Below are 57,671 nucleotides of genomic sequence, written 5' to 3'. Positions count from 1 at the left end.
GTGGCCGGAGTGGTGACGCTGCGGCCGTTCTTCATGGGCCGCGGCAAGGTGAACAAGGTGCAGCATGGCGAGACCTTCTCGCTGGTGATGCCGCCGCTGCTGCTCTCTGCCGCCGGCCTGTTCATGAGCCTCGCGCCGGACTGGATCACGCGCGTCGCCATTCGCCCGGCTGTCGCGTCCGTCTACGGCCGGGCCGTGGAGGTGGACCTGACCGTGTGGCACGGCCTGACGCCGATGCTGCTGCTGAGCTTTGTCGTGGTCTCCATCGGCGCCCTGATCGTGGCCTTCTGGCGGAAGATCCACATCTGGCTGCGGCAGACCAAGCAGTTCAACACCTATGAGATCGAGCCGCTGTGGGAAATCAGCCTGCGCAACTTGATCCTTTCCTCCCGCAAGCTGACGGACGCGCTCCAGCATGGCGACCTGCGCCGCTATCTGCTGGCGGTGGTCGGCGGCGCCGGGTTGCTGATCGCCTGGTCGGTGGCGAAGGCGGGCGTCGCGCCTGACATCCCATTCCCCGGCGATTTCCGGCCGGGCGAGGCGCTGGTGGCGCTCATCGGGCTCGGCGGAGCCATTGCCGCTGCTCGCGCCAATACGTTGCTCAGCGGCATGATCGCCACCGGCCTTGCCGGCTTTGCCGCCGCGATTACCTTTTTGATGAACGGCGCGCCCGATCTTGCGCTCACCCAGTTCACCGTCGAAGCGCTGCTCGTCGTGCTGCTCTCCGCCCTGTTACTGGCCGTACCGCTCGCCAGCCCGGCGACCCGCACCCGCGCCATGCGCAAGCGCGATGCCCTGCTCGCAACCAGCATCAGCGCGCTACTGTTCCTGGCGGTGATGGACATGGCCGCGCGCGAACATGTGTCCGCCGCCAGCCACTTCTTTGGTCAGATGAGCCTCGCGGCGGCGCACGGCCATAATGTCGTCAATGTCATCCTCGTGGATTTCCGCGCCATCGATACGCTGGGCGAGACAATCGTGATTGCCATTGCGGCCGTCATGGCGCGCTCGCTGCTGCGCAGCCGGGGCAGTGAAGGGCCGGTGCCCGGTCCCGAGCCGGTCCACTTCTCGCTGCAGGTTGCCGGGCGCTGGATCAGCCTGCTGCTGCTGCTCGCCTCGCTGGTCATTCTGTTCCGCGGTCATAACCAGCCAGGCGGCGGCTTCGTCGGCGGGCTGGTCGCGGCTCTCAGCTTTGCGCTGCTGGCACTGGCTTATGGCGTCAATCACGCCCAGCGCGTGCTGCGCCTGCGCACCCTGACGCTGGTGGGCCTGGGCATGCTATGCGTGCTGCTCGCTGGCCTGCCCGGCCTGATAACCGGCGAGCCATTCCTGACGCATCTCTGGTGGGAGCCGGGCGGCCTCATCCCGGCCCTCTCGACCACATTGATCTTTGATCTGGGCGTGTATCTCGTGGTGCTCGGCGCCGTGCTGGCCTTCCACTTCGGCCTCCAGCGGGAGGCGACGCGATGACCCTGCTCTATGGCGCTGTCGGCGCGGGCATCATCGCCTGCGCGCTCTACATGATCCTCTCGCGCAATCTGGTGAAGATGCTGCTTGGCTTCTCGATGCTCGCGACGGGGGTCAACATCCTGATCTTCCTCGCCGGGCGTATTCAGAGCCGGCAGCCTCCCATTGTGGGCGAAGGCCAGCGCGCGCTGGGCGAGTCCGCCGATCCGATTACGCAGGCGTTGATCCTCACGGCGATCGTCATCGGCTTCGCGCTCACGGTGATGCTCGCCGTTTTGGTGCTGCGCGCCTGGCGCCACAGCCATAGCATCGATGCGCGCAACGTCGATTCCGCCGAGGCGCTGGGCACGCCGCAGGAGCGGGAACTGACCGATGACTGATGCGCTGCTGCTGCCCGCGCCCGTCATCCTGCCCTTCATCGGCGCGGCCCTGGTGCTCATCCTGCGCGCGCGCATCGCGCTCACCCGCGCCATCGGCCTGATTACGAACGGCCTGCTATTGGTCGTCTCGCTGCTGCTGTTCGTGCAGGCCAATGGCGGCAACCTCGTCCCGCTCACCGTCTTCGGCGGCTGGCCGCACGGCATCTCGATCAGCTTCTCGGCGACGATGCCGGGGCTGGTGCTGGTGGTCGTCACGGCGCTCATCGCCTTTGCTTCCGCAATATATGCGCTGGTCGACGTCGGCCCGCGCCGCCGCCGCGCCGGCTATGACGCGCTGATGCTGGCGATGACCGGCGCGGTGAACGGCGCGTTCCTGACCCGCGATCTGTTCAACCTCTATGTCTGGTTCGAACTGGCGCTGATCGCCGCGCTGGGCCTGCTGACGCTGGATCGCCGCCCGGCGCAGATCGACGGGGCGATCCGCTATGCCAGCTTCTCCATGTTAGCGGCGACCTTCATCCTGCTCGGCGTCGGCATGATCTACGGGATCACCGGCACGCTGGATGTCGGCGCAGCAGCCACTGCGCTCGCCAGCCGCCCGCCCAGCTTCGCCTCCGCCACTGCGACCGCGCTGTTGATGGCCGGTTTCGCGCTCAAGGCCGGGCTGTTTCCCTTCCACCTCTGGCTGCCGGCCTCCTACCATACCGGGCCACTCACCGCCGTGGCCGTGTTTGCCGGCCTGCTCACCAAGATGGGCTTTTATGCGCTGCTGCTGGTCTTCGCCGGGGTGTTCGGCGTAGGCGCGGGCGGCATCGGCGCCGCGCAGATGGTGCCGGTGTTCGGCTGGATCGCGGCTGCGACAATCCTCATCTGCTGCGCGGGCGCGCTGGCACACACAGACATGCGCCGCATCCTCGCCTACCATATCGTCGCGCAGGTGGGCTACATGACCATCGGATTGGCGATCGCCACGCGCGAGGGGATTGCCGGCGCGGTGTTCTACATGGTCCACTCGATCATCGTGCAGGCCAATCTGTTCCTCGGCGCAGGCCTGATCCGCCGGGCGAGCGGCAGCTGGGATCTCACCCGCGCTGGGGGCATGGCGCGGACGAACCCGCTCTTTTCGCTGGTGCTCGCCGTGCCGGTGCTGTCGCTGGCGGGCATCCCGCCCCTCTCCGGCTTCTGGGCCAAGTTCATCGTCATTCGCGAAAGCTTTGATGCAGGCATGGCCTGGCTGGGCATTATCGCGCTGATCGGCGGGCTGATGACCATCGTCTCCATGTCCATCTTCTGGTCCGATGCCTGCTGGAAGGAACCGCGCGGCAAGCCGGTGCGCAAGGTGCCGCTGGCGGGGTTGATCGCCATGGCGATCCTCTCCGGCGCGACCATCGCCATCGGCCTACTGCCACAAAGCCTGTGGACGCTCTCACTCCTCTCCAGCCGCGCGCTGGCCGCCGTCAGCGGAGGCGGCTTATGAGGCCCGCCCGCCGTCTGCGCGCCGGACTGACGCTGGTCGCGATGTTCCTGTGGGATCTCATCGTCGCTTCTCTGGCCGTCGCCAGGATAGTCCTGTCGCCCCGCATCCGCACGGCACCGGCGATCATCCGCGTGGAGACGGAATTGGAGCGGCCCTGGGCCGTGGCCCTGTTTGCCTATTTCATGTCGCTCACGCCCGGATCGACCTGCCTGCATGTCTCCGAGGACCAGCGCAGCCTCTACATCCATGTCCTCAACACCGCCGATGCGGAGACGACCATCGCGCGGTTTAAGCGGATCTACGAGCGCTGGATCATGGAGTTGGAGCGATGATCGATATGGCGACGCTCACCACTGTTCTCGCCGTGCCGCTGGCGCTGGCCTTCCTGCTCGCCGGCTGGCGCATGGTGACCGGGCCGAGCTTTGCCGACCGGTTCGTCGCGCTCGACATGCTGACCGCCATCGCCGTGGGGTTCGCCGCGCTGACCACGCTGGCGACCGGGCGCGGCGCCTTTCTGGATATTGCGCTCGGCATCTCGTTGATCAACTTCGTCGCCACGGCAGCCTTCGCCGTGTTCCTGGAACGCAAGCGGAGGCGGCAATGATGATCCTCGCCATGGCCCTGCTGATTGCAGGTACCGCCTTTCTGCTCATCGCCGCCATCGGCATCGTGCGACTGCGCGATCCCCTGCAGCGGATGCACAGCGCCACCAAGGCCGGCACGCTGGGCGCAACGCTGATGCTGCTCGGCGTCGTGCTGGCGGCCGACATCGCGGAGCTGAATTGGACCAGCGGGCTGACGATCCTGTTCCTGCTCATTACCCTCCCGATCGGCGCGCAGCTGCTCGGCCGCGCTGCCTATGTTTCCGGCACACGACTGGAAGGGCTGGCGCATGATCCGCTCAGTGAGGAACTGGAGCGCCATCCCGGCAAGGCTGACGAGCTGACGCGGGACAGCTAGGCCTCAGCGTCCCCGAGGACGAACGGAAACGCCAAGTTTCGCTCGTCCGGATATGTTGCCCATTTGCAACAATCTGGCGCCACTAGTGATGCACCGCAACCACGAGATGGTTGACCCCGTTAACCGGGCTCCATAAGCGGCCCGTCCGCCTCGTGCAGAAGGCGAGATTAAAACAAGGAAAATACAATGAAACTTGCTGTTCTGGCTTCCGCAGCCGCCGTGATCGTTGCCACCCCTGCCGCTGCGCAGGAAGGCCCCACCTTCTCCGGCCTGAGCCTCGCGGTCCTCGGCGGCTATGACTCGGTGCGGCTGAGCGACGGCGTCGACAATGGAAGCAGCGATGATTTCGCTTATGGCGTGAGCCTCAGCTACAATGCCGATCTCGGTTCCGCCGTGGTTGGCGTCGAAGCGGAAGTCGCTGACTCCGAGGTCAAGGAATCGGTCACGGACCAGTTCGTGACGGGCGATGAGCTGTCCCTGTCAGCAGCGCGCGATCTGTACGTCGGCGTCCGCGCTGGCGCCAAGCTCGCCCCCAACGCGCTGATCTACGCGAAGGCCGGCTACACCAACGCCCGCCTCAAGGTGAGCTACACCGACGGCGTCGACTCCATCAGCGACGGTGACAAGCTCGACGGCTATCGTCTCGGTGCCGGCGTTGAGTACAGCTTCGGCCGCTTCGGCATCCGTGGCGAGTACCGCTTCTCCGACTATGGCAAGCTGAAGTTCGACGATGTCGACACCGGCATCAGCATGCAGCGCCATCAGGTCATGGTCGGCCTCGTCGGCAAGTTCTGATCCAGCGATTTCGCTAAACGGGAAGGGTCGGCCTTGCGCCGGCCCTTCTTTTTTGTACGCGACATGGCCAATCCAGGCGCGCCGGTTCCGATCTAGGCGGCGACGGCGCTCACCAGCAACGCCTTGCCGGCCAGCATGACGCCTTGGCTCGGCACATGATGCGGCGCAAAGGCGGCCGCAAGGCGGGCCTGCGCCTCCGGCATCCGGTCAGGCGCGACCTGATTGCCGATGTGCATGGCCGACAGCACGAAGGTCGCGGCATCCTGCGCGCTCGCGCCGGGTCCGCCGACGGGCAGGTCGCGCAGGCACGGCGCCACCTCCATGTTTGCGAAGCCGGTATGCGCCAGCACCTCTCCCAGCCATGCGGTATCGGCGAAGGCGAACGGGCCGGGCGCTCTGGGGTCGGGCCGCCCATCCGGTGCCGGCAGCAGATCCTTCAGCGCCTGCTGCATCAGCTGCATCCAGGGATTTTCCGGCGGCGCCGCCCAGACCGCGAGATCGATGCGGCCGCCGTCGCGGACCTGCCCGCGCAGATTGCGAAACGCCGCCTTGGGCCCGGCAAAGAACATCGACCCGAAGCGCGAAAACAGCCGGTCGAACGGCGCGCCGTTGATCGGCGCCGCGCCAGCGTCTGCACAGACGAAGCTGACATTCTGCAGGCCACTGAGCGTCGCACGCGCACCGCAGGACAGGATGAGGTCGGACGAGATATCGACGCCGGTGACATGCCCCTCCGGCGCCACCGCCCGGGCAATCGCAAGGCTGGTGCCGCCACCGCCGCAGCCGACATCGATCACGCGCTCGCCCGGCTGGAAGTCCGCCCGAGCCAGCGCCACTGCGCCGATCGGGTCAATCATCCCCTCAAGCCGATCCAGATTGGCGAGCCAGTTGCGCCCCATGTCGCCTGCCCAGCCTTCAGCAGTTTTGCTGATCCCCACCCCGCTGTTATCGGCACCCATGCCTTTGTCTCCCGACCCATGATGCAGCCCCTGCCGTCATGACTGTCCGGCAGGCCGCTTGCTCAATAGATGACAATGTCCCGTCCCTCTGTCGAGCGGCGATGCGCGCGACATCAAATGCTTTGCGCTTGCATGTTTCCACGCAGCGCAAGCTCCAGCATCCGCGCCGCCAGTTCGCGCTCGCCCATCACGACGTCACCGATCCCCAGCTTGATCAGATGATCCACCTCGCCGTCCGAATGGGCCCGCGCGACAATGCCGATCCCGGGGCGCAGCGCGCGCGCCTTCTGGGCGATGGCCCCGGCGTCGAACCCCTCGGGAATCGCAATGAGCAGGCTGGTCGCGCGGTCGATGCCGGCCGCCTCCAGCACCCGCCGGTCCAGCGCGTTGCCGGTCACCGCCTCATGGCCGTCGCGCCGCGCGGCATCGGTCAGTTCGGCATTGCTCTCAATGACCACCAGCGGCTTGTTCCGCTCGCGCAGGGCCTTGGCGATCAGCCGGCCGACGCGGCCATAACCGACCAGCACGACATGCACGAGCGTGGCGGACGGCGCTGCCACCGGCGGCGCATCGACCTTGGCTGCCTCGCTCGCGCGATGGGCGATGTAGGAGAACAGGAAGGGATGCAGGAAGATCGAGATGATCGCGCCGGCCAGAATCAGATCGCGCGCCTCGGACGGAAGGACGCCGAGACCGAAACCCAGCGTGACAAGAATGAACGAGAACTCGCCGATTTGCGCCAGGCTGGCGGCAACCGTCATCGCCGTCTCGCGCGGATAGCCGGATACCCGGACGATGGCATAGGCAGCGAGCGATTTGCCGACCGTGATGATCGTCACTGTCGCGAGCAGCGGCAGCGGCTGGCGAAGGATGACCATCGGATCGAACAGCATCCCAACCGAGACGAAGAACAGCACCGCGAACGCATCGCGCAACGGCAGCGTCTCCTCGGCCGCGCGCCGGCTGAGCGGGGTTTCGCCGAGGATCATGCCCGCAAAGAAGGCGCCGAGCGCGAAGGACACATCGAAGATGAAGGCCGATCCAGCCGCCACGCCCAGCGCAATCGCCAGCACGGCAAGGCGGAATAGCTCGCGCGAGCCGGTATGCACCACCCAGTGCAGCGCCCATGGAATGATCCGCCGCCCGACCAGCAGCATCAGCGCGACAAAGCCGCTCACCTTGAGGATCGTGACCAGAACCGGCCAACCGATGGCCGAGAGACCCTCGCTCTGCGGATCGAGTGCGATGCCGGCCAGCACCGGCAGCAACACCAGCGCCAGAACCATCACCAGATCCTCGACGATCAGCCACCCGACGGCGATGCGTCCGCGCTCCGTCTCGACCAGATCGCGCACCTGCAGGGCGCGCAGCAGCACGACGGTACTGGCGACCGACAAAGCCAGGCCGAAGATGAACCCCGAGAGCAGGCCCCAGCCCATCAGCCAGGCGAGCGCCATGCCGAGCACGGTGGCGGTGGCGATCTGCACCACCGCGCCGGGCACGGCGATGCGCCGCACCGCCATCAGATCCTTCACCGAAAAATGAAGGCCGACCCCGAACATCAGGAGGATCACGCCGATTTCGGCAAGTTCATTGGCGAGGTTGGGATCGGCGACAAAGCCCGGCGTGAACGGTCCCACCATCACACCGGCGACGAGATAGCCGGCAATGGGCGAGACCCGCAGCCGCATCGCCAGCGCGCCCATGAAAAAGGCAGCGACGAGGCCGGCGACCACCGTGGCGATGAGCGGCGTGTAATGCGGCATCCTGTATGGCAGCTCCTGTTGATGCGAGATCGTATCGCGCGGGCTGCGAGACCTGCGGCCGCCCCCGACCGGGGGTTTTGCGCGGCACCGCAACCATCGCTTTGTCGCGTGGAGTGTAATGGCTTGACGACCATGCGCAACGATGGTCATTGCCTTCAAGTACTTAGGCTGGCCGTCCTGGCTGTAACGAGACCGCGGACCATCCGCGTTGCTGGCCGTTGCGCCGAGCGCCGCTTTCCGCTAAGGGCCGCGAGAAATTCCGGCCGGATGACCCGTGTCGGCCGTCCACAAGCCCAGAGAGATTATCATGAGCCCCCGTCCCAACGCTCTGCGGAACGTTGCCATCATCGCGCACGTCGATCATGGCAAGACCACCCTCGTCGACCAGCTTTTCCGCCAGTCCGGCACTTTTCGAGATAATCAGCGCGTCGATGAGCGGGCGATGGACTCCAACGATCTGGAGAAGGAGCGCGGGATCACGATTCTCGCTAAGCCCACCTCCATCGAGTGGGAAGGCACGCGCATCAACATCGTCGACACACCCGGCCACGCCGACTTCGGCGGCGAGGTGGAGCGCATCCTCTCGATGGTCGATGGCGTGGTGCTGCTGGTGGACAGCTCCGAAGGCGCGATGCCGCAGACCAAGTTCGTGACCGGCAAGGCGCTGGCCCTCGGCCTGCGTCCCATCGTGGTCGTTAACAAGGTCGACCGGCCCGATCAGCGCATCCAGGAAGTGCTGGACGAGGTGTTCGATCTGTTCGTGAGCCTCGACGCGACCGACGAGCAGCTCGACTTCCCCGTGCTCTATGCCTCCGGCCGCAACGGCTATGCCAGCACCGACCCGACCAAGCGCGAAGGCACGCTGACGCCGCTGTTCGAGACGATCGTCAACCATGTGCCGCCGCCGGCGCTGGACATCGACGCGCCGTTCACCTTCCTGGTAACGCTGCTGGACCGCGACAACTTCCTCGGCCGTATCCTCACGGGCCGCGTGACCTCCGGCACCGTGAAGATCAATCAGCCCATCCATGCGCTGGACATGGACGGCAAGGTCATCGAGACCGGCCGCGCCTCCAAGATCATGACGTTCCAGGGCCTCGACCGCGTGCCGGTCGATGAAGCGCGCGCCGGCGACATCATCAGCCTCGCCGGCCTGACCGTCGCCACCGTGGCCAACACCATTGCCGACACCTCGGTCTCCGAGCCGATCAAGGCACAGCCCATCGATCCGCCGACGCTTTCCATGCGCTTTGCGGTGAACGATTCGCCGATGGCGGGCCGTGAAGGCGACAAGGTGACCAGCCGCATGATCCGCGACCGCCTGTTCCGCGAAGCCGAGAGCAATGTCGCGATCAAGGTCACCGAGAGCGCGGACAAGGACAGCTTCGAGGTCGCCGGTCGCGGCGAGCTTCAGCTCGGCGTGCTCATCGAGACGATGCGCCGTGAAGGCTTCGAGCTCGGCATTTCGCGTCCGCGCGTGCTGTTCGGCGAAGACGAGAACGGCAACCGCACCGAGCCTTATGAGACCGTCGTCATCGACGTGGACGACGAATTCTCCGGCACGGTGGTCGACAAGATGAACCAGCGCAAGGCCGAGATGACCGACATGCGGCCCTCGGGTGGCGGCAAGACCCGCATCACCTTCTCGGCGCCCTCGCGCGGCCTCATCGGCTATCATGGCGAGTTCCTCTCCGATACGCGCGGAACCGGCATCATGAACCGGCTGTTCGAGAAATACGGTCCCCACAAGGGCAAGATCGAAGGCCGCAAGAACGGCGTGCTGATCTCCAACGGCGCCGGCGAGGCCAATGCCTATGCGCTCGGGCCCCTTGAGGAGCGCGGTGTGCTGATGGTCGGCGTGGGCGAGGCGCTCTACGAAGGCATGATCATCGGCGAGAACGCCAAGCCGGAAGACCTTGAGGTCAACCCGATGAAGTCCAAGGCGCTCACCAACTTCCGCGCCAGCGGCAAGGACGACGCCGTCCGCCTGACGCCGCCGTGGAAGCTGACGCTGGAGCAGGCCATCGCCTATATCGACGATGACGAACTGGTCGAGGTGACGCCCAAGACCATCCGCCTGCGCAAGCGCTACCTCGACCCCAACGAGCGCAAGCGCGCCTCGCGGTCCAAGGCCGCTTGAGCCAAGGGGCGCTTGTCCAACCGGACGAGCGCCCTTTTTTTTGGGGGAAGAGGCGGCGTGCGCCGAACGACCCCATTCCCAGTCCCGCTCAAGGGCGTTGTGCGCGCGAGGGACAAGCTCCAAACCCTCTCCCCTTGAGGGAGAGGGATGCGCAGACTTGGCAGCCTGCTGCCTTAGTCGAAGCTGGGAGAGGGGTGAGCGATCCAAAGGATCTCGCGGATCAGAGATCCGCCACCCCTCATCCAACTCCGCCTAACCGCCAGATGGCGACAAGGCTCCGTATCCTTCTCCCTCAAGGGGAGAAGGTTGAATTTGACCCGCGCCACATCGTCCTCGCAACCTAGCGCGCAGGCGTGGGCGTTGCTGTCCCAGTCGTCCGCATCGCGGCGACAACCCGTTCCGCCTCGGCATGGGCCTCCGCCTCGACACCCTGATAATCCCGCGTGTAGCGCTGGGCGAAGCCCTGGACGCCCCATTGGCGATACTGGTGCACATGATGCAGCTCATGCGCCCAGAGGCCAACATCCGAGGCGGCATCCTCGGCGGAGCGGAAGAGCACCACATCGTCCAGCGTGATCGCCGCGGCATTGCTGCGGTTGAAGGTATTGGTCTGCAGGCTGAACTCGTGACCCTGGCCAACGCGATAGCGCACGCGGTCCAGCAGGGCGTCCGGCATATGGCCGCGCAGCCGGGCGCGAATGGCGGGCGGAATCGGCTCGACGCCGGCAGCCACCGCATCGTTGCGCGAGGCGGTGATCCAGCTCGCCAGCGCCTGCGCCGCGAACAATTGCCCCGCACCCTGCAGATCGGTCAGCAAGCGCCGGCCTGCCTCGTCGAATGCCGGCACGAGCTGACGGGCGGCGTCCTGAGCCCGCGCGGGAACGGTGAAACCGTATGCGGGAATCAGAAGCCCCACCGCAGCAAGCGGCACGACCAGCAGGGAAGGAAAGGAGAAACGGGGCATAGAGCAGGCTTCTAGGTCGTCGCGGCTGAACCCGCTTTTAACGCCTTACGCGTCCCACGCCCTTCGCGACCATCCTTCCACATATCACCGCATCCAGGGCACGCCCCATGGGCAGATGAACGGCCTGTTTCGCGGACGTTCAGGCCGGTTTGGCAGAGAGGATGGATCGGACGAGCGAAGGCCGCGCGCAACGCCGACATTGGACATAGGAGAATGACATGCCTCTTACCCCCCGCCTCGCTTCGGTCGCCTTCGCCGTCGCGGCCACATTCGGCCTCCTGCCGCTCGCTGCGGCACCGGCTCAGGCCCAGAGCAGCCTGTCGATCAGCTATCGGGATTATGATCGTGGCGCCTATCGTGATGGCTACCGCGACCGCCATTATCGCGAACGGTCTTATCACAGCGACCGCCGGGACTGGCGCCGTCACGACCGTGGCTATCGCTATAACGACCGTCGCCGCTGCTGGACCGAAACCCGCTGGGACCGCTGGCGCGGCGAGCGGTATCGCGTGCGCATCTGCCGCTGATCATGCCACCCGCACGACCGGGCCGGACAATCTCCGGCCCGGCCGCTCTCGCGGACTGCCCCATGCGCGCTCCTGAGAAGCGTTGACTGGCCGAAAGCTCTTCGGCAAGGACGAGCCATGGTTGATACTCCCGCATCCGACACGCCCGCCGCACCGCAGAGCGAGACGCCGCCCGACCGCCTTTCCACCAATCCGCGCAGCCCGCATTTCGACGTGGAGACGCTGCAGCGGGGCATCGGCATCCGCTTCAAGGACCGGGTGCGCACCGATGTGGAAGAATATTGCATCTCCGAAGGCTGGATCCGCGTCGCCGCCGGCAAGACCCGCGACCGCCATGGCCAGCCGCTGACCATCAAGCTCTCCGGCCCGGTCGAGGCCTGGTTCGAAGACGCCAAGCAGGACTGAGCCCTGATGGCCCGCGACAGGCGCGCGGGCCAAACCATCTGCGTTGATGGCCTCGCCGATAGTGGCGGATGATCGCCATCCGATCGAAAGAATTGCCTTCCCGCCCGCCTCGTTTATGGTAGCGTTATCAAAACGCGAAGTTGAACGCGACTGGGGAGGATTAGATGGCGGCTATGTCCTGTCATATGCATGCAAGGGGCGTGTCGGCGTCTCGCCGTGAGTTGTTGGCTTCGGTCGCCTCGGCCACTCTGGTGACGCTGGGGAGCGGAGTTACCGCGCGTGCGGCCTTGCCGTCAGCTCAGCCCAGGGGCGCGCTCAGCGTAGCGCCGCGTCTCCAGCCCTTCGACATGGCAGATGTGACGCTGCTGGAAAGTCCGTTTCTCGCCGCGCAACGGGGCACGGAAGCCTATCTGCTTTCGCTCGAGCCGGACCGGATGCTGGCCAATTTCCGCACAAATGCCGGGCTCGCTCCCAAGGCACCGGTCTATGGCGGTTGGGAATCCGAGGCGACCTGGGCTGACATCCACTGCCACGGCCACACGCTCGGCCATTATCTCTCCGCCTGCGCACTGATGTTCCGGTCCACCGGCGATGGGCGATTCAAGCAGCGCATCGATTATATCGCCGACGAGTTGGATGCCTGCCAGCGCGCATCCGGCGTGGGGCTGGTCTGCGCCTTTCCTGAAGGCGCCGCGCTCGTCGCCGCGCATATCCGGGGCGAGCCGATCACCGGCGTCCCCTGGTACACGCTGCACAAGATTTTCGCCGGACTGCGCGATGCCTGGCAGCTTGCCGGCAGTGTCACCGCCCGCCTTGTGCTGCTGCGCATAGCCGATTGGGCGGTGGTTGCCACCCGGCCGCTCGACACCGCCGCCTTCGAGGCGATGCTTGCCACCGAGCATGGTGGCATGAACGAAGTGCTCGCCGATCTCTATGTGCTGACTGGCAAGGCCGATTATCGCACGCTCGCCGAGCGCTTCTCCCAGAAGGCGGTGATGGAGCCGGCCGCCAAGGGGCGGGACCTGCTGGATGGCATGCACGCCAACACACAGGTGCCCAAGTTCGTCGGCTTCCAGCGCATCTATGAGGTGAATGGCGAGAAGGCCTATGGCGATGCCGCGGCCTTCTTCTGGCGCACGGTCGCCCGCACCCGCTCCTATGCGACGGGCGGCCATGGCGATGCCGAGTTCTTCTATCCGCCCGCCGACTTCGCCGCGCATGTCTTCTCGGCCAAGGGCTCTGAAACCTGCGGCCAACATAATATGCTCAAGCTCACCCGCGCGCTGTTCCTGCACGATCCGCAGGTGGAGCTGGCCGACTTTTACGAGCGCGCGCTCTATAATGGCATTCTGGCGTCGCAGGACCCGGAGACCGGCCTCGTCACCTATTTTCAGGGCGCGCGGCCGGGCTACATGAAGCTCTACTGCACCCCGGTCGACTCCTTCTGGTGCTGCACCGGATCCGGCATGGAGAACCATGCGAAGTATCGGGATTCGATCTATTTTCATGATGCCGAGGCGCTGGTCGTCAACTTGTTCATCCCCTCATCGGTGCGCTGGCGGGAGAAGGGCGCGGTACTGACCCAGACCACCCACTTCCCCGAAGAACCGTCCACCACCCTGCGCTGGTCTCTGACCCGCCCCATCCGCGCGACCCTGCGCTTGCGCCACCCGCGCTGGAGCCGGACCGCGCGCGTCAGCCTGAACGGCGCGCCGCTGGCGCAATCGACGAAACCGGGCAGCTATCTGGAGCTGGACCGCAGCTGGCGGGATGGCGACATGCTGACGCTCCAATTGGACATGCAGGTCCGCGTCGAGGAACCGCCCGCGGCGCCGGGGATCGTGGCATTCACTTATGGGCCGGTCGTGCTCTCTGGCGCACTCGGGACGGAGGGGCTGGCCCCGGGATCGGATGTGGTCGTCAACGAGCGCCTTTATGGCCAGTATAACGATACGCCCTTCTCCCCGCCGCAACTGGTGGGCGATGTCGAGACGATAGCGGGGCAGCTCCGCCCCGGCACCGCCCCGCTGGAGTTCATCATCGCCGACCGGGAGGGCCGCCCCGTGCGGCTGATCCCTTATTATCAGATCCGTCACGAACGCTACGCGACCTACTGGCCGCTGCAGCCTGCCACCGGTTAAGGATCGCTCCAGAATCTCCTGATCGGCCTGTGCTTCAGAGCGGCTTAGCGGTCCGATACCGCCATCTCGTCTTGCGAATGCTTCTCAATATATGCAATGGAGGCGCTCGAACATGATTCGCGCAGGCTGATCGCTGCGCGTCGCCAATCATCGTCGGGGGGCATGTGGACGGACAGCGGGTGGACAGGCAGCGGGCGGATGAGCCGGTAGCGGCAGCGTCGGCAGCCGGCGGGGCGGCAGCCATCGCGCGCGGGGCGTCCGTGTTGGCATCTCCCTCCAGCGCCGCACGGCCCGCGCAGAAGGCCCCGGGCAAGCGCAAGGCGCGCGCCTTCTGGCTCAAGCAATTGCATAGCTGGCACTGGATCAGCGCGGCGATCTCGCTGATCGGCATGATGCTGTTCGCCATCACCGGCATCACGCTCAACCACGCCGACTCCATCGGCGCCGCGCCGAAGGTCGAGGAGCGCACGGCCACCTTGCCGCCCGCCCTGCTCGCCCAGATCGAGGCGACGCCTGCCTCAGCGGAAGCGCCGCTCCCCGCGCCGGTCGCGGCGCATCTGGGTGAGGCGGTCTCACTCGACGCGACCGGACGCGCGGCGGAATGGTCGGACGAGGAGGTCTATGTCGCCCTGCCCGGCCCCGGCAGCGATGCGTGGATCACCATCGATCGCGCGACCGGCGCCGTGACGGCCGAGCGCACCGATCGCGGCTGGATTTCCTACTTCAACGATCTGCACAAGGGCCGCAACACCGGCGGCATGTGGAGCTGGTTCATCGACATCTTCGCTGTCGCCTGCATCGTCTTCACCCTCACCGGCCTGCTGCTGCTCCAGCTTCACGCCCGGCACCGGCCCTCTACCTGGCCGCTGGTCGGGCTGGGGCTGCTCATCCCGCTCGTCATCGCCCTGCTGTTCATTCACTGAGGACCCGCTCTCCCATGAAGAAGACTTCCCTCGTCCTTGCCGGTCTCGTCGCCACGCCTGCCACGGCCGGCACGATCAGCGTGACCATTCCCCGCCTCAATGTCGCCGAATATCACCGCCCCTATGTCGCGGCATGGGTCGAGCCGACCGGCGGCGGCGGCGCGCAGACCATCTTTGTCTGGTATGACGTCAAGCTGCAGGGCCGCGAGCCTGGCACGAAGTGGCTCTCCGATCTGCGCACCTGGTGGCGGAAGGGCGGCCGCAGCCTCAAGCTGCCCGCCGATGGCGTGAGCAGCGCCACCCGCGCACCGGGCACCCACAAGATCGCCCTGCCCGCCACGCTCAAGCCGGGCCAGTATACGCTCTACGTGGAAGCCGCGCGCGAGACCGGCGGCCGCGAGATCGTCTCCATTCCGCTGCAGGTGCCCGCCAAGGGCGGTTCCGCCACCGGCAAGTCCGAATTGGGCGCCATCACCATTTCCGCTCGCTGAGCTTTCCAAGACCCGAAAGGCCACGACCCCATGCGCATCAAGACCGCTCTGCTTGCCGCCGCCGCGTTGATCGCTGCCACGGCGATGCCCGCCAATGCTCACCGCCAGTGGCTGCTCCCCTCCGGCACCATCTTCTCGGGCGAAGACCCGTGGGTGACGGTGGATGCGGCCAGCTCCAACGACCTCTTTTATGCCGATCATAATGCCATGCGGCTCGACAGCGTGAAAGCATGGCGCCCAGACGGCAGCGAGGCGGAGATCAAGAATGCCGCAACCGGGCGCTATCGCTCCGTGTTCGACGTGCAGCTCGACCAGCCGGGCACCTGGCGCATCGGCAGCGCGCAATCGGGCGTGATGGGCACGTTCAAGGTCGATGGCGTGGAGTGGCGCCTGGGTGGACGGCGCGGACCGCCGCCAGCACCGGGCGCACAGGCTCCCGCCAATCAGGTGAGCAGCGTCGCAGAGATTCCGGCCAATGCGACTGACCTCAAGCTGACCGAAACCAGCGGCCGCAACGAGTTCTTCGCCACCAAGGGCGAGCCGAGCGCCATCAAGCCGCTGGGCAAGGGCCTCGAAATGGTGCCGATCACTCATCCGGCCGAGCTGGTACAGGATGAGCCGGCCAAGCTGCGCTTCCTGGTCGATGGTCAACCGGCGGCTGGCCTCAAGGTCACGCTGGTGCCGGGCGGCAAGCGCTATCGCGATAATGAAGGCGTGTTCGAGGTAACGACCGATGCCGACGGCGTGGCCGCGGTGAACTGGCCGATGGCGGGCATGATCTGGCTCAATGCCTCGCTGAGCGACGACAAGCCGGCGACCCCGCGCGTCACGGCGCGGCGGATGAGCTACACCGCCACGCTGGAAGTGATGGCACCCTGACCATGCTCGGCGCCGTCCCGCGCATCGTCGTGCCCCCGATCCAGTCCGGCGCCCTCGCCGGGATCGACCCGGGCGCGCCGGTGCGGGAGATTGGCGGTGAAACCATGGGCACCATCTGGCGGGTGCGCTTCTGCGCCCCGCGCAACGTGGATGCCGATGCGCTCAAGGAGGATGTGCAGGCACGGCTCGATGCCATCGTGGCGGATATGAGCCATTGGGCGCCGGATTCCGCCCTCAGCTGCTTCGGCGCGGCGCCCGCTGGGCAGTGGACCACCTTGTCCGCCGACTTTGCCGCCGTGATGGCGACCGGCCTCGCTCTTGCCGAGCGTACCGACGGCGCGTTCGATCCGGCCATCGGGCGCTTGACGGAGCTCTATGGGCTGGGGCCAAACCCCATGCAAAGCAAACCGACGGACGAAGCCCTTGCGCAGGCGCTAGCCCAATCGGGCTGGCGACGCCTCGCGTTCGAGCCCACGACCCGCCGGTTGCGTCAGCCGGGCGGCCTCTGGCTGGACCTCTCCGGCATCGCCAAGGGCTATGCCGTCGATGCCGTGGCGGACCTGCTGGCCGAGCGCGGCGTGGCGCATTGCCTTGTCGAGGTGGGCGGCGAACTGGTGGGCCGCGGGATGCGTCCGGATGGCGACCCGTGGTGGGTCGACCTTGAAATTCCGCCGTCCATGCGCGCCCGGCCGATCCGCATCGCCCTGCATCAACTGGCCGTCGCGACCTCCGGCAATTATGTGCGCGGCGCCCACACGCTCGATCCGCGCACCGGGCGGCGGGTGGAGAACGGCGTCGCCTCGGTTAGCGTCCTCCACGCCCGCGCCATGGATGCCGACGCCTGGGCCAGCGCGCTCACCGTGCTCGGACTCCACGCTGGCGCCGCGCTAGCGATCCGCGAGGGTCTGGCCGTCCACATGCTCGCCCAGGACGGCGCGACGACCCGTGAATGGATCAGCCCTGCGCTGGCGGAGATGCTGGCAGATTAAGACACTCTGCGAGCGCCTACGCCGCATTGACTGGCGCTCGGGGGCCCATCCGCGCGCCGCTCCTTCACCGATACTGTCTTGACGCACCGCCCGTCATTCTGTCGAAGCTCCAGTGGCATGACATGAGGTGGAAAGGTGCCAGGATGGGGAACTCAGGCTTGAGGGTCGGCGCTCTGCTCCTCTTGGCAAGTGCGGGAGCAGCGCAATCTCGCGATGCTCACCAAGGGGATTTTTGTGCCCGACTTGCAGCCAATATCGGCGTGGACAAGCCCGCCTCGCCGGATGGATTGACGACATGGACGGCCAATGCGGCAAACTTCGGCCAACGTTTCATTTTTGGCGGAACCGTCAGCACTGGACTCAGCGTGAGTCCTGTCGAGCCAGCGACTGTCGAAGATTACAAGCGACTGACCAACATGTGCGCAACGCAAGGTAAGGGCGCCATTTGCCGCCTCGAAGGTCCACTCGATTTCACCTTCACGTGGAAAGGCCAGTCAATCGTGACGCCCATGGAAGCGGAAGAAAGAGCGGTCGTGACAGTCGCCGGAACCAGGATGACGTGCCAGTCCGTACCGTCGTCCCCGGCGTAAGATCGGCCGCTCCTAGCATGGCGCGATGTTTTGCCGTGGAGCCGACGTCATAACCACACGACAGCTCACTTCCCCATCTCATTGGGATCAAACTTCAGCATCGCCGCGCTTTTGAGTGCCGGGTCCCAATGTTCGGCGATCAGGCGTTTTCGATCCGGTACACATCGAACCAGCTCGTGACATAGGGCTTGCCCGCCTCGTCCTTCATCGGACGCTCGCTCATCACCAGCACATAATCGCCCTCTGCTACGATCCTGATGATCGGCAGCGTGATAGTCGGCGAAATCGGGCGGGCGGGGCGTGAGCCGCGCAGGAAGGCCGCCAGCGCATCCCGGCCCGAGGCGACATTGGGATTATGCTGGATATATTCCGGCGTGAAGAAGCGCTCGACCAGATCGGCATGGCCACCCTGCACGATATGGCGATACATGTCGTAAACGAGCTTCTTGTTGGCGGCGAGCTTTGGGTCCGGGCTGGCGAGCATCGCCTGCTGCGCCTCGGCCGAGGCCGCGACCTGCGCATGCCCCAAGCTGGTGACCATGGTCATGGCAATTAACAGCGCCGCGATGGCCGGAATACGCGCAAAAATCCTCATGCTCTCTCCCCTCTCCATTCCGCCCGTGCGTCCAGTGCCGGCGGCTCTGGCCTTTGTGCCGCAAAAGTCCCATGCTGGCGAGCCTGAGGGAGAGACCGCATGGACGACCGCAACAATCGCCGGGCCGTAGACCTGCTCAACAGCTTCCCGTTGCTGCTCATTCCGGTGCTGATCTACAATCTGGTGGCGCTGTTCGCCGGCGCGCCGCAGCCGGATCAGACCGAGCCGGCGCTGGCCGCCGTGATGCGGGGCGAGGCCTTCACGCTGCCCATGCTCTCAGGCGTAATGCTGATGCTGAACTGGGGTGACATGCTGTTGCTGCTCACGATCGTCTTCCTGCTGGTCGAGGTGGTGCGATCGACGCGGCGCGGGGCATCCTCCATCGCCAATCTGCTGCTCACCATGGCGGTGTTCCTTTTATGCGCGGTCGAGTTCTTGCTCCTCCCGCGCTTTGTCAGCGCCACCTTCTTCCTGCTCACGATGATCGTTCTGTTGCACGGCCTGACCGGCCTGTCGCTCTGGCTGGCGGACCGGCGCCACGCCGAAGCCGCCCCGCCCGCTTAGCGCAAGGCCAGTTCCGCAGGCTTCGGCGCCGGTCCAGCCGCCGCCGCGTCGGCCGTCGCTCCGCCGCGCAGCAGCGTCCCGCAAGCCGGCGCCTGCGCTTCGTCCGGGTCGACAAAACCGAAGATGGCCCGCACATCCGGCAGCATCATGGACAAGCCGAACAGGCGCTGGGGCCGGAACAGGTCGACCGGCTCGCGCAGCACGGTCGGCGTGGCCAGCGTGCCGCCGATCAGGATCGGCGAGGGGCGACCGAACCATTCGCGGCTCTTGCCCTGCGCCTGCAAGCGCAGATCGAGCCGCTCGCCGCGCAGATCGAACTCGCCGCGCCCGGTGACGACATGACCATCGGTATCGATCAGGATCGGGTCGGCCGTCGCCAGCCCGTCGCGCACCGAAAAGGCGATCAGCCCGCAATTGAGGTGGGTCGCGTCATCTACCGCCGCCTTATCGCCGCCGATCCCGAGGCGCTGACCGAGGCCCCAGAATATGCCTCCCGCCGAATCCACCCCGTTGCCGCTACGCGTGCCGAACATCGCAGCACGCAGATTGGTCATATCCAGCTCCGAGGCGCTTGCCCGCGCGATGCCCACGCGCCCGGCCGGCAGCACCAGGGCGATGCGGCCGTCGGCATGACCGAGCGTCTCGCGCAGGGTCTCGCCGCGCCCGCTCAGTTGGATGCGCCCGCGCGCCAGCGCCGTCGTCTCGCGCGGGGCGAGGCCCCAACCGGTCAGCAGCGGCCCCATCGGCGTCGGCGAGAGGCGAATATCATAGCGGGCAAGCGCCGGGCCGGATCGGGCATCAATGTAGATATCCGATGAGACGAACCCGCCGGCGAGATCGACACTGGCCGGCGACAGCATGAACCGCCCATCGATCAGCGCGAGCCGCATGGCGAGATGCGCGGGCTTGAGCGCGGAGGCCGCGTCCCCGACGCCCTCGATCTGCTCGGCCTTATAGTCGACCACGGCATCGAAACTGCGCAGCGCCTCGGGAGACAGGGTGGCATCCGGCAGCAATGAAGCGACGAGCTGAGGGCCTTCGCTATCGAATGGGGACGTCGCCGCGCGCAGCCCCAACACAGCCATGCCGTCCGCCAAATGCAGGGCATTAGACGCCAGAGAGGCCACGATACGGGGACGAGCGCCGCGTTGATCGAGCGTCAGGCTGCCGCTGAGATCGGTCTCGCCAAGCTGCCCTGCGATGCGACTGAAATGCCAGCCGCCACGCCGCTGCGCGAGCCGGGCCGTCAGCGAAAAGGAGGGCGCCGCCGGAAGATCGATGCGGGCCAGTGCCGCCAGCGCCGCAAGGTCGGGCCCGCGCGCTGCTACGCGCAGGTCCGCCCCGGCCAGCCGGAACGGACTGTCGCTTTCCCCTTCCAGCCGCAGGTCCAGTGTCTCCGAGCCTGCGCGCAGGGCAAAGCGGAACGGTTGCCCTTCGGCGGAGTTGCTGGAGCCATTCATGTGGAAGGCATCACCGGCAAGGCTGGCTCGCCCGGCGAAACGCACCGCGCCCGGACCGCTGCCGACCAGCTTGAGCCAGCTCTCGATCCCGTCACGCTCGTCCCGATAACGCAGTACGACATCGTCCGCGTCCACCCGCTGCACGCCTGCGACGGCAAACAGACCGTCCTTGCCGCCGAGTTTCCAATTGGCGGAGCCCGTACTCGCCTGCCGCTCCAGATCAAGCGTGCCGCCGCGCAATCCGAGCGCACGCGGGCCGGAGCGCCCGATCAGCAGATCGAATGTGGAGAAGCGCGCCGTCAGAGCGCGGACATTGAGCAGATCGGGCGCCTGCGCCCAACCGGCATTGGCGATGCGCACATCGTCCGCAGCCAGTTGCAGGGAGAAAGGCGTCACCAGCAGGCGGACATCGCCATCGATCGCGACGGCACGGCCCAGCGCGGCGCTCGCCCGGCGCTCGATCGGCTCGCGCAGCAGCGTGGTGCCAAGACCGGCGGCCAGCCCCGCCCAGCCGAGCAGCGGCACAGCCAGCGCGACCCAAAGCAGCGGGCGGCGCCGGCGGGCGGCCTGCGGAACGGCAGGGCGAGGATCGCCAGAGGGCGGCAGGTGCGGGGGTGCGGTCACGGCGCGCCTGCACTGGCGCGCCGGATCGTCAGCGCTGCGGCCGCCCCACGCTCATCCCCGGAGTTCATGCCGCCGCACTAGCACCGGCAAGCTGAACCGCCGCTGAGCGCTGGCGCGACCTACTTCTCGAAGGCCGCGCTGATCGTCAGTTCGACCTGGTCGGAGACGATGGGGATCGCATAGGTCATGCCGAAGTCCGACCGCTTGATCGCCGCCGTCGCCTCAAAGCCGAGCGTCGCCTTGCCGTTATAGGGATGCTTGCCCGCTCCGGTGAACTCTGCCTGCAGCACAACCGGCCTGGTCACGCCATTAAGCGTCAGGTCGCCGGTGATCTTCGCGGCGGTGGCGCTCGTCGCGACGACGCTGGTGGAGACGAAGCGCGCGGGCGCCGGATCTGGGCCGAAAAAGTCCGGTTTGCCGCCATCCTTGCCGGCGCGCAGCAAATGGCCGTTGAGGCCAGCACTGGCCGTCACCACGCGCGCGACCGGAATGGACACATCCACCTTCGCGGCGGAGAGCTTGGCCGGATCGATCTCCAGTGTGCCGGTGATGTCCCCAAAAATGCCGAAATAGTCGTTGAAGCCGAAGTGGTTGGCGCGCCAGCCGACGAGCGTGTGGCCGGCATCGGCCTTGTAGGTGCCGGCTGCGACCCGGCTGACATCCTTCTGCCCGGGCAATTGCGCCTCATTCTGCGCGGCCAGCGGCGCCACGACAAGAATGGCCGGCAGAGCCACCAATGCGGTCGCCAGAGCGATCTTCGTTCTTTTCATCATTCCACGGTCCTCCAACCAGTCAAGAAAAGGCGTGCGGATATCGGGCGCTCAGAGCGGCGAATCCGGATTGAACAAGGTCCGCCACATATGGGCGCTCGGACTGCTGTCGAAGCCGAGGCCCTCTGCGGGCTGACGGAAATGGCGGCCGATCACATCCTCGAACGGGTCCAGAGAGACCTGCGCATTGGGATCGAAGGCGTAGAGATCGTTCACGGTCACAAGGCGGGCCGCCATGTACCAGCGGTGCTTGCGGACCATCGCGAACTCCCGCTGCACATGCGGCGGCGGAACATAATCCTCGCCGAACATCTCGCGATAGATATCGGGATAGGTGTAGCCCGTCTCCGCGTCCGGGAAGAAGCGCAGCGCGGCATGGTGCCGGATGGCGAAGGCGACCTTCTCGGAGACATAGGGCTCGAAAAGCTGCGCACTCCAGAAGCCATGATTCGCGCGCATCATTGCCATCGACAGATCATGGACGAGGCAGGCGAAGACGATATCCTCATCCATATTGCGCTTGCGCGCCTGCGTGGCGCTCTGCAGGCAGTGGTTAGACGTGCTCTGAAAGCGCAGGCGAATGAAATCGGCGAGCTTGGGCTTTTCCGGCATGGGCGCCAACACGTCGACAGTCCCCTGCTCGGCGATGAAGACATTGCCGACACCCCGCCGGTAGTGGCGCGTGGGGATCTGCGCATCGACCTGCGCGACGGTGGGGAAGGTGCGCCCCACCGGACCAAGATTATCCGCCAGGGCATGTTCCAGCGCATCGGCCTTGGCCTCCGCGCTCATCGCCGCAACAGCCGCCGCACCGCCCAGCGAGGCGATGAACGCACGCCGCCCGATTCCGCCGACAATATCCTCCGCTGCTCCCGACTGCATGTGATCCCTCCCCGTCTGCCCCGAGACTTTTCAATTGACTTTGTGAACTCCATTGACGGATTTGCGAACAGATTTGTATCTGGATCATGACGTTGCACTGCGTTTTTCCGTCAATCGGAAAACTGACAGGTGCTGATTGACAGTGCTATCCGAATAGCACGCGCAATGGAGGGGAATGATGGGCGGCACGCAAAGCCGGGGCCGGATCGGCGCGGCATTTTCATGTCCATGGGTTACGCAGCACCGGGCGCACGCACCAACCTCGCGCGCCGCCTGGATGCACGCGGAATGACCAGCCCGCGCGGCTCGGCAGAGCGAGTCATCTATCTCCTCAGGCTGGTGATCGAGGGCAGCGAGCAGTTCACGCTCGGCGAGCTTGCGGAGCGGTCGGGCCTGCCGCTCAGTTCCGTCCACCGCCTGCTGCGCCCCCTGCTCACCGAAGGCATCGTCGAGCGCGGCGATGGCCAGACCTACCGCACCGGGCGCGAACTCACGCGGCTGGCATCGCAGCTGATGGCACAATTCGATCCGGTGCGCAGCGCGCGGCCGCTGCTTGCCGGGCTGGTGCGCAAATGGTCGGAGACGGCCGTGCTGTGCCTCTATGCCCCGGTTCGGCGCCGCGCCGTGGTCGCCGCTGTGGCCAATGCCGCCTGCGACCATTGCCCGGCGCTGGAAGAAGGCATCGAGATCGAATTGCCCTGGGGATCGCTCGGCCAGGCCATTCTCGCCAGCCTGCCACCGGGCGAGAGCGAAGCCATCTTCCGGTCCATCACCCGCAGCCCCATCGCGGGCAGACCGCCGGCAAAGCGCGCGCAGTTTCTCGAGCAGATGCGGCGAATCCGCGACGAGGGCGTCGCGCGCAATCTGGATGAGGAGCTTGGCCTCGCCGGGGTCGCGGCGCCGGTTTTCGACGGCGCGGGACGGCTAATCGGCTCGCTCGGCGTCGTGATGCCCCTGCCCCGCTTCCACGCGGCGCGCGATACCGATCTCGTCCGTGACGTGGTGAGGGCCGCGAACAGCTTCGCAGGCCGCGCCGCCGACAGCACAGGGCGCGCCCATTCCTTCCACATTCCGGAATTGCGGCCCGATGTCCATTGAGAGGATTGACGCCATGGCGCGCCCACCCCTGTCTGGCAGGCAAAGCTGCACACAGTGCGCAAGGGGGAGAGGCGGGGTGACACATATTGGCGGATTACGGGGCAAGCGTCGTGCGCCCGATTACTGAGCCGCTGCCCATCGGCCGGGAGAGCGCGGCCGCCCCATCCTCTCTGCCCAAGGAACAAAGGGCGCCCTGGCCCTGGCAATCGACCTGGCCATTCGCAATGCTGATGGTCGTCTCCATCTTCAACTATCTGGACCGGTCCCTGCTCGGGCTCGCCTTACCGGCGATCAAGGCGGAGATGGGCGTTTCCGACACCGCGCTCGGGCTGGTTTCGGGCGTCGCGTTCATCGTGATCTATTCGCTGATGGGCCTGCCCATCGCGTGGGCGGCCGACCGGCTCAATCGCAGCACGATCATCTCCATCGGCCTCGCCTTCTGGAGCGCCGTCACGCTCGCAACCGGCTGGGTCACCAACATCTGGCAGCTCGCTTTCGCGCGTTTCTGCCTGGGCGCGGGCGAGGCCAGCAGCACGGCGCCGGCCAATTCGATGATTGCTGACCTGTTTCACCCCACAAGGCGCCCGCTGGCCTTGGCGATCTACGGGGTCGCGGCGACCATCTCGCACATCGTGCTGTTCCCGGTCGCCGGCTGGATCGCGGAAACCTATGGCTGGCGCGCCATGTTCATTGCCGCCGGCGTGCCGGGCATCGTGGCAGCGCTGGTCTTTCGGCTCACGGTCCGCGAGCCGGCCCGCACTGCTGCTCGGCCGGCGCACAACCGCTCGCCGATTGCCGCAATCAAAACCGACGTGCGCGCTCTGCTGGCCAACCGCTGCTATGCTTGGATGCTGCTCGGCATGACGTTCATGGGGTCCAACATCTGGGCGACCGGCTCCTGGACGCCGACCTTCTTCCAGCGCGTCCACGGCCTGACCATGGCGGAAGCGGCGACGATCATCGGCCCCTCACGCGGTTTTCTCGGCGCGGCGGGCATTCTCCTGGGCGGCCTGCTGGTCGATAGGCTGCGTAAGAGCCAGTTGCGCTGGCGGGTCGGCATTCCGGCGCTCGCCTGCCTGGCGATCGGCCCCGCGGAACTGCTGTTTCTGCTCGGCGAGGAGACCGCGATCTGGGTGCTGGGCTTTGCCGGCGCCAGCTTCTTCACCCTGCTGCATCAGGGGCCGATCTACGCCGCCGTCGTCAATGTGGTAGCGCCCGACCAGCGCGCGCTGGCCATCGCGATGCTGCTGCTGGGCGGCGGCCTCGTCGGCAACATCATTGGCCCGACGGCGGTCGGCATTCTCAACGATGTGCTGGCGGCGGACTTCGGCCAGTCCGCCATCCGCTATTCCCTGCTGCTCATCGCGATCACGCCGCTCTGTGCCGGCGCCTGCTTCTGGCAAGCCTCGCGCCTCTACGTGCGCACCGCGAATGAGGAGGGTTGAGCAGCACTGCGCGACGAGTTGATTTCGGAAATCGTGTTCGCTGCTCAACGCCGCCGCGCCGTCCTTCCATATATTAGAAATCCTGCCTTCATCGCGTGACAAAAGAAAATTGATTTTGTACACCGAGACTCATGAAGGGGATTTCTGAAACGGCGCGCAAGAGAATGAGCGCGATGGCAGGAGAGGCAGCCCGGTTCGGCGGATCACGCCAGGGCGCTGCTGTGATTCTTGCGGCGGGCGCAGTCTATCTGGCCGCGCTCGGCGCTGCCTTTCCTGTGCAGGGCGACGAGCCGACTGCCGTGGCGGAGAATGCGCCGCACCCGATGATCGGCAAATACTGCATGTCCTGCCATGATTCGGAGGAGCGCGTGGCTGGCCTCTCCTTCGAGGGGATGGACTTCGACCATACCGGCAAGAATGCGGCCATCTGGGAAAAGGTGGTGCGCAAGGTGAGCGCAGGCGCCATGCCGCCGCTCAACAGCCCTCGGCCCGAGGCGGGCGAACTGGCCTCGTTTCTGGGCGAATTGACCGACCGGCTCGATTCCACGCCCGCGCCACTCCCCTCGGCGAACCTGCGCCGCCTGAACAGAACAGAATATGCCAATGCCGTGCGCGATCTCATCGGGCTGGAGATCAATCCGGCGGACTTCCTGCCGCCCGATGCCGCGACCGGCGGGTTCGACAATATCTCCAGCGTACTGACCACCTCCCCGGCGCTCATTCAGGGCTATCTCAACGCCGGGCTCAAGATCAGCAGCATCGCCACGGGCGCTTCAACGCTCGAACTGACGCGGACTGTTTACAACGCGCCCGGCAAACTCGTGCAGACCAAGCATCTGGAAGGACTGCCGCTCGGCACGCGGGGCGGGATGCGGGTCAACCATTTCTTCCCGGTGGACGGCACTTACGAGATCAGCGTGCGCACCAGCACCGGCGGGTTCATCGCCGGGCGCCGGGCGCCGGCCCCCATGCCGGCCGTCAACCTCACCATCGATGGCCGCCGGGTCGCGCTGGGCAAAGGCGACAAGGTGCGCGTGAAGCTGGGCGCCGGGCAGCGAACGATCACGGCGGCGCTGCTCGATGAGGTCGCCGGCGCGGGCGTGAACGACATCTATGCCAATTATCTGACCAAGGGCCTCGTCCTCAACGTCGCGGTCAACGGGCCATTCACGACGCAGGGGCCGGGCCGCAGCGCGCCACGCGCCACGGTCTTCTCCTGCCGCCCGAAGAGCTGGATGGAGGAAAAGCCCTGCGCCCGCGCGATCCTGACGCGTCTCGGCAGCCTTGCCTTCCGCCGTCCGCTCAAGCCGATGGGCGGCGAGGTGGACGCGATCATGAAGATGTATGATGCGGGCCGGGCGCAAGGCACGTTCGAGGACGGCGTGCGCGCAGGCCTCTCCTACATTCTCGTCGATCCCCGCTTCATTTACCGGTTCGAGCAGCCGGTCGCGAAGGACAAGTTCGCAATCAGCGATCTCGACCTCGCCTCGCGCCTCTCCTTCTTCCTGTGGAGCAGCATCCCCGACCAGCAATTGCTCGATCTGGCTGCGCAGAACAAGCTCAGCGACCCGGCTGTGCTGGACCAGCAGGTCAACCGCATGCTTGCCGACCCCAGGGCGGAAGCGCTGGTCGACAATTTCGCGACCCAGTGGCTGCATCTGCGCGAATTGCGCTCGGTCCAGCGCGAGAGCCCGGCGTTTGACGACAATCTGCGCGTCGCCTTCGAGAATGAGACCAAGGGCCTCGTTCGCTATGTGATGCTGCGGAACCGCCCGATCCGCGATCTGCTCGATGCCGACTACACGTTCGTCAACGAGCGGCTGGCCCAGCATTATGGCATTAGCGGCGTGCGCGGCGACTATTTCCGCAAGGTCAGCCTGCCCAAGGACAGCGTGCGCCGTGGCCTGCTCGGGCAGGGCGCGATCCTCACCGTCACCTCCGTCGCCAACAGAACCTCGCCGGTCATTCGCGGCGCCTGGGTGCTGGAGAACATCCTCGGCGTGAAGCCGCCGCCGCCGCCGCCCGGCGTCGAGACCAATCTCGACGCGAATGCCGAGGCGACGAGCCTGCGCCAGCGCCTTGCCGTGCATCGCGAGAACAAGGTGTGCGCCTCCTGCCATAATATGATGGACCCCATCGGCCTGGCGTTGGAGAATTACGATCTGGTCGGCCAGTGGCGGACGCGGGACGGCGCCTTCCCCGTCGATGCCTCCGGCGTGATGTCCGACGGCACCAAGATCAATGGCCCGCGCGATCTGCGCAACGCCATCCTCGCCCGCTCGGACGCCTTCACCCACACCTTCATCGAGAAGCTGATGACCTTCGCCATCGGCCGCGAACTTACCTTTGCCGACATGCCGGAAGTACGCAGGATCGCCCGGACCAGCGCCGGCAATGGCGATCGCTTCCAGACGATCCTGCGCGGCGTCGTCACCAGCCGGCAGTTCCGGATGCCCGCCGGCAGCCAGAAGGATCGGCTGCGGGTGTCGCCCAGCCAGTTGACCTGGAACACCAGCCGGCAGCCGCCCGCCATGATTGGGAGAAAGAAGTGATGAACGGCGATGATTTTTCAGGCGAGGGCGCGGGCATATTCGACCGGCGCAGCGTGATCGCAGCCGGCTCGCTGCTTTCGCTGGCTCTCTCGTCGGGTGTGGCGCTGGCCGCGGATGCCCTGCGCGGTGACGAACTGCCGCTGCGCACCACGGGTCTGGAACATATCGGCATGCTGGTGCCAGACGTGACGAAGGCCGCGCAATTCTATGGCCGGCTGTTCAATCCGGCCGTCCACAAGGAGGCCGACCCGCCGCTGCGTTATTATGTCGTGCTGGGCAAGGGCTATATCGCCTTGGGATCGCGCGCCACCGCGCCCGATCCTGCGATCGACCATTATTGCGTGCTGCTGCAGAAATACGACCGCAAGGCAATGGATGCGCGCCTCGAGCGTGAAGGGCTGGCCCCGGCGATGCGCGGCATCGTCTACGATCCCGATCACATCGGCCTGCAATTGCTGGAAGAGCCGGCCGGCCTCGCCAGCACGACGGTGCCGGCCGGCAACATCGTGGAGGGCGCGCCTCTCGTCACGCCGCTCAAGATGGAGAGCATCCTGCTGCGCGTCAGCGATCTCGCTGCGACCGGCAAGTTCATGTCGCTCTTCTTCAAGGAGATGCGATCTCCGGTGCCGGGCCAGCGCTGGTTCGCCGCGGCGAACACGCCCATCGCCATCCGCCAGACGGTGGGCCGGGAGAAGCCGGCCGTGGATGACTGGACGGTGAGTTGCCGCCGCTTCGACAGCGGCAAGGTGGCCGCCGCCCTCGCCCAGATGGGGGCGGTAATCCTGCCTTCCGCGCCGGGCACGCTGCGGCTGCTCGATCCCAATGGTTTGCCGCTCACGATGAAGATGGCCGGCTGATGCGCCGGCTCGCCCCGCCTTTTCCGCTTGGCTCTGAGGTCTGGAGACGTCGATGACCTACCTTACCCGCAAATCGCTTTCGCGCCGGACCGTGCTTCGCGGGGCCGGCGCCTGTCTTGCGCTCCCCTTCCTGGAATCGATGATACCCGCCGCATCGTCCGGGCTGCCACCGGCGCGGACGCGGCTCGGCTTCTTCTATGTGCCCCATGGCGCGGTGATGGACAGGTTCCGCCCGGCGACGCTGGGCGCCGGCTTCGAACTGTCGCCCACGCTGCGCCCGCTGGCGGCCTTTCACGACAAGATCAATGTCATCAGCGATCTGACGCTGCCGCTCGCCTACACGCAGGATGCCTCGGCTGCGGCCAATCACAGCAGTTCGTCCGCCGTCTACCTCTCCGGCACGGCGATGACGAAGAATGTAAACAAGCTCGGCATGACGGCGGATCAGGTCGCCGCCAAGCATCTCGGCCAGGATACGCCCCTGCCCTCGCTCGAACTCGGCATCGAGGAGCCCTCGGCAATCTGCGGCGAAGGGTGGAGCTGCGCCTATCGCGATACGATCAGCTGGCAGGACGCCAACACGCCGCTGCCGATCCAGCGCAACCCACAACTGCTGTTCGAGCGCCTGTTCGGCGCCGGTGGCACGCCGGAGGAACGCGCCGCGATCTGGAGTGAATCGCGCAGCATGCTGGACACGGTAACCGACCAGACGCGCAAGCTCTCAGCCGATCTGCCGGCCGAGGACCGGCGGCGGCTCGACCAGTATCTGACCGATGTGCGCGAGGTCGAACGGCGGCTGGAACTGACCCAGGCACAGACCAGCCACGATATCGTGGTGCCGGAAAAGCCAATCGGCATTCCCGAGGATTTCGAGACGCACATCAAGATGATGTTCGATCTGCAGGTGCTGGCGTGGCAGACGGAGCTGACCCGCATTTCCACATTGATGCTGGCCGTCGAGAACAGCAATCGCATCTACCCGGGCAGCGGCGTGATGGAGAGCTTCCATCCGCTCTCGCACCACAGCAACGTGCCGGCCAATAAGGACAGGCTGGCGCAGCTCAATGCCTATCACATCTCCATGTTCGGCTATCTGCTCGACAAGATGGCCAGCACGCCGGATGGCAATGGCTCGCTGCTCGACAACAGCATCCTGATGTGGGGTAGCGGGATGAGCGATTCCAACGTTCATAATCACGGCCCTCTGCCGATCGTCCTCGCAGGCGGCGGCTCGGGCAAGATCGCCGGTAAGCGCCACATCAGCGGCGGCGTCGGCAAGGATCGTCCGCTCTCCAACCTGCTGCTCTCCATCCTGCAAAAGGCGGGCGCACCGGTGGAAAACTTCGGCGACAGCGACGGAACGATCGACATCTGATGCCGACGACAAGCAAACGCATCGCGCTGGCAGGCCTGGCGCTCCTGGCGCTCGCCCTTGTCGCCTTCCTGCTGCTGCGTCCGCAGCGCCCCGTGCTGCCGCCGGCCAAGGCGCAGGAACTGGGCGTGCAGATGGCCTCGGCGGCACGCGACAATCAGCTCAAGCGCATGTACGAGCTGGTCGACAGCGGCGCCAATCTCGATGCGCGCTCGCCCGACGGCACGCCCGCGCTGCACTGGCTGGCGCGGCGCAACCTCGCGGACGATGTCGACCGCCTGCTTGATCTTGGCGCCAATGCAGGCCTCACGAACGAATATGGCCTCACGCCCTTGCATGTGGCCGCCGAATTTGGCGCCTCCGCTGTGCTGCGCCGCCTGCTCAGGGCCGGCGCGCCTGTGGACACCCTCTCCCACACCGGCCAGACCGCGCTCATGATTGCCGCAGGCGAGGGCGACGGCGCCAACGTCAAGGCGCTGCTGGCGGCCGGCGCCAACCCCAATTTCACCGACAAGGCCTATGGCCAGACCCCGCTGATGCTGGCGGTGCGCGGCGGCAGCGTGGAGGCGGTGCAGGCGCTCATCGAGGCCGGCGCCAACGTCAACGCCGCCACGAAGCTGGGCAAGAAGCCGGAGTTCCGCGCGCCGGGCGAAGGCGGCGGCTCGCATGGCGACGGCATCGTGCGCGGCGGCGTGCCGCCCGAGGGTTCGCGCGCCGAGTGGCCCGGCAAGATCACCCCGCTCCACCTCGCCGCGCGCGAGGGCACGGTCGACATGGCCAAGGCGCTGGTCGAGGCCGGCGCGAAGATCGAGCAGCCCGAGGCCAATGATGCGCGCCCGCTGCTCGTTGCGGTGCTCAATGACAATGTGCCGGTCGCCCAATATCTGCTGGACAAGGGCGCCAACCCCAACGCCGCAGACTGGTATGGCCGCACGCCGCTCTGGGCCGCTGTCGACGTGCGCAACATGGAGCTGGATACCGACACCGCCAAACAGAAGGGCGTGGATCGTCCCCGTGCGCTCAAGTTCATCGGCGCGCTGCTCAACAAGGGCGCCAACCCCAATGCGCGGGTGATGCGCTATCCGCCGACCCGCTTCTGGCTGCTGACGGCTGGCTCTCTGTCCTGGGTCGATTTCACGGGGCAGACGGCGTTTCTGCGCGCCGCCCTCTCCGGCGATGTGGACGCCATGAAGCTGCTCGCCAGCAAGGGCGCCGACCCCAATATCACGACGAACAACGGCACGACGCCGCTCATGGCCGCTGCCGGCATCAACTGGGTGTTCTTCCAGACCTTCGATGAGGGCGAGGACAAGCTGCTCGAAGCCGTGCGGCTCTGCCACGAGCGGTTCGGGCAGGATCTGAACGCGACGAATGCCATGGGGCTGGCCGCCGTTCATGGGGCTGCCAATCGCGGATCGAACAAGATCCTGGCCTATCTGGCGAGCAAGGGCGCGCGCTTCGACATTCGGGATGCCGAGGGCCGCACGCCCTACACCTGGGCGAAGGGCGTATTCCTGGCGACGACCGCCGCAGAACCGAAGCCGGAGTCCATGAAGCTGATCGAGCAGGTCTGCGCGCGTACCGGGCAGTCCTGCGGCATCAACTGACATCGTCCGGACACAGCGGACCGCATCATTCGGGGGATTTTCGTGCAGGACTTCATCTTCTTCCTCGGTCGCTTCCACGTTCTCGTGCTGCACCTGCCGATCGGCATCCTGATGCTGGCGATCGGACTGGAGATCGCGACGCGCTGGCCGCGCTTCGCCGCCCTGCGTCCTGCCGTATCGGCGACATGGCTGATCGGCGCGCTCTGTGCCTTCCTCACGGTGACATTGGGCTATATGCACGCGAGCGAGCCCGGCTTCACCGGCGAGGCGGTCAACTGGCACCGCTGGAGCGGCGTGCTGCTGGCAGCCAGCGCGCTGCTGGTCTGGGCCTGGCAGCGCGAATTCCCGAAAATCTATGACCGAGGCTGGCCGCTCGCCTGCCTGATCACCGGAGGGTTGCTCGTGGCCACCGGCCATTTCGGCGGCAATCTGACGCACGGCCCGACCTACCTCACCGAATTCGCGCCCGGCCCGCTACGCTCTGGCCCCGGTGGCCGGCCTCCGGTGACCAATGTCGCCGATGCGGATATCTTCCTCGATGTGGTCCACCCCACCCTGCAGACGCGCTGCGCCTCCTGCCACAATGATGACAAGCGCCGCGGCGCCCTCTCCATGGCGACCTACAAGAGCCTGATGGAAGGCGGCGAGAGCGGCGCGGTGATCGATCCGGGCGAGAAGCAGCGCAGCGACCTGTATCGCCGCATCACCCTGCCCGCCGACCACAAGGACTTCATGCCCAAGAACGGCCGCACGCCGCTCACTCCGGATGAAGTTGCGGTCATCGGCTGGTGGATCGAGGCCGGCGCCCTGCCGGAAGGCACCGTGGGCAAGCTGAATGCGCCCGAAGACATCCGCGCCAAGATCGCCAAGGTGCTCGGCCTTTAACCGCAAGCGGCCAGACGAGACCCGCCGGCTTGTCTTCAAAATCTCACAACGATCCCGCTGGCCGATGAGGGACCCTGCCGATCCACGCCCCCGCCGCCCAGCCGTTCCAAGCCCAGCCTCATAAAAAACGGGCGGATCGATTACCCGATCCGCCCGCCGCAATGTTGTTAGCGGGTGCCGGGGCACCCGCCCCCCGTTAGAAGTCGTAACGGATCGACGCGCCGATCATGCGTGGCTTTCCGCGCACCACCGAGAGCATGTTACGGGGCGGGAGTGCCGGGTCGTTGGGATCGCCCGCTCTGACTGAAAAGCTATCGAAATAGGCGCCACCAAAACGGGTGGCACCGGTCGCATAGGTCTTGTCGAACAGATTGTTTGCGAAGACCGAAATCACCACCGGCACATTCTTGGGCATGAAGCGAATGCGGGCGTTGACGAGACTGTAGGCCGGGAGCTGGTATGCGGAATCCGGATTTGCGAGGTTCAGCGTGGCCTGGTCGTCGGTGTAGCTCCAGTTCATGTTGACCGTGAACTCGCCAAATTGGGCCGGCACATTGAGCGTCCCGCCCAGGCTCAATTGCTTGCGGGGGATATCCGGGAAGAGGAAGGGCCCGCCATTGCGCACCGGATCGAGCTTGACGCCGGTCAGCGAACCGCTGGCATCGAGCGAGAAGTTGCGCGAGACGCGCAGGCGGCTATCCAGTTCAAGCCCGTAAACGTCGATGTCACCGGCATCGACGACCTGAAGATTGAACCCCAGCGGGCAGGCCGGCCCCGTTACGCAGACGACACGGCGCGCCGACTGCCGGTTGCCCCACTGCATGTAGAACACGGTGGGATTGACGATGAACGCCCTGTCGAAGAGCGCCATACGCAGGCCGATCTCGTAGTTGCGTACCGTTTCGGGCGGCACGGTTGGAATGGCGTCGCCGCTTTGCTTGGCCCCCTCAACATTATCTATGATCGAAAAGCTGTAGAGGCCCGCTTTGTACGCCTTGGAAATCGTCGCATATGCGAGAATATCCGGCGTGATCTTGTAGTCGAGGGTCGCGCGATAATCGACCTGCTGCCAGGATCGCGAACTGTCGACGGAGGTCGATGTGGTACCCGCGACCGGCTTGAAATCCGACGAGGCATATTCGGTTGACTCGATATGCTTGCGGTCATGCGCATAGCGCAGGCCGCCTGTAAAATTGAGGCGGTCGGTGACGTGCCATGTCGCGCTCACGAATGCGCCAAAAGAGTTGGCGACCTGAGTAGTGCTTGTATCTTCTCGACGGAACAGTCCGCCATCGGCGTTGCCTTCAGGCCTGTTTGGATAGACGCTGGTACCCTTGCGCGTGATTATCAGACCTTGTTCATCCGACTTCTCATGGAAATAATTCAGACCGCCGACGAAATCGAGCGCGCCGCCGAACGGCGCTGCGTTGAGCTGCAGTTCCTGGTAGAAGACCTTCGACCCGGTATCGAGCTTGCGGTTTTCCGTGCCCAGTTGCTGGTAATCGATCACCCCGTTGAAATCGAGCTTCGAAAAGCCGGACGTCGAGGACAAGGTGACATCATCGGAGAGCTCGTAGGACATGCGCAGATCGGCTTGCCAGTAGACCGAGGTGTTCCTCTGCTCACATTCCTTGCCGAAGTCGGGATTGAAATCGTCCAGCAGGCAGATGTCGTGCTGGCGATATTTGTCGCCGGTGACCACGCGCGGATCATTATATGCGGCAATCGGCGCCTGGCCGACGGCCTTGAACGCATCGTTGAGCCAATCACCGTAATTGCCTTGGATATAACCCTCGATACCCGGTCGCAGATCGAGTTCTTCGGTGACGATCGGCGACCCGTTCGAGCGGGCATCGGTGTAAAGGAAGCCCAATGTGGCCTCAAAGCGGTCGTTCGGCTCGAAGCGCGCCTGCACGCGCCCGACATAGTCCGTGGACGCGCCGTTCTTCTCGGTACCGCGCTGCACCCATCCGCCCTGATGCAGATAGGCGCCCTGCGCGCGCACGGCCAGCGTATCGCCGATGGGGATATTGATCGCGCCGACGATATCCGCCCGATCATAATTGCCGGCCGTCACCTGCGCATAGCCTTCCGTCTCGCCGAGGCGCGGCTGCTTGGTGAAGTAGCGCACCGCACCGCCCGTGGAGTTGCGGCCGAACAGCGTGCCCTGCGGGCCGCGCAGCACCTCGATCCGGTCGATATCGATCACTTTGAGAACCGAGCCGGCGGTGCGCGGCATGTAGATACCGTCGATATACAGGCCCACACCGCGCTCGCCGAGTGCACCACCGCCCCCGCCGATGCCGCGGATCGTGAAGGAGGGGGTGGATGTGCTGCCGCCGCGCTGCGGGGCGATGCTGAGATTGGGCGTTTGGTTGGCTAGATCCTCCAGATCCTCGATGCCGCGCGCTTCCACCATTTCTTCGTTTACGGCGACGATCGAGAGCGGGGTATCCTGCAGATTCATCGCGCGCCGCTCGGCGGTGACGACGATGTCATGGATGACGGAGGTCTTGTCCTCATCGTCATTATCAACGTCTTGCGCGGAAACCGGAGAGACGCCGCCCGCCCCTATCAACGCGGCGCCAGCCAATAGCAATCCATTGCGCCGCAAGGGCGCCCGTCGAACGATCTGCATGTAACCTCCCCTAGATGGAAACCTCTGGCTTCCGGCCCCGCACCTTGCCGGTGACCGAAGCAGGGAGGGGTATTGCAGGCCAATTATCGATGCACAAGAGTTTTGTTGATTTTGATAACGAAATGGATCATCCGTTCAGGCAGATAACTTGAGGAGGTGCCGAACAGCCAGAACAGTTCCCCGAAAATAACCGGCATTACGGCCAGAAATCCCACGTCGCACACATATGTGCGGCGCGCTTCTGCCTAAATGCCGTTGTTGATTTGAATACCGCCGAACGATCGCCGGGGACCGGTTGATCGATTGATCAGCCGCGCGCCATCGCGCGGGCATTTTCCATCAGCAAGGTGAGAACGGCGCGATATCGGGCCTCTTCTCCCGGCTCCAGAACCCCCAGCAACCGCGCGTCGCGATCAGCCTCTGCCGTGGTCAGCAGGCGCCACAAACCGCGCCCCTCCGCCGAAAGATCGAGCAGGATATCGCGGCGGCCCGGCACTTTCGTGCGGTTGACCAGCCCAATGCTCTCGATGCGCGTCAACGCACGCACGATCTGGCTCTTGCTGGCCCCCGTCGTGCGCGTCAGGCTGAGCTGGGTCATCGGCTCGTTCTTGCCGATCAGCAGCAGCATATCCGCCTCAAAAGATGAAATCGCTCCGACCCGCTTGGCCAGCAGGGTGGCGGTGCGGTTGAGATAGGAGGCCAACGTCGTCAACGGCGGCAGAACCATCACATGCACGCGCGCATCCGCGATGCCGGGCTCGTTCCGCTCATTGGGGCGCCGCTCCGACTTGCGCTCCGCCCCCGGCTCCTGCGTGCCGCCGGACAGCTGGATCTCAGCGTCGAGCATCGCCGCCGCCTCGTCGATCATGAAGCGGGTCGCACGGATGAAAAAGTCCCGGGTCGGCGCGTCGAGCCCGCCGCAGACCTCCACATTGCGAGCAATGGCAACCGCGAGGATCTCCTCGTAGACCGCCCGGCCCTTTTCGGTGAACTCCGCCTTGGAGCGCACGTCGGGACGGTGCACGAGGCCCTTCGCGGTCAGGTGTGCCAGCGACCGACTGATCTGCGCGCGCTGAATGCCAGAGAGGCGCGCGATCTGCGTGAAGGTCACCTTGCCACGTCGACCGATCAAGGACAGCAACCGCCGATCGAGATTGGCCAGATCCAGCTCGGCATCGATCTGCCGCGCGCTGGACATTTGCGCGGTCGCAAGAAGACTGTTGATCAGCCTGCCAAAAGGCGTGCGCTCGGGCGCCTTGCCAGCGGATAATTCCGGTTCTCGCGACATGATGCGCGTTATGCAATGAAACGCGCCAAAGCCAACCGGAAATCGCGAGCGCGGGGAGATCAGGGCGGGACACTGGGGTAGCGAACGTACTGGTTGGTCCCGGCTCATCGCCCTGATCCTGTCCTTCATCCGAAGGACAGACGGCGCGGCGGCGCTTCCATATTGCTCCAGACATCATCTGGAGAAGAGCGGAATGCTGGCTGACAACAAGGTCATAATTACAGTCGCGATCAACGGCGGAATGCAGCAGGACCGCGATGGAGCGGTGGTGCCCAAGCAGCCGGTCGAGATCGGCGAAGCGGCCGCGCGTTGCTACGAGGCGGGCGCGGCGATGGTCCATTTTCACGCACGCGGCCCCGATGGCATGAACAGCGGTGATCCCGCGATCTATGCCGAGGCAATCCGTGAAATTCGTGCCCGCTCGCCGATCCTTGTGCAGACCACCAACGGCATTGGCGTTCGCCGGGACAAACTGACCGGGCAATTGCACTGGCCATCGGACAAGGAGCGGCTCGGTATCCTCGCCATCGAGCCGTCGCAGGACTTGTTCGGCATCGCCGCGGGCTCGGCGGATTTCTACAATCCGGGCGGCAATTATCCGGGCGAAACGCCCTATGTGAATTCGCCCGAACTGCTCAAGAGCACGATCAAGGCGGTCTATGAACGCGGCTCGGCACTTGAATATGAAGTGGTGGAAGCCAGCGCCCTCCATCGCCTGCTGCGCTATGCCAATGAGGGCATTTTCGATCGTGATCGGGACAATATGTGGCTGCTCCATGGCGGTGGCTTCGGGGCAACGCCGGCCATCGCCCGCAATGTGATCTTCTCGATCGATGAGGGCCTGCGGCTTTTCCCCAAGGCCATCGTCGGCGTCACCGCCACCGGGCAGGACATGTTCCGCTTCGTCACCCTGGGCATCGCCATGGGGTGCGATCTTGTGCGCGTCGGCCTGGAAGACAGCCTGTACATGCCGGACGGCTCGATCGCACGGGACAATACCGACATGGTGCGCGCCGCGACGCAGATCGCGGCGCTCTATGGCGCTAAGCCCGCGACGGTCGAGGAAGCCCGGGCAAGGTTCGGCCTCAAATCATGAGGCCGCCTGTCCTTCGGATGAAGGACATATTTCGCCCCCCAGAGCCGCTACGTCACAAGAATAAACAGAAACAAAGGGAGATTGTATGTCGAGCCGGCTAATCGCGCTGTTATCGGGCACAGCCCTGAGCATCATGCCCGCACTCGCGCACGCGCAAACCTTCACTGCCGATCGGGCGGTTGTGTCGTCCGCGCGGCAGGACGCTGCGGCAGGGCTTGAGGATATCGTCGTCACGGCGCAGCGGCGGGAAGAGAATTTACAGCGCGCCGCCGTCTCGGTCACCGTCCTTTCCGGCGAAAATCTGACGACGCGAGGCGTAACCACGGCAGCGGCGCTGACCCAGGTGGCTCCTGCGCTGCAGGTCACGGCAGGAACCGGACCCTATACCGTCCTGACGGTCCGGGGCGTCAGCAACTTTGGGGGCAATGCCTTCTCCGACCCGGCCATCGCCGTCAATTTCTCAGGCGTGTATCTTGCCAGTCCCACGGCGGTGCAGGGCCTGTTCTATGATCTTGAGCGCGTCGAGGTGCTGAAAGGCCCGCAGGGCACATTATATGGCCGCAACGCGACGGGCGGCGCCATCAACATCCTGCCGCAGCACGCCCGCATCGGTGAGCGTGGCGCGCAACTCAATTTTGAAGTCGGCAATTATGCGCGGGTTGCCGCGTCCGGCGCTGTCAACCTCCCGGTCGGCGAGAACAGCGCCTTCCGCGCCGCATTCCAGATCCTGCAACGCGATGGCTTCTTCTCGGACGGGCTCGACGATGAGCGCGGTCAGGCCGTCCGGCTCTCCTACCGCCTCCAACCGAGCAGCGCCGTCACCATCGACATCGTCGGGGATTATACCCATCAGGGCGGCCGCGGCGGCGGCTCGACCGTGCGCAAGCGCTGCGGGCCCGACATCTGCTACTTCGGCGACCCACGCACCAGCCTTTCCCAGCAGGATGCGGCATTTGCCCCCCTCGCGCGGCAGACCGACAATTCGTTCATCGACAGCGACTATTATGGGCTGCTCGCCAATGTGAATGTCGAGACCGATGCCGGCACGCTGACGCTGATCCCCGCTTATCGGACATCCAGGCTGAGCTACAACAGCGCCCAGACCGGCTTCCAGATCATCGAGCAGCAGCAGCCCGAGCAGATTTCGATGGAAGCGCGGTTCGCCTCGCCATCGGGCAATCGCTTTGGCTGGCTGATCGGGGCCTACTATCTCGACACGCATGTCACCGCCCGCTCGAACACGGAAAGCGCGGCCGCCCTCACCTACAGCGATCAGATCATCGACACATCGGGCAAGACCGCCGCCGGCTTCGGCCAATTGACCTTTGCGATCGTGCCCGCATTCCGCGTGACCGGGGGACTGCGCTACACCTGGGAGCGCAAGACCAGCGACAGCGAGCGGTACACCATCCGCAATGCCCCCGGGCCCGACCCGGTCATTCCGCTCGTCCCGGTCGGCGCGCCGGCATTTGTCGTCGACCGATCGCTGACGTTTGAAGCCGTCACATGGCGTGCCGGCCTCGAGTTTGACGCGGGACCGCGCTCGCTGGTCTACGCCAATGTCGGCACCGGTTTCAAAGCGGGCGGCTTCTTCCTCGGCCCGCCGGGCGCCAACAGCTTCGAGCCGGAAAAGGTTACCGCCTATACCATCGGCACGAAGAACCGCTTCCTCGACAACCGCCTGCAATTCAATGTGGAGGCATTCCTGCTGGACTATAAGGACCAGCAGCTTGGCTATGTGAAGCTCATTCCCCCGGCCGTGGTTCTGGTGACGGAGAATATCGGCCAGGTTCGCACCAAGGGCGTAGAAGCCGAAGCAGAACTGCTGGTCACTCCGTCCACCCGGATCGGGTTGCAGGCCCAATGGCTGGACGCTCGGGTGAAACAGCTCGTCTACAATTCGGTTTCGACCCCCGGCCCGACCTCACAATGCCGCACCTCCGGCACGACGGTCGATTGCAGCGGGCTTCGCGCGCTCAAGTCGCCTGAATGGGTGGTCGCCGCCTCGCTGGAACAAAGCTTCACGGTCGGATCGGGCGACCGCATCATCGCGAACATCTTCAGCCGCTATGAAGGGCCGCGCGAGCTGGATCTGGCCTACACGCCGGAAACGCGCGTTGGCGGTTCGACCCGGACTGACGCGGTGCTGACCTATGCGTTCGAAGGCAAGGGCCTGAGCATCAGCGCATTCGTCAACAACATCGAGGATGACGTCGTCGTCAACAATGTGGCGCCAAACCCGGCCTATTCGACCATTGGTGTGGTCGCGACGTCGCTGCGCCCGCCACGGACCTATGGCGTGCGACTGTCGGGAACCTTCTGATTTCAACGGCAACGCTCCAACAGCCCGGCGCAAAAGCCTCGACGCTTCTGATCGTGTCGATCTGTGCGATGGTCTATTTTCTTGACGGGCTGGTCCACACGATCATGGGGCCGCTCGCTCCCGAATTCGCGCCGATGCTCGGCCTTGGTGATGCCGATCTCGGTCCGATCTTTTCGGCCAACCTGATCGGCCAGTGCATCGGCCTGATTGCGTTTCCTCCGCTGGCCGCGAGATTTGGCGACCGGTGGACGGTGGGGCTGACCCTCGCCGGCTTTGGCGCCGCTCAGGCCTTGACGGGTCTGGCGAACAGTGGCGAGCAGTTGTTCTGGATGCGGCTGATAACCGGCGTCCTGTTGGGTGGCTGTCTGCCGAGTTGCCTGGCAATCGTCACGGCAGCCGCCCCCCTCGAACACCGTGGCCTGGCGATCACCTTCCTGTTCACCGGCTACGGCCTCGGCGCCACCATCGCGGGCATCGTCGCCATCGCCTTTACCGGACGAGGCGGCTGGCGCGTGGCGATGGGCGCGGTGGGACTGCTCTGCCTCGCGACATCCGTCATCACCATCATGGTTCTGCGGGACGCCGAGGAGGTGGCACCGCAAAGCGATGCGCCCCTGCCCAGCGCCAGCCCCTTGAGCCTTCTGGCGCCGGACTATCGGCTGGGCACGGCGATGCTGTGGCTCGTCTTCATTGCCATGCTGACCATCAGCTACTGCCTCAGCTCGTGGCTGCCGGTTCTGCTCGTCCGCCTCGGCTACGCGCCAGCGTTCGCGGCCATGGCGCTCTCCATCTTTTCCTTCGGCGGCATTGCTGCAGCGCTGTGCATGGGCCTTTTGATCGACCGCTACGGCGCGTTTCGCGTTCTCGTCTCGTCCCTGCTCATCGCAGCAGCGTTCTTCTTCGTGGCCGGCCAGATTGTGGGCGGGTCCTCGGCCTTGGTCCTCCAACTCGTTCTGGCAGCCTGCGGCTTCTTCGCCCTCGGCGCTTATGGCGGCGTGAATGTCATCCTCGCCAGCTTCTACCCGCCGCACCTGCGATCGACTGGCATCGGATGGGCCAAAAGCGTCGGCCGCATCGGGACGGTCGCGGCGCCGGTGCTGATTGGCGCGCAGCTTGAGGCGGGCATTGCGGAGACCACCATTCTGGCCTCCTTTGCGGTGCCGGCTATCGCGGCAGCGATTGCGTTGATCGCCATGAAGGTGTTCAAGAGGCGTGGAGTCGCGACTGAGGGGGTATAATCCCAGAGGCGGCAGGAGAGCTGAATGTCCTACATCCGCAAGATCGAGGAATGGCGCGCCCCCGTCTCCATGGGTGCCATCTATGAACGCTTGCTGGAAACCGCCGGGACCGACCAGTTCGGCACCGCCGTCCATGATTCGGTGATGACGGTCACCGGTGGGGCGCGCAGAATTTACTTGTTCGAGGCGACGGGCAGAGAAACCAGCGAACTGCAATATTTCTTCGGCGAGCCACGCGTGGAAGCGATGCTGCCGGCCTACAGCCAGCATTATCACAATATCGACCCGGTGTGCGACGCCTATAGCGCAGCGCCATGCGTGAGCGACCTTGCCATCCAGCGCATCCGGCCGCCGGACATCAGCTCCGATGAGTTCCGCAGGCGCTTCTTCGATCAGGCCGGTATCGTTGAGCGCGTCTCGATCATCCAGCGCGGACCACAGGCCTGGCGCGTCATCAATGTCGCGCGCCATCGCTCCACCGGCCTGTTTACGGATAGCGAGCTGGACGCGTTGGTGGGTCTGGCCCGCCTGGCGCTGCCGATGCTGCCCCTCAACCGCAGGCGCGCCCTTTCCTGCTTCTCCTCCGCCCAGCACATCGAAAGCCGACTGCGGCACCTCTTCCCAAATCTGACGCGGCGCGAGCGGCAAGTCTGCGCCCGCGCAACCGCCGGCATGTCGGTCGAGGCGACAGCGCTGGATCTGGGTATCGCGAAAACGAGCGTCATGACCTACCGAAAGCGCGCCTACCAGCGACTGGGGATCAGCAGCGTGCCGGAATTGTGTGCGCTGGCAGCGCATTGATCTGGGTGAGGAAAGGCGCTGGAAAAGGCTGGCGGAATTACGCGGACGTCTGTTTATCGCGGGGGGCATTGTGGAATTGAATAGGTCACCGGTTCGTGAAAATCGCCTTCTCCGTTGCGATCCAGCAGCCAGTGGGCAAGTTTGGCCGATGGCTCTGTTCGGACCCAGCATCGCAGGCCCGGCTGATATCCGTTTTAAAATCATCACTCGGTGTCAGCATCTGGGCAATCCAGCTGTCGATCCGAGCCTGGGTCTCTGCAGAAATTCCAATGGGAGATCCACAAGAAGTCGGGTGAAGCCGAGTTAGCCTCATTAGGATCTAGTTCGATCTTCGGACGATACAGTCCGTCGTGAGTAACCCGGCGTCGTCCGAAAAACTTTGGCCATCCCGCCTATGACAGGATTTCCGTCTGCCTCATCTCGGGCGAGCTTGTGGTTCAATGCCAGCACAAGGGCCAGCGCGTCGCCCTTCTCCTGCAGGCCATAGACAGCGCGTAACACGCGGTCGAGCCGGGGCGTCGCTGTTTGCAAAAGGTAATCGCCGGGTCGCTCGATCGAGCGGCAAAGCACCCGCAAGTCAGCCGATCCCGGAAGATTCGCTATGCGAACGTTCGCCATTAGTTGGTATCACATCACCTGACCTGCGACCCCATCTTCGGTCGAGCGCCTCCTCGCTGGGCAATTCATCGCGCAGCGAGCGGTTGAAGGACTTGATAAAACCGTTTTACTGGGCTTGCCAGAACTGCCGTACTCTGCCTCGCCACTTGGCGGATGAGCGGTCAAGGGGCCTTCGTTAGCACCCGATCTGCCGGCAGGCCGAGAATCAGTGGACATGCTCCAAAGCGGGCGGAGTTTCGCACAGCATGACCAAAGTCCTTATCAATCCAGTGACGTGCGCGGGTGGGATAACACTTCCGGAAGGGAAAATGGGCGGCACCGCCCATGTGCATCCCCGCTCCGTGAGGCGGATCGCGATCAATTCCTGAATTAGCAGGACGATTTCTTCCGAAACGCCCTGCGGTTGGATTCGAGCGCCACGGGACAAACAAGCTTCGCTTTCCGGAGATTTTAGCAGGTCCCGCAGCAGACCAAAATCATCCTGCTGCCCAGTGCGCAACGCGTCGGAGTGATACTTCATGCCCGCAACGTCCGGTGGTCGCCCGAAGGCAAGTTCATATGCCTCGGTGACAATTTCTTCGGCGTTGGTCGAGAGACGAGTCCGTCGCTCGACAAATGCTGCGGTGTTTTGCCGAAGCGCGATTCCTTCTTCGGATTCAAGTAGGTGTTGCAGCAGTGAAAGCCGGTCTATGCGGCCGCTGACAAGCGCATTCCTGTGGGCTTCCAAGCCTAATTCATCAGGCTCACGCCCCAAGACCATGCGATAAGCGTCGGTAACAAATCGCCCCGCCTCCGATCTTTTTATTCGACGTTTGAGGAAAATTTTCATCTGACGTCACACCTTGGGATCGCCGCGAGCGGCCGCCGTTATGCACCTATGCTAAGTTTATTTTGGGTTGTCCACATCCGCAGGTCCGCGGCGTAAGAAGTTTTCGGCGGATGCCGCTTGACCGTAGTGATGCCAGCTTGCACCAGCGTCAGATGCGCGTCCTCTATTTCACCGTCACGCCACTCGGAGATGAAGGAAACGGAGGCAGCATCTGCTGCCGCAACCATATCCGGCGCCTCACCGAAGACGGTGATATAGAACTGTTCGCGATGGCGGCTGGATCGTTCGCTGCCGAAGCCGCGACGATGGAGTTCTTCGCGTCGCTCGGCGTGACGGCGCATTATCAGCCCTATTATCTCGATCGATATTATCCGGAAGGCAAATCCTTCCGGGCGCTGGCGGCCTTCGCCTGGAAAATGCTGTTTCAATTTCCTTGGGAAACGCAGAGGCTCAATCAGCAACACGTGAGCGATGGCGTCGATTGGGCCATCCGCGCCTACAAGATCGATACGATTATCATCGACTATCATCCGAGCGCCTTATTCGTGAAACTACCGCGCAGCGATGTCCGCACGGTGCTGATCGCGCTCAACCGCGAAGGCGATTTCTACGCCGACATGATCACGCGGGGGATGAGCCATCATGGCTGGCTGGCAGGGAAGATCAGCCTATTCCGTGCGCGCCTCTTCGAGCGGAGTAAGAATGCGGAGGTAGACAAGGTCATCGTGATTGGCGAGCCCGACGCGCCCAGATCTCCGCTTAGATCGACGCCGGTCTGCATCACGCCCTACCTCGACCCAAAGCCAGAGAAATGGTCTCTACAACCTGGGAAAAGGCTCTTTTTCGTGGGTAACATCGCCCATTATCCGAATCGGTTGGCGATCGAATGGATCGCGCAACAGTTCGCGCCTCATCTGCTGACGCTTTGCCCCACCGCGCGAATTTCCATCGTCGGCGCGAGATCTGATCAGCTCTCCTCTAATATGCCCAATATCGACTGGCTCGGACCTGCGGACGCAAAGACAGTGCGTGCGCTGTTTCTGTCAGGAAACATCATTCTGTGCCCGGTAGAGAACGACTACGGTGTCAAGTTCAAAGCGGTGGAGGCTTTGTCCTACGGCACGCCATTGCTTGCGTCTCGACAGACACATCTCGGGCTGCCGCAGCTGGAAGGCCATGGCTCGATCGATCTGGAGGACCCTGCCGCGGCGGCGCGCATGGCCGCTGATTTGCTTGAAAATCCGCATGCGCTGTTCGCTTTCCAAGCGGCACAGCAAATGCGGCAAAGTCGCTTCATCGAGAGTCAAAAGAACATCTGGTCGAGGACGATCGCCACGATCCCCTCAAAATAGCAGGACGCGACGAGGCGCTTCAGGTGTGGCGAATACGCATCCAGGCAGGTAGCAGGCGTGTATCCCAGTCGGGGCCCGCGTTCCACGCGGCCATCTGCTCCAGTCGCTCATAAGCATCGATTGTTACAAGATCACCGATCTTCACCAGATCGACTCGTTTCCCATCGTCATAGCTATGGAGTTCCAACTCGAGCGCAGTCTGGTTGCTCATGAGCTTCGGATAGATGCCCGCTTTTTCGAAAGCGCGCTCATATTCGCTCATTGTGTACCAGCTTTTGTACGGGGTTTCCCCGGCCTGCGCACGTTTCTCATATTCGCGTTCCACGATGGGCAGGCCTTCGGGATAAACGCCTTCACCGAACAGGAAAAGCGCGCCATCGGGCTTCAATACACGGCGCGCCTCGCAGAGCGCATCATGCATATTGTGAGGATCGCACCACGCGAACTCCTCCGCCCGACGCGGGACAGCGTGATGGAGCGTCGCGTGCATATAGAGCAGATCGATCGTTTGATCCTGAAATGGCAGGACAGAGAGCGGCGCGGCCAAGCGGTGAAACGGGCGCCCCCGATGAAGGCGCAGGGCGGCATTTACCATGCCGGGAAAGAAATCCACCGCGTAACTTTGAAATCCCATATCAGCAAAGCGTTTGATAGATTCGCAGCGCCAAGCGCCGAGTTCCACGACACGCCGTTCCTCGACATCGCTATATTCTAGCGCACTGAACATCAGCTCGGTATTTACCGTCTTGGCATTTGCGTACGCGCGCTCGATCTCGTTGTTCATATCCGGAATCAGCGAACTTTCGACATATCCGTCAAAGGCTGCGCCTTCTTCGAATAAATACTGCGGCACATCCTCAGCATCAAAAATATGAGCATTGCCTTCGACGATGGGATAGGATTTCCCAGTACCCTCGCAGATTAGCATACGACCTTGCTGACGCACCGCAAAACCTGCGGGTGAACGCAATGCGGGCATATCCAAGGGAAGATACACTGCTTCCGCGTCCGCCGGATATTGGCTCATAATTCTCGATATTTCGGTTTCCGGAAAACGCTCGGTGAGGCCCATACTCTGCGCCTTGACCAAACATTGCGCCGCCTTGGCCGGGTTCAGTGCGGCGAAACCAATCTCACCCCCACCGTGACCACCGCTGACGAAATGCAAGGTGTACCCGTTCCGCATGAAACAGGCGCGAAGGAAATCGTGAGACCAACCGGATTCGAACCAGCCATATTTCCGGGCGACGTAAAGCGATTCCTGGTCCAGCCTCAGACCCCAGTTTCTCCAGCCGCTTTGGATTGGTTCACCCGTGAAGGCTATAACCCCCTCCGGTTCAAGCTTCGCCGTAAGGTCCGCGATCAACTTCCATGGCTTCAGGCAGTGGTGTAGCGACTGGAAGAAGAAAGCGGCCTTGTATCCGCCATCGGGAATCGTGGTGATATCATCGTAGCTAAGGACGCTGCGCTGGATCGGCAGGCTGCGGGCCGCAGCGCGCAACTGACTGAGTTCGCCGAGCGCGGGATCTATGTCGATGGCGCGGACGATGCAGCCGCTGAACGCCAGGATTTCGGAACTCAGGCCGTGCCCTGCGCCAAGATCCAGCACAAAGGGGCTAGGCGGGAGATCGGCAACGCCGAGCATCGTCGAAATCGCGCGGACGTGCTCGCTGAGGAAGTTCGGTAAGCCCAGACCCAGCGGGTTGGGCGCGCTGACCAATGACGGCACGTCAACCGGATGGAGTTCGCCGTCCCACTGGTTGAGTTCGCGGCCCGCGATCTCGCGATAGAGCGCCAGTTGCTGATCATAATATTCGGATGAGAACGGATTCAGGCTCTGATCGACTGGAGTTTCGAATTTGAAATCGATCGGATAAAAGCGCTCGGCCACACCCGGTGCACCGAGATTGCCGGCATATTCCTCGTCGATGATACGGACGAATTCGCCCAATTGTTCAGAGTTCATCTCGGGCACCACTACATCTCCAGACTGACGCCAGCTGCAAGGGGGGTTTTCATTTGCGAAAGATCAGTTTTTTGCCACCCAGGTCGCTAGGCTGATCGCGAAATCATTCCAGCGGGGCAGGTTTAAGTTTGCCGCCTTGCTCCAGAGTACCTGAATCTCCCTCTCGTCACGCAGCCGCGTTAGAGCCGCGGCCACGGAAGACACGTTAACGGTCTCAAGCCGGATCTGACCGTCATCGGCTAATCCTGACACGCTGGGCAGGTTCGCGCTGACCACGGTTGGAATGCCACAGAACAGCGTTTCGAGGGCGGGCAGGCCAAACCCCTCATTGGGGCTGACAAATAGGCTTGCCCGCGCTTTCCGTAGATGGTCCCGTATCTCGTCATCGGATGGGTTGTCTATTACTTCCACGTCCACACCAACATACTCGACGATCTGGGCGAGTTGGGGCTGTAGGTAGGAAGGAATTTTGCCGAGAAATTGCAACTTGCCGCCGGTAGGATCAGGCGGAAGCGAACGAAAAGCCTCAAAGGCGACGTTCTGAAACTTCTTGCCCTCCAGTGTTCCCAGGCACACGATGTTGCGTCGATTAGCAGTATATTCCTGGGGCTCAATGTCGATGCCGTCAGCGCCAAGAGGGATCGCCGGGCCCTGAACGTCGCCCGTCCCGCGCAGGATCTGCTTTGCCAGATCGTCACGCACGGCCTCACTTATATATGCGCGCTTAGTCGCTGCCATAACCAGTCTGAGGTAGGGCATGAACAAGTACATGTTGCCGCCGATCCCGTAGAGATCCGGCTTCAGCCACGGCACGAAATCATAAATCAGCATATAGGGCTGAAACAGCTCTTGCTCGATTGCGCGCTGATAGAAAGCGACCCTGTCGAAGCGGTAGAAAAGCTCTGGAAGCAGAACTTTGTCCTCGCGGTGCAGGTCGATCTTCCCTGAATGAATGCCCGCGTCGATCATTTGCGCCTCGGCGCTGATCTCGGCCGGCGACAGGGTGTTCTTACCAAACATCTTGACTAGAAAGGCGATGGCGCGGCTGGAAATCGAAATCAGGCCATCGATGCGCGGATCGTAACGCGCGAAGCGCACCGGTACATCCTGCGGCCAATGTGCCAGCAGTTCGCATACCGTCCGTTGAATTCCCGTGCGCAAGGGGGCGCCGTAGAATTCCCCCAGATCGACGATGATGGGTCGCATCGGATCAGGCACGTTTCGCAACGTCGAAACCAAGCGACTCCATCATACGAACGGCATATCGATCGAGCGAATGGTCCGCGGCGAACGCGCGTGCTTGTTCCATCGGTCGTGACAAATGCTCACCGGATCGGAGGATATCCAAAAACGCCTCGGCTATCAGAATCGGTGAAAGATTGTCGCTTACCCTTCGGACGAAAGGCGGGGCTAACGACGATTCCGCCAGGTGCTCATTTGCGACCGTCGGCACCGCGCCAGCGATACAATCATTGAGCGCGCCAGAGAGCCCTCCCATGAAGTAGGTACGCAACTGGATGGCCGCATCGGTCGCGATGAGATGGTCCATATATATCTCTTCGGATACCCGATCCGAAAACAACGTCACCGTGTCCTTGAGCCCGAGCTCTTCGCGGAGGTCCTGAAGATCAACTTCGATATCTTCGCCGACCAGCCCACACAGCACAAGGCGTGCATTGACGCCCCAAGTGCGCAGGAATTTGGTGGCCCAGATCAGAAGTTCAGGCGCCTTGTCCGGCGAAACAAATCCGAAGGAGGTGATGACGAATTCCTCATCGGTCCAGCCCAACTTCTCGCGACGCCTGCGCCGCTCTTGCGACGTGATCGCTTCTAGATTCATCGGACGATATTGAGCGAAGGGGAGCACTTTGGGCTGCACCCCATAGAGCTTCTCTATGCCCTTAGCACCGACGCCAGAATGAACCAGCAACGGCTCCGCCGCCTTCGCGATCTCAGACAAGAAAAGGACCGGAAGATCGCGCTGATGCTTGAGCCAATGCACCAGATCGGCTGAGGGTACGGGTCGGCCGAATTCCGCACTCGCGACCTGCAAGGCGCGGTCCAGTCCCAGTTCGTGAAAATAGAAATCGATCATCCGCGCATCATGCGCGAGCGCCGCGCCGCCATGTTCCAGCAGATATCTGAAGGCAGTGGTATGGAAATGGGAATTGCCGAGCACGGAAATTCGCTGATCGAACGTTTTCGGCGAATATGGTGCCATCGCGACCGGCGCCAGGGAAGAATAAGCCGGTGTCGGCTCCACCCCCGGGCTGTCCGTGAAGATGTGCAGATCGGCATATTTCGCCAGAGGTTGCAATGTTGCCTTGGAATAGTCCGCAACACCCGATTGAGATGGGGGAAGGGGGGTGATGATGGCCAGTTTCGGTCGGAGGTTGCGCGAAATCGCCGGCGCTTCAATAACTTCGGCGTTCCGTTGCCGCGCCATCACCCCTTCCATAAAGCGCCTGCCGACATCCTCGGTGGTATAGCTTTTCCAGAGTGGCGCGATTGCTTCGAGCCGGCTCGACCATTCCTTTTCGTCGCCTACGATCCGCGCCATTATCTGACTGAGTTTGTCGAAATCGTCCGGGCCGAACTGCAGATCGGGGTCCCCGATCAATTCAGGGTGCGCGCCGACTGCGGATACCGCGACCGGCGTTCCGGCCGCCGCGCTTTCGATGATCGGGATCGAAAAACCTTCGGCGCGCGAAGGAACGATGGTCATGATCGCATTGCGGTATAGCTGGCGCAGGTCCTCGTCGCCGAGGTGCTCTGGGAAGAAAAGGAGTCGATTGTCACCACCGGCTTCCGCGAACGTTTCGCGGAAGCCTTCCTTATGAGCCGGGTTGTAGTTCCCGAATACATGAATCGGAACGCCGCGGCATGCGGGCGTCCGGGCGTGAGCAACAAGCGCGCATTCCGGATTCTTGCGGGGGTCACCGCCACCAGCGACCAGAATATGCTGGCGCTCGGATCGGGGGAGTGGGCTCTCGCCTTCGGGCGCTTCGAGCGAGCGGCGCACGGCAACGCCCGATACGTAGACTTTCGACGGATGGACGTTGCGATATTTGATCAGGTCGTTGCCGCTGTCCTGCGAAATTGCAGCGAAGACATCGTAAAATTCGAGCCAAGCAAAGGCGTTCATGAAGGTCGTTCGCCATTCCGTGACATGGAGATAGCGGTTGGGGAATTTCAGCTGAATGAAGTCGTAAAACAGAGCAATCTTGAAGATTGTCGGATCAAGCAGGAAACCAGAGACAAAAAGCGGATCGTGGGTCATCGGCGAGAGCGTCAAGAACCAACTATTGCTTTCGGCGGCACGCGGACTGTTTGCCCGCACCTCATCGAAGAAGCGCGTATGTTCGGCGTAGAGCGGTTCTCGCATCGGATCGGCCAGCGCGACCATCTTTGGGCGGCTTGCACCCCAATCCCATTGACGAAGCGCAGTCAGCAGTGAGGTGCTGTGCTGACCTACACCGCGAAAGCGATAATCCGGATCTTGAAGAGGTCGAACGTCGACATAAACGATGTTGGGAGAAGCCGGCACTGTTTTCCCCTGATTTCTGATGCAACTGGCGATAGTCATTATCGCGAAATTTCCGCAATCGACAGTGTCGGTCGGAAGTGATCAATTTACTAGAGAGTCTGTCGAATCAACCGAATTCTGTCTCCTCAGGTCGAAATAACTAACGTTTCGACCGGCCTCGGAATGCGGCTAGCAGTGCTTGGCCGAGACTTGATAGGATGGCATTGCGTGAAGCCGAACGCCAAGCTTGAACGATGGTGCGACGGGTTGCATTGTTGTTCACCCCCGTCAACAGCGGCAGTTAGGTTTTTATGGCGGAGTGGATTATCAGAGGAGCTTGGCAAAGCAAGCGTCTCCCCTCTCGAAAAATCAAAGGTCTTGAGCGTTAGCGGCGGGGCCGCCAGTTGCGCGCCCGGAAGTTGATCGGGCCGACATCGAGACTCTCGATCAGATGCAAATGTGTCGTGCATGAAGTCGAAAACCGTCACGTGCGCCCCGACCGGACCCGGACAAACAAAATGATCGGTCGTTAACACGTGGGCGGCGCAGCGATTTTCCGTCTAACCTCTCGCTTCGGGAAGCGATATCCCTTGGATCATCCGCAAGTGAAGGATAATGACCTCGGGGCTAAGGTCTTTCAGCGGCTGCGCGGAAAAAGGGTAAGGCTCACCGGTATTTGAACGTAGCGAGGGTGAGGGAGTCGTTGCCGCCGCCAGCGAAATTCAATAGAGCCGCCCGGTCAGATGGCACCGCCGTTCAACGCGAATTTAATGGAGAATTTGATGCAAGCCTATAAGACCCTGGAACGTTGCCGCGTATCAAAGTCTGACAATCTTATATCCGTGCTGAACCTGGGCCATCAGGAATTGACCGGCGTATTCCCGAAGAACGCCAACGAAACGGTGACGCGCGGCCCGCTCGAACTGGTGCTTTGCCCGGAAAGCGGGTTGCTGCAACTCAATCATACCTATGACTCTTCGGAAATGTACGGAGACAACTACGGCTATCGATCCGGTCTCAACAAATCTATGGTCGAGCACTTGACGGCCAAAGTCCGATATCTCGAAAAGCTCGCTGATCTGAAGGCCGGCGATACCGTTCTCGATATCGGTTCGAATGACTGCACTACGCTGAAGGCGTACGACAGGCCTTCGCTGAACCGTATTGGCATCGATCCTACCGGCGCCAAGTTTGCGGCCTACTATCCGGATGACGTCAAGCTGGTGCCAGACTTCTTCTCGGCAGCTGCATATGCCTCGACCGGTGCGCAGCCGGCGAATATCATCACCTCCATCGCGATGTTCTACGATCTCGACGATCCGATCGCCTTCGCGCAACAGATCGCCCAGTGCCTAGCGCCGGGTGGCATCTGGCATTTCGAGCAGAGCTATATGCCCTCGATGCTTCGCTTGAATTCGTACGACACGATCTGCCACGAGCATCTTGAATATTATTCGCTCGGCGTTGTGCGTCTGATCCTTGAGGCAGCGGGTCTCAAGATCGTCGACGTGGTAATGAACAACATCAACGGCGGTAGCTTCGCTGTGACTGCCGCGCACAAGTCAAACACGAGCGTCCGCGTGAATGAGGCGGTCGTGAACTGGTTGCTCGAGCAAGAAGACCGCATGGGCATCAATACGCCCAAGCCGTACCGGGAGTTCGAGGAGCGGGTGTTCCGCCATCGCGACGACCTGGTGCGCTTGATCCGCGCTCTGCGCGGCGACGGCAAGACGGTGCTAGGTTACGGTGCATCGACGAAGGGCAATGTTGTCCTGCAGTTCTGCGGTTTCACCACGGAAGATATTCCCGCGATTGCCGAGGTTAATCCCGAAAAGTTTGGAAAAGTAACGCCCGGTACGCACATCCCAATCATCAGCGAAACTGACGCTCACGCGATGAAGCCGGATTATTATCTGGTCCTGCCTTGGCACTTCAAGGACGGTATCGTCCGGCGGGAGCAAGAATACCTCAATTCAGGCGGCAAGTTCATCTTCCCCTTCCCCGAAATCGAGATCGTCTGACGCAAGGTCGGACCGATGTCGCATGTCTTAAAGGAGTTGGCGGAAACGTCGGCTGGGAGCGGAAAATGAAACATGAGCGATTGGACGTGGCGCGGGTCAGAAAGGGTCCGCGACACGTAGCCTTAAGGTATGTCGGCACATGAAGGCTTTGATCACCGGCATCGGAGGTTTCACTGGCCGTTACCTCGCGCAAACCTTGCTCGCGCGGGGCATCACCGTGGTCGGACTTTCGCACTCCGACTGTACGCTTCCCGGCGTAGAAATGATCCATGTGGGCGACATGACGGACGGCGCGATGGTCAGCGACATCGTGGCACACGAAAAACCCAATTATGTCGTACACTTGGCCGCAATCTCCTTCATCCTCCACAGCAATGTAGAGGAAATATATCGCACGAACGTGATCGGAACGCGCAACCTTCTGGCGGCGCTTGCGGGAAGCGGCCAGCCGCTGTCCGCCGTGCTGGTGGCGAGCAGCTCGAATGTTTACGGCAACCGGACGGAAGGGATTATGCGGGAGGATTCCCCTATCGATCCAGTGAACGATTATTCGGTGAGTAAAGTAGCTACCGAACTTGTGGCTGGCCTTTTTAGAGACAAACTGCCGCTCATCGTGGCCCGCCCTTTCAACTACACCGGAATCGGTCAATCCCGGGATTTTCTCATACCTAAGATCATCGCGAGCATTCACGCCGGTGACGACACGCTGTCGCTTGGCAACCTCGACGTCGCAAGGGATTTCTCGGATGTGCGCTTCGTGTCGGAGGCCTATTCTAGGCTCCTGACTTGTCCCAACGCCATTGGTGCAACCGTGAATGTCAGTTCCGGCCGCGCATATCGGTTGTCTGCCATTCTGGAAATGGTTTCCCGGATCGTCGGCTACGACTTGAAGGTCCAGGTCGATCCGACTTTGGTTCGCGCCAATGACGTCAAGCAGTTATGGGGGGATTCATCGCGACTCGACACACTCGTCGGCCCTCTCCAGAGGATCGAGTTGGAAGACACGTTGCGCTGGATGATTTCCGGGCCGCTGTGAGTTATGTAGCTGGTGAGTGGCGTGGCGCAACGTGATGGTTGCCGTCTGGCAGAAATGCCTTTTGGAAGCATATAGATGGTAGAGCGATATCGACACCGGAAACCTGCAGGATCGGTGCGGCAATTACTTGGTTTGAGCGACGATGCCTTTATCGACAGCGCATACCTGACCTTACTTGGACGCCCTGCGGACGAAGTAGGACGGGCACATTATGCTGACGCCCTAAGAACGGGTGAGAGCAGGCTGCGTATCATTGTCCAGCTCCATGAATCCAGAGAAGGTAGAGCATTCGATGCTCAGATCGAAGGACTTAAACAGGCAAGGCTTTTTGCGCGACTGTCCAAATTTTCGTCGGGAATAACTTATTGGAAAAAGAGACGGAAAGCCCATAAAATTCTGTCTCTGCGTTCGTCGGCCTCCAATATCAGTTGTCGCGGGGCCAAAGTGGTTTCTGCCTACGATCTCCTCAATTTCTGGGACGAGGATTTTGTCAAGGCAGCGTATCTAGCTATTCTAAAGCGGGAAGCTGACCCGGCCGGTCTCGCGCATTACGTGCTGCAGTTGCGCGGCGGCGTCGATCGGCGCCGTATTTTAGCCGATATGGCATCCTGCAAGGAGGGCCGGGATGCGAACTTGCCCGGCCTTAGGTCGGTGGTTCGCTCGATCGAGCCTTACGGCAAGCTGTCACGCTTAATCGGCCGGTCCGATTCCAAGCCCGCGATGCAGTTTTCCGCGCTTCAGAACGCCCTGTACGCACAAGACGCGCGCGTTCAGACGCGCCTCGAGGCCCTGAAGCGACAACTCACAGAACTTCAAGGAGCGCAAGTGGCGCTCGGCAAGAAACTCGACGCTGGATTGATCGCGGCAGAAACCGGCGGACGCAGTACATTGCATGCGCAGGTTATCGCTCGCGGTAAAGCGCTGGCCTCGGCGCAACGCCTCGGGGGCGTTACCCCGGCTAAGCGCGTGGTGCTGTTCTACGTCGATCACACGATCAAATGCCCCACTAATAGCGGCATGCAGCGGGTGGTACGCCAACTAGCGCGCGGCATGGTCGAGAGCGGCGAACTCATTCGCTTCGTAAAATGGGTGCCTGCGGAAAAACGGTTCGCGCTAATTAACAAGGAGGAGCTCGGCCATCTGGCGCAGTGGAACGGTCCGCAGCTCTCCGCTGCCGATACGCAACTTTATCCCGACGTGGGCAGCGTCGAGAATCAACTCGATGCGACCGTTATGGCGCTGGACTGCTGGTTTCTTCAGCCCGAGGTCAGCCACATCACATACCATGATGTTGCGCCGACGGTGGACGCCTTTCTCGCCGCGCGGGCGCTCGGCGCGAAAATCGCTGCGATCTATTACGATGCCATTCCCCTGCGCTTGCCCGCTTATAGCGCCGGCTTGGAAGCCCACGAAAAATATATGCAGGCGCTGCTTCTAGCCGACTTGCTGATACCAATTTCAAAGCGCTCCGCCAAAGAGATACGGCTCTTTTTTTCGCAGCATCAGCTTGCGACAACCGCGCCTAAAATCTCACCTGTTCTGCTGCCAGGGGAGACGAACCTATCGGAGCGTGTCGCTTCAGAAGTTGGAAACGACAGTAAGACGATATTGTCGGTGGGATCGATCGAGCCGCGCAAAAACCATGCGCGCCTGCTGGAGGCGTTCCAAGCGTTTTCGGAATTGCCCGGAAACGGGGATTGGTCGCTAATCCTGGCCGGCAATATGCACGGCGATGTTGCGCCGATCGTCAACGCGGCGATCGCGAAAAATCCCAATATCCGGTATGTTCCGCACCCCTCGGACGCTGAGCTCGATCGTCTCTACCGCTCGGCCCGTTTCACGATATTTCCTTCGACCGAGGAAGGGTTCGGTCTGCCGATTCTCGAAAGTATCTGGTATTCAGTGCCCTGCATCTGCGCCAATTTTGGCGCGATGGCGGAGGTTGCGGAAGAGGGCGGCGCACTCACGGTCGATACCCGCGACATTAGTGCCATGACCCGGGCGATTGCTGCGCTAGCCGGCGACGCGGCTCTGTTCCAGCGCGTGAAGCACGACGCCGCAGTGCGTCACATCAAAACCTGGACCGAATATTCGCAAGAGGTTGTAGCGCTGCTCGTTGAAACCGCCGACCCCGTTGGCCAGCTCGGCAAGATGTACTACTGGATCAATGACACCTCCGAGCTGCCGTTCAACACCGGCATTCAACGGGTCGTGCGGCAGACGGCGCGGGCGATGATGTCGCAGGGTGTCGCGTTGATACCGGTGCGCTGGGACAGCGAGAAAAAGCGCTTTAAACCAGCGGAGCAGGAACATCTCGAGCATCTTGCAAGGTGGAACGGCCCCGGCGTCGATCAGTGGGCTAAATGGAGAGATCCTTCCGAAGAGGATGCTCCCCGCTGGCTGATGATGGCGGAAGTGGTGCACCTTTATTTAGACGAGGTCGTGAACTATGCGCGGTCTGCACATCTCCGGTGTGCAACGATCTTCTACGACGCCATCCCCTATAAGCGCCGAGATCTATATAGCGAAGGATGGCACGCTAGCCACCGAGCCTATATGGAAAATGTCGGGAAGTTCGACAAGATTTATTCTATATCAAATACTGCTGCAACCGATCTTCAAAACTTCTTTCTTTCTTTGCCTGACAAGATGAGTAGTTTTGATCATCGTTTTAAAACGATATCGCTGGCCTGCGAACTGAACGGCTATCAGCGGAATAATTCTATCAAACGGGCTCGATCGGCGGAGATCCAGATTGTGTCGGTTGGATCGATTGAGCCTCGCAAGAACCATCTTGCGCTACTCGAAGCCTTCGAGCGCGCATCAAAGGTTTCTACTAAGCGACTATCCCTGACGCTGGTAGGTAAAGCATCGTCAGCCTGGCCGACGCTTGCCGAGGAAGTCGCTATTCGGGTGAAGGCGATTTCGGATTGCGCGTGGCTGACCGATGTCGACGACGAGGAACTCAGAGAATGGTACCAACAGGCCGACTTCTCGATCTATCCATCGATCGAAGAAGGATTTGGACTTCCGATCGTCGAGAGCCTTTGGAATGGGCGCGGCTGCATCGTTCACGACAAGGGTTCTATGGCGGAAATCGCACGACAGGGGGGGTGTGTCACCGTCGACATGGCGGATGTGCAGGCGCTCGCGGACGCCATTCTCGAAGTGTCGGAGAATGACGCCCTGCGCCGCGATCTGTCGGCACAGGCGGTCTCCTGCCCCTTGTCGACGTGGGAAGAGTACGCGCGGGATATCATCGCGGATATAGCGTCGGATCGGTTGTCGGAAAACCTGGTAACTTTGGCGGGGTCACCGGAAAACGTATATGAGGAGTTGCCACAGTTGAAGAGCAGGCCGCTGCTTTCACTGTGCATAAGCACGTACAACCGGGCTCGTTGGCTCAGCCTCAATTTGCGAAATATCTTTTCCCAGATCGATGGAGAGTTGACCGATGTAGAGGTGTTGGTGGTCGATAACGCCTCTACTGATCATACCCAAAATGTGATCGAGCCGTTTCTAGGTCATCGCAATTTTCGATACGTTCGAAATATTCGCAACGTTGGTATGCTTGGCAACCTGACGGTGACGGCTCACGAGGCACGAGGAGAATATATCTGGATATTGGGGGACGACGACCTCATTTATAATGATGCAGTTTCCAAAGTAATCAGTGTTATAAAAAAACATCCTGACATAGCGCTAATTTATCCTAACTATGCCTACACGTCTGAAAAGGACCCAGAAAACACGCGAGATCTTTCGATGTTTTTGAAACAATGCCCGCCGATCGCCTCGCCTTCGCCTGATCAACTTAGCACGGTCAAGGTTGTCGGGATGAATAACGAAAATCTTTTTACAGCGATTTACACCCTCATTTTGCGTCGTGATCATGCGATCCGAGCCTATTCTCAGGACACAGCCGGACGCGAATTTTCATCGATGCGAACCGCGATCCCGACAACTTATTACGTCGTCAACTACATGATGGAGGAAGATGCCTATTGGATCGGGGATCCGATCATTGTGGTCAATTTGAACGTTTCCTGGACCAAGTTCGCGGCGCTATTCATTCTCGAGCGCTTTCCCGAAGCGCATGATCTTGCAGAACGGCTGGGTGCGGACGGTCGTCAGGTAGACAAATGGCGCGCGCATGTCATGCAAGGCTTCCTGCATTGGTGGAATGAAATCCTGGGCGATGATCCGGTCGGCAATGCCGCCTATTTTTCGCCAGAGCGAGTGATTATGCGCGTCAAGCACTTGGAAGAGTTTGAAAAAATATCGGAACAGCTCAAGCTAATCTATTCTCAAGCGCGCGCTTCGGATAAATCCGTTGCCAAGACGCCGGTCGATATTCTGTTCGCGTCAATTCAGT

Annotated in this window: 44 protein-coding genes (2 of these 44 cut by a window edge); 31 read left to right on the top strand and 13 right to left on the bottom strand. The window is 63.0% G+C overall.

Annotated features, from left to right (window positions below):
• The 7 genes from mbhE to M2339_RS00420 all read left to right on the top strand — a co-directional run.
• Positions 1–1,470, top strand: the 3' portion of a protein-coding gene (gene mbhE / locus M2339_RS00450; protein WP_264587868.1) for a hydrogen gas-evolving membrane-bound hydrogenase subunit E. The gene continues 1,260 nt to the left of window position 1, outside the view; 1,470 of the gene's 2,730 nt are visible here — the last part of the coding sequence; its start codon lies off the left edge, out of view; the stop codon is at positions 1,468–1,470.
• Complete coding sequence (locus tag M2339_RS00445; protein WP_264571306.1) at positions 1,467–1,847, top strand: sodium:proton antiporter; 381 nt, start codon at positions 1,467–1,469, stop codon at positions 1,845–1,847. Before mbhE ends, M2339_RS00445 begins: the two co-directional genes overlap by 4 nt.
• Positions 1,840–3,324, top strand: coding sequence for a complex I subunit 5 family protein (locus M2339_RS00440; RefSeq protein ID WP_264587869.1), 1,485 nt, complete (start codon positions 1,840–1,842; stop codon positions 3,322–3,324). Before M2339_RS00445 ends, M2339_RS00440 begins: the two co-directional genes overlap by 8 nt.
• Entirely contained in the window at positions 3,321–3,656 is a 336-nt protein-coding gene (locus M2339_RS00435) for a Na+/H+ antiporter subunit E (protein WP_264587870.1), read from the top strand. The genes M2339_RS00440 and M2339_RS00435 overlap by 4 nt, the downstream gene beginning before the upstream one ends.
• Complete coding sequence (locus M2339_RS00430) at positions 3,653–3,928, top strand: monovalent cation/H+ antiporter complex subunit F (protein ID WP_181560637.1); 276 nt, start codon at positions 3,653–3,655, stop codon at positions 3,926–3,928. Before M2339_RS00435 ends, M2339_RS00430 begins: the two co-directional genes overlap by 4 nt.
• Positions 3,925–4,284 (top strand): monovalent cation/H(+) antiporter subunit G, encoded by a 360-nt coding sequence (gene mnhG, locus M2339_RS00425; RefSeq protein WP_264587871.1) that lies wholly within the window; start codon positions 3,925–3,927, stop codon positions 4,282–4,284. The genes M2339_RS00430 and mnhG overlap by 4 nt, the downstream gene beginning before the upstream one ends.
• A gap of 186 nt (positions 4,285–4,470) precedes the next feature.
• Positions 4,471–5,079 carry an outer membrane protein gene (locus M2339_RS00420; RefSeq protein ID WP_264587872.1) on the top strand — a complete coding sequence of 203 codons (609 nt, stop codon included), beginning with the start codon at positions 4,471–4,473 and terminating at the stop codon, positions 5,077–5,079.
• Between the two features lie 92 nt (positions 5,080–5,171).
• Here M2339_RS00420 and M2339_RS00415 read toward each other — a convergent pair whose 3' ends face one another.
• Positions 5,172–6,038: a class I SAM-dependent methyltransferase gene (locus M2339_RS00415; RefSeq protein WP_264587873.1), complete on the bottom strand. Its 867-nt coding sequence runs from the start codon at positions 6,036–6,038 to the stop codon at positions 5,172–5,174.
• Positions 6,039–6,151: 113 nt separating this feature from the next.
• Complete coding sequence (gene ybaL / locus M2339_RS00410; RefSeq protein ID WP_264587874.1) at positions 6,152–7,804, bottom strand: YbaL family putative K(+) efflux transporter; 1,653 nt, start codon at positions 7,802–7,804, stop codon at positions 6,152–6,154.
• Between the two features lie 307 nt (positions 7,805–8,111).
• Between ybaL and typA the strand changes: the two genes are divergently transcribed.
• Entirely contained in the window at positions 8,112–9,944 is a 1,833-nt protein-coding gene (typA, locus tag M2339_RS00405; protein ID WP_181560642.1) for a translational GTPase TypA, read from the top strand.
• A gap of 340 nt (positions 9,945–10,284) precedes the next feature.
• Here the strand turns inward: typA and M2339_RS00400 are convergent, their stop codons facing one another.
• Entirely contained in the window at positions 10,285–10,908 is a 624-nt protein-coding gene (locus M2339_RS00400) for a DUF4157 domain-containing protein (RefSeq protein WP_264587875.1), read from the bottom strand.
• A gap of 218 nt (positions 10,909–11,126) precedes the next feature.
• Here M2339_RS00400 and M2339_RS00395 point away from each other — a divergent pair, with 218 nt between their 5' ends.
• The 7 genes from M2339_RS00395 (at position 11,127) to M2339_RS00365 (ending at position 17,263) form a co-directional block, all read left to right on the top strand.
• Positions 11,127–11,435: a hypothetical protein gene (locus M2339_RS00395; RefSeq protein ID WP_264587876.1), complete on the top strand. Its 309-nt coding sequence runs from the start codon at positions 11,127–11,129 to the stop codon at positions 11,433–11,435.
• Between the two features lie 117 nt (positions 11,436–11,552).
• Positions 11,553–11,840 (top strand): DUF3297 family protein, encoded by a 288-nt coding sequence (locus M2339_RS00390; RefSeq protein WP_264571315.1) that lies wholly within the window; start codon positions 11,553–11,555, stop codon positions 11,838–11,840.
• A gap of 347 nt (positions 11,841–12,187) precedes the next feature.
• Positions 12,188–13,981, top strand: a complete 1,794-nt coding sequence (locus M2339_RS00385) for a glycoside hydrolase family 127 protein (protein ID WP_264587877.1) — start codon at positions 12,188–12,190, stop codon at positions 13,979–13,981.
• 260 nt (positions 13,982–14,241) lie between these two features.
• Positions 14,242–14,904 carry a PepSY-associated TM helix domain-containing protein gene (locus tag M2339_RS00380; RefSeq protein ID WP_413714884.1) on the top strand — a complete coding sequence of 221 codons (663 nt, stop codon included), beginning with the start codon at positions 14,242–14,244 and terminating at the stop codon, positions 14,902–14,904.
• A gap of 14 nt (positions 14,905–14,918) precedes the next feature.
• Complete coding sequence (locus tag M2339_RS00375; RefSeq protein ID WP_264587879.1) at positions 14,919–15,395, top strand: DUF2271 domain-containing protein; 477 nt, start codon at positions 14,919–14,921, stop codon at positions 15,393–15,395.
• Between the two features lie 30 nt (positions 15,396–15,425).
• A complete protein-coding gene (locus M2339_RS00370) occupies positions 15,426–16,274 on the top strand; it encodes a DUF4198 domain-containing protein (protein WP_264587880.1) in 849 nt (282 codons plus the stop codon).
• Between the two features lie 2 nt (positions 16,275–16,276).
• Positions 16,277–17,263 (top strand): FAD:protein FMN transferase, encoded by a 987-nt coding sequence (locus tag M2339_RS00365; RefSeq protein WP_319801020.1) that lies wholly within the window; start codon positions 16,277–16,279, stop codon positions 17,261–17,263.
• A gap of 729 nt (positions 17,264–17,992) precedes the next feature.
• On the opposite strand, the gene M2339_RS00360 is transcribed toward M2339_RS00365, so the two are convergent.
• Entirely contained in the window at positions 17,993–18,448 is a 456-nt protein-coding gene (locus M2339_RS00360) for a nuclear transport factor 2 family protein (RefSeq protein ID WP_264587881.1), read from the bottom strand.
• Positions 18,449–18,547: 99 nt separating this feature from the next.
• Here M2339_RS00360 and M2339_RS00355 point away from each other — a divergent pair, with 99 nt between their 5' ends.
• Entirely contained in the window at positions 18,548–19,012 is a 465-nt protein-coding gene (locus M2339_RS00355) for a hypothetical protein (RefSeq protein ID WP_264587882.1), read from the top strand.
• On the opposite strand, the gene M2339_RS00350 is transcribed toward M2339_RS00355, so the two are convergent.
• From M2339_RS00350 to M2339_RS00340, 3 genes are all read right to left on the bottom strand, one after another.
• Positions 19,009–21,096, bottom strand: coding sequence for an AsmA family protein (locus tag M2339_RS00350; RefSeq protein WP_264587883.1), 2,088 nt, complete (start codon positions 21,094–21,096; stop codon positions 19,009–19,011). The two genes, M2339_RS00355 and M2339_RS00350, sit on opposite strands and share 4 nt — an antisense overlap.
• A 119-nt stretch (positions 21,097–21,215) precedes the next feature.
• Complete coding sequence (locus M2339_RS00345; RefSeq protein WP_264587884.1) at positions 21,216–21,869, bottom strand: YceI family protein; 654 nt, start codon at positions 21,867–21,869, stop codon at positions 21,216–21,218.
• Positions 21,870–21,917: 48 nt separating this feature from the next.
• On the bottom strand, positions 21,918–22,748 hold the full coding sequence (locus M2339_RS00340) for a hypothetical protein (protein ID WP_264573635.1): 831 nt from the start codon (positions 22,746–22,748) through the stop codon (positions 21,918–21,920).
• A 228-nt stretch (positions 22,749–22,976) separates the two neighbouring features.
• On the opposite strand from M2339_RS00340, the gene M2339_RS00335 reads away from it, so the two are divergent.
• From M2339_RS00335 to M2339_RS00305, 7 genes are all read left to right on the top strand, one after another.
• Positions 22,977–23,846: an IclR family transcriptional regulator gene (locus M2339_RS00335; RefSeq protein WP_264606114.1), complete on the top strand. Its 870-nt coding sequence runs from the start codon at positions 22,977–22,979 to the stop codon at positions 23,844–23,846.
• A gap of 224 nt (positions 23,847–24,070) precedes the next feature.
• Positions 24,071–25,291: a spinster family MFS transporter gene (locus M2339_RS00330; protein WP_264606113.1), complete on the top strand. Its 1,221-nt coding sequence runs from the start codon at positions 24,071–24,073 to the stop codon at positions 25,289–25,291.
• A gap of 131 nt (positions 25,292–25,422) precedes the next feature.
• Positions 25,423–27,843 (top strand): DUF1592 domain-containing protein, encoded by a 2,421-nt coding sequence (locus tag M2339_RS00325; RefSeq protein WP_264606112.1) that lies wholly within the window; start codon positions 25,423–25,425, stop codon positions 27,841–27,843.
• Positions 27,843–28,700 (top strand): VOC family protein, encoded by an 858-nt coding sequence (locus tag M2339_RS00320; protein WP_264606111.1) that lies wholly within the window; start codon positions 27,843–27,845, stop codon positions 28,698–28,700. Before M2339_RS00325 ends, M2339_RS00320 begins: the two co-directional genes overlap by 1 nt.
• 52 nt (positions 28,701–28,752) lie before the next feature.
• On the top strand, positions 28,753–30,075 hold the full coding sequence (locus tag M2339_RS00315; protein WP_264587889.1) for a DUF1552 domain-containing protein: 1,323 nt from the start codon (positions 28,753–28,755) through the stop codon (positions 30,073–30,075).
• A complete protein-coding gene (locus tag M2339_RS00310; RefSeq protein WP_264587890.1) occupies positions 30,075–31,679 on the top strand; it encodes an ankyrin repeat domain-containing protein in 1,605 nt (534 codons plus the stop codon). The genes M2339_RS00315 and M2339_RS00310 overlap by 1 nt, the downstream gene beginning before the upstream one ends.
• Before the next feature lie 42 nt (positions 31,680–31,721).
• Positions 31,722–32,564, top strand: coding sequence for a c-type cytochrome domain-containing protein (locus M2339_RS00305; RefSeq protein WP_264587891.1), 843 nt, complete (start codon positions 31,722–31,724; stop codon positions 32,562–32,564).
• Between the two features lie 196 nt (positions 32,565–32,760).
• Here M2339_RS00305 and M2339_RS00300 read toward each other — a convergent pair whose 3' ends face one another.
• Both M2339_RS00300 and M2339_RS00295 read right to left on the bottom strand, forming a co-directional pair.
• Entirely contained in the window at positions 32,761–35,202 is a 2,442-nt protein-coding gene (locus M2339_RS00300) for a TonB-dependent receptor (RefSeq protein WP_264587892.1), read from the bottom strand.
• Positions 35,203–35,509: 307 nt separating this feature from the next.
• Positions 35,510–36,400 carry a MarR family winged helix-turn-helix transcriptional regulator gene (locus M2339_RS00295; protein WP_264571331.1) on the bottom strand — a complete coding sequence of 297 codons (891 nt, stop codon included), beginning with the start codon at positions 36,398–36,400 and terminating at the stop codon, positions 35,510–35,512.
• 283 nt (positions 36,401–36,683) lie between these two features.
• On the opposite strand from M2339_RS00295, the gene M2339_RS00290 reads away from it, so the two are divergent.
• The 4 genes from M2339_RS00290 (at position 36,684) to M2339_RS00275 (ending at position 41,948) form a co-directional block, all read left to right on the top strand.
• Positions 36,684–37,586, top strand: coding sequence for a 3-keto-5-aminohexanoate cleavage protein (locus M2339_RS00290; protein WP_264587893.1), 903 nt, complete (start codon positions 36,684–36,686; stop codon positions 37,584–37,586).
• An 85-nt stretch (positions 37,587–37,671) separates the two neighbouring features.
• A complete protein-coding gene (locus M2339_RS00285; protein ID WP_264587894.1) occupies positions 37,672–39,909 on the top strand; it encodes a TonB-dependent receptor in 2,238 nt (745 codons plus the stop codon).
• A gap of 68 nt (positions 39,910–39,977) precedes the next feature.
• On the top strand, positions 39,978–41,147 hold the full coding sequence (locus M2339_RS00280; RefSeq protein ID WP_264606110.1) for an MFS transporter: 1,170 nt from the start codon (positions 39,978–39,980) through the stop codon (positions 41,145–41,147).
• Between the two features lie 24 nt (positions 41,148–41,171).
• Positions 41,172–41,948, top strand: coding sequence for a helix-turn-helix transcriptional regulator (locus M2339_RS00275; RefSeq protein ID WP_264571334.1), 777 nt, complete (start codon positions 41,172–41,174; stop codon positions 41,946–41,948).
• 823 nt (positions 41,949–42,771) lie between these two features.
• Here M2339_RS00275 and M2339_RS00270 read toward each other — a convergent pair.
• The gene (locus tag M2339_RS00270; RefSeq protein ID WP_264587896.1) at positions 42,772–43,395 is read right to left on the bottom strand and encodes a DUF4214 domain-containing protein; all 624 of its coding nucleotides are present in this window, start codon (positions 43,393–43,395) and stop codon (positions 42,772–42,774) included.
• 152 nt (positions 43,396–43,547) lie between these two features.
• Here M2339_RS00270 and M2339_RS00265 point away from each other — a divergent pair, with 152 nt between their 5' ends.
• The gene (locus tag M2339_RS00265) at positions 43,548–44,747 is read left to right on the top strand and encodes a glycosyltransferase (RefSeq protein ID WP_264606109.1); all 1,200 of its coding nucleotides are present in this window, start codon (positions 43,548–43,550) and stop codon (positions 44,745–44,747) included.
• Between the two features lie 19 nt (positions 44,748–44,766).
• Here M2339_RS00265 and M2339_RS00260 read toward each other — a convergent pair whose 3' ends face one another.
• The 3 genes from M2339_RS00260 to M2339_RS00250 all read right to left on the bottom strand — a co-directional run bounded on the left by M2339_RS00260 (position 44,767) and on the right by M2339_RS00250 (position 50,299).
• Positions 44,767–46,713, bottom strand: a complete 1,947-nt coding sequence (locus tag M2339_RS00260) for a class I SAM-dependent methyltransferase (RefSeq protein ID WP_264588394.1) — start codon at positions 46,711–46,713, stop codon at positions 44,767–44,769.
• A gap of 63 nt (positions 46,714–46,776) precedes the next feature.
• Positions 46,777–47,952, bottom strand: a complete 1,176-nt coding sequence (locus tag M2339_RS00255; RefSeq protein WP_264587898.1) for a glycosyltransferase — start codon at positions 47,950–47,952, stop codon at positions 46,777–46,779.
• Positions 47,924–50,299, bottom strand: a complete 2,376-nt coding sequence (locus M2339_RS00250) for a glycosyltransferase (RefSeq protein WP_264587899.1) — start codon at positions 50,297–50,299, stop codon at positions 47,924–47,926. Before M2339_RS00250 ends, M2339_RS00255 begins: the two co-directional genes overlap by 29 nt.
• A 683-nt stretch (positions 50,300–50,982) precedes the next feature.
• Here M2339_RS00250 and M2339_RS00245 point away from each other — a divergent pair.
• The 3 genes from M2339_RS00245 to M2339_RS00235 all read left to right on the top strand — a co-directional run.
• Positions 50,983–52,260: a class I SAM-dependent methyltransferase gene (locus tag M2339_RS00245; protein WP_264587900.1), complete on the top strand. Its 1,278-nt coding sequence runs from the start codon at positions 50,983–50,985 to the stop codon at positions 52,258–52,260.
• Between the two features lie 139 nt (positions 52,261–52,399).
• A complete protein-coding gene (locus M2339_RS00240) occupies positions 52,400–53,296 on the top strand; it encodes a GDP-mannose 4,6-dehydratase (protein ID WP_264587901.1) in 897 nt (298 codons plus the stop codon).
• Positions 53,297–53,428: 132 nt separating this feature from the next.
• Positions 53,429–57,671: the 5' portion of a glycosyltransferase gene (locus M2339_RS00235; protein ID WP_264587902.1), read on the top strand. 2 nt of this gene lie beyond the right edge of the window; 4,243 of the gene's 4,245 nt are visible here — the first part of the coding sequence; it begins with the start codon at positions 53,429–53,431; the stop codon is cut by the window's right edge — 1 of its three bases falls inside, at position 57,671.

It is taken from the genome of Sphingobium sp. B2D3C, assembly GCF_025961835.1.
Classification (GTDB): Bacteria; Pseudomonadota; Alphaproteobacteria; order Sphingomonadales; family Sphingomonadaceae; genus Sphingobium.
The sequence above is the reverse complement of the archived record's forward strand: the minus strand, read 5'-3'. Positions and strand labels throughout refer to the sequence as shown.

Coding starts and splice junctions, on each gene's coding strand:
- M2339_RS00270 (WP_264587896.1), bottom strand. CDS start 43,395: ATGAAAATTTTCCTCAAACGTCGAATAAAAAGATCGGAGGCGGGGCGA.
- M2339_RS00430 (WP_181560637.1), top strand. CDS start 3,653: ATGATCGATATGGCGACGCTCACCACTGTTCTCGCCGTGCCGCTGGCG.
- M2339_RS00285 (WP_264587894.1), top strand. CDS start 37,672: ATGTCGAGCCGGCTAATCGCGCTGTTATCGGGCACAGCCCTGAGCATC.
- M2339_RS00335 (WP_264606114.1), top strand. CDS start 22,977: ATGGGTTACGCAGCACCGGGCGCACGCACCAACCTCGCGCGCCGCCTG.
- M2339_RS00275 (WP_264571334.1), top strand. CDS start 41,172: ATGTCCTACATCCGCAAGATCGAGGAATGGCGCGCCCCCGTCTCCATG.
- M2339_RS00395 (WP_264587876.1), top strand. CDS start 11,127: ATGCCTCTTACCCCCCGCCTCGCTTCGGTCGCCTTCGCCGTCGCGGCC.
- M2339_RS00435 (WP_264587870.1), top strand. CDS start 3,321: ATGAGGCCCGCCCGCCGTCTGCGCGCCGGACTGACGCTGGTCGCGATG.
- M2339_RS00340 (WP_264573635.1), bottom strand. CDS start 22,748: ATGCAGTCGGGAGCAGCGGAGGATATTGTCGGCGGAATCGGGCGGCGT.
- M2339_RS00415 (WP_264587873.1), bottom strand. CDS start 6,038: ATGGGTGCCGATAACAGCGGGGTGGGGATCAGCAAAACTGCTGAAGGC.
- typA (WP_181560642.1), top strand. CDS start 8,112: ATGAGCCCCCGTCCCAACGCTCTGCGGAACGTTGCCATCATCGCGCAC.
- M2339_RS00265 (WP_264606109.1), top strand. CDS start 43,548: ATGCGCGTCCTCTATTTCACCGTCACGCCACTCGGAGATGAAGGAAAC.
- M2339_RS00315 (WP_264587889.1), top strand. CDS start 28,753: ATGACCTACCTTACCCGCAAATCGCTTTCGCGCCGGACCGTGCTTCGC.
- M2339_RS00290 (WP_264587893.1), top strand. CDS start 36,684: ATGCTGGCTGACAACAAGGTCATAATTACAGTCGCGATCAACGGCGGA.
- M2339_RS00440 (WP_264587869.1), top strand. CDS start 1,840: ATGACTGATGCGCTGCTGCTGCCCGCGCCCGTCATCCTGCCCTTCATC.
- M2339_RS00360 (WP_264587881.1), bottom strand. CDS start 18,448: ATGAGGATTTTTGCGCGTATTCCGGCCATCGCGGCGCTGTTAATTGCC.
- M2339_RS00240 (WP_264587901.1), top strand. CDS start 52,400: ATGAAGGCTTTGATCACCGGCATCGGAGGTTTCACTGGCCGTTACCTC.
- M2339_RS00400 (WP_264587875.1), bottom strand. CDS start 10,908: ATGCCCCGTTTCTCCTTTCCTTCCCTGCTGGTCGTGCCGCTTGCTGCG.
- M2339_RS00245 (WP_264587900.1), top strand. CDS start 50,983: ATGGCACCGCCGTTCAACGCGAATTTAATGGAGAATTTGATGCAAGCC.
- mnhG (WP_264587871.1), top strand. CDS start 3,925: ATGATGATCCTCGCCATGGCCCTGCTGATTGCAGGTACCGCCTTTCTG.
- M2339_RS00280 (WP_264606110.1), top strand. CDS start 39,978: ATGGTCTATTTTCTTGACGGGCTGGTCCACACGATCATGGGGCCGCTC.
- M2339_RS00365 (WP_319801020.1), top strand. CDS start 16,277: ATGCTCGGCGCCGTCCCGCGCATCGTCGTGCCCCCGATCCAGTCCGGC.
- ybaL (WP_264587874.1), bottom strand. CDS start 7,804: ATGCCGCATTACACGCCGCTCATCGCCACGGTGGTCGCCGGCCTCGTC.
- M2339_RS00420 (WP_264587872.1), top strand. CDS start 4,471: ATGAAACTTGCTGTTCTGGCTTCCGCAGCCGCCGTGATCGTTGCCACC.
- M2339_RS00320 (WP_264606111.1), top strand. CDS start 27,843: ATGAACGGCGATGATTTTTCAGGCGAGGGCGCGGGCATATTCGACCGG.
- M2339_RS00445 (WP_264571306.1), top strand. CDS start 1,467: ATGACCCTGCTCTATGGCGCTGTCGGCGCGGGCATCATCGCCTGCGCG.
- M2339_RS00345 (WP_264587884.1), bottom strand. CDS start 21,869: ATGATGAAAAGAACGAAGATCGCTCTGGCGACCGCATTGGTGGCTCTG.
- M2339_RS00295 (WP_264571331.1), bottom strand. CDS start 36,400: ATGTCCAGCGCGCGGCAGATCGATGCCGAGCTGGATCTGGCCAATCTC.
- M2339_RS00370 (WP_264587880.1), top strand. CDS start 15,426: ATGCGCATCAAGACCGCTCTGCTTGCCGCCGCCGCGTTGATCGCTGCC.
- M2339_RS00260 (WP_264588394.1), bottom strand. CDS start 46,713: ATGAACTCTGAACAATTGGGCGAATTCGTCCGTATCATCGACGAGGAA.
- M2339_RS00385 (WP_264587877.1), top strand. CDS start 12,188: ATGGCAGATGTGACGCTGCTGGAAAGTCCGTTTCTCGCCGCGCAACGG.
- M2339_RS00325 (WP_264606112.1), top strand. CDS start 25,423: ATGAAGGGGATTTCTGAAACGGCGCGCAAGAGAATGAGCGCGATGGCA.
- M2339_RS00250 (WP_264587899.1), bottom strand. CDS start 50,299: ATGACTATCGCCAGTTGCATCAGAAATCAGGGGAAAACAGTGCCGGCT.
- M2339_RS00300 (WP_264587892.1), bottom strand. CDS start 35,202: ATGCAGATCGTTCGACGGGCGCCCTTGCGGCGCAATGGATTGCTATTG.
- M2339_RS00355 (WP_264587882.1), top strand. CDS start 18,548: ATGGACGACCGCAACAATCGCCGGGCCGTAGACCTGCTCAACAGCTTC.
- M2339_RS00390 (WP_264571315.1), top strand. CDS start 11,553: ATGGTTGATACTCCCGCATCCGACACGCCCGCCGCACCGCAGAGCGAG.
- M2339_RS00375 (WP_264587879.1), top strand. CDS start 14,919: ATGAAGAAGACTTCCCTCGTCCTTGCCGGTCTCGTCGCCACGCCTGCC.
- M2339_RS00330 (WP_264606113.1), top strand. CDS start 24,071: ATGCTGATGGTCGTCTCCATCTTCAACTATCTGGACCGGTCCCTGCTC.
- M2339_RS00310 (WP_264587890.1), top strand. CDS start 30,075: ATGCCGACGACAAGCAAACGCATCGCGCTGGCAGGCCTGGCGCTCCTG.